The sequence below is a fragment of the Acinetobacter pittii genome (genome assembly GCF_022449185.1).
GTDB lineage: Bacteria > Pseudomonadota > Gammaproteobacteria > Pseudomonadales > Moraxellaceae > Acinetobacter > Acinetobacter pittii_I.
Genome location: NZ_JAKUKO010000005.1, coordinates 230,685 through 288,355 on the forward strand (window position 1 = coordinate 230,685; position 57,671 = coordinate 288,355).

Annotated in this window: 54 protein-coding genes (2 of these 54 cut by a window edge); 34 read left to right on the forward strand and 20 right to left on the reverse strand. The window is 39.9% G+C overall.

Features of this window, described 5'->3' with window-relative positions; genetic code table 11:
- Positions 1–1,369, forward strand: the 3' portion of a protein-coding gene (locus MKX14_RS13075) for an iron-containing redox enzyme family protein (protein WP_240282644.1). It extends 50 nt beyond the left edge of the window; the window shows 1,369 of its 1,419 coding nt (coding positions 51–1,419); its start codon lies beyond the left edge, outside the window; it ends in the stop codon at positions 1,367–1,369.
- Positions 1,370–1,410: 41 nt separating this feature from the next.
- Positions 1,411–3,555 (forward strand): catalase HPII, encoded by a 2,145-nt coding sequence (katE, locus tag MKX14_RS13080; protein ID WP_240282645.1) that lies wholly within the window; start codon positions 1,411–1,413, stop codon positions 3,553–3,555.
- A 55-nt stretch (positions 3,556–3,610) separates the two neighbouring features.
- Here katE and yhxC read toward each other — a convergent pair whose 3' ends face one another.
- On the reverse strand, positions 3,611–4,489 hold the full coding sequence (gene yhxC, locus MKX14_RS13085) for an SDR family oxidoreductase (RefSeq protein ID WP_240282646.1): 879 nt from the start codon (positions 4,487–4,489) through the stop codon (positions 3,611–3,613).
- Between the two features lie 140 nt (positions 4,490–4,629).
- Positions 4,630–5,031, reverse strand: coding sequence for a DUF6367 family protein (locus tag MKX14_RS13090; protein ID WP_108010210.1), 402 nt, complete (start codon positions 5,029–5,031; stop codon positions 4,630–4,632).
- Between the two features lie 474 nt (positions 5,032–5,505).
- Between MKX14_RS13090 and MKX14_RS18250 the strand changes: the two genes are divergently transcribed.
- Positions 5,506–6,771: a KGG domain-containing protein gene (locus tag MKX14_RS18250; RefSeq protein ID WP_275891856.1), complete on the forward strand. Its 1,266-nt coding sequence runs from the start codon at positions 5,506–5,508 to the stop codon at positions 6,769–6,771.
- Between the two features lie 63 nt (positions 6,772–6,834).
- Here MKX14_RS18250 and MKX14_RS13105 read toward each other — a convergent pair whose 3' ends face one another.
- Positions 6,835–7,068, reverse strand: a complete 234-nt coding sequence (locus MKX14_RS13105) for a hypothetical protein (protein ID WP_002114518.1) — start codon at positions 7,066–7,068, stop codon at positions 6,835–6,837.
- Positions 7,069–7,355: 287 nt separating this feature from the next.
- On the opposite strand from MKX14_RS13105, the gene umuD reads away from it, so the two are divergent.
- Positions 7,356–7,967 (forward strand): LexA family protein, encoded by a 612-nt coding sequence (gene umuD, locus MKX14_RS13110; RefSeq protein ID WP_240282647.1) that lies wholly within the window; start codon positions 7,356–7,358, stop codon positions 7,965–7,967.
- Positions 7,968–8,037: 70 nt separating this feature from the next.
- Here umuD and MKX14_RS13115 read toward each other — a convergent pair whose 3' ends face one another.
- On the reverse strand, positions 8,038–8,649 hold the full coding sequence (locus MKX14_RS13115; RefSeq protein ID WP_240282648.1) for a LysE family translocator: 612 nt from the start codon (positions 8,647–8,649) through the stop codon (positions 8,038–8,040).
- 156 nt (positions 8,650–8,805) lie between these two features.
- Here MKX14_RS13115 and putR point away from each other — a divergent pair, with 156 nt between their 5' ends.
- Entirely contained in the window at positions 8,806–9,261 is a 456-nt protein-coding gene (gene putR, locus MKX14_RS13120) for an Lrp/AsnC family transcriptional regulator (protein ID WP_000376211.1), read from the forward strand.
- A 58-nt stretch (positions 9,262–9,319) separates the two neighbouring features.
- Here the strand turns inward: putR and MKX14_RS13125 are convergent, their stop codons facing one another.
- Entirely contained in the window at positions 9,320–10,936 is a 1,617-nt protein-coding gene (locus tag MKX14_RS13125; protein WP_002114289.1) for a purine-cytosine permease family protein, read from the reverse strand.
- A gap of 195 nt (positions 10,937–11,131) precedes the next feature.
- On the opposite strand from MKX14_RS13125, the gene MKX14_RS13130 reads away from it, so the two are divergent.
- From MKX14_RS13130 to MKX14_RS13140, 3 genes are all read left to right on the forward strand, one after another.
- The gene (locus MKX14_RS13130; RefSeq protein ID WP_240282649.1) at positions 11,132–14,596 is read left to right on the forward strand and encodes a hybrid sensor histidine kinase/response regulator; all 3,465 of its coding nucleotides are present in this window, start codon (positions 11,132–11,134) and stop codon (positions 14,594–14,596) included.
- A complete protein-coding gene (locus tag MKX14_RS13135) occupies positions 14,593–15,552 on the forward strand; it encodes a response regulator transcription factor (protein WP_042051873.1) in 960 nt (319 codons plus the stop codon). Before MKX14_RS13130 ends, MKX14_RS13135 begins: the two co-directional genes overlap by 4 nt.
- 143 nt (positions 15,553–15,695) lie before the next feature.
- A complete protein-coding gene (locus tag MKX14_RS13140; RefSeq protein WP_240282650.1) occupies positions 15,696–15,980 on the forward strand; it encodes a GNAT family N-acetyltransferase in 285 nt (94 codons plus the stop codon).
- A gap of 218 nt (positions 15,981–16,198) precedes the next feature.
- Here MKX14_RS13140 and MKX14_RS13145 read toward each other — a convergent pair whose 3' ends face one another.
- A complete protein-coding gene (locus tag MKX14_RS13145; protein WP_240282651.1) occupies positions 16,199–17,134 on the reverse strand; it encodes a LysR family transcriptional regulator in 936 nt (311 codons plus the stop codon).
- A gap of 91 nt (positions 17,135–17,225) precedes the next feature.
- Here MKX14_RS13145 and MKX14_RS13150 point away from each other — a divergent pair, with 91 nt between their 5' ends.
- Positions 17,226–17,867, forward strand: a complete 642-nt coding sequence (locus MKX14_RS13150; protein ID WP_046812703.1) for a LysE family translocator — start codon at positions 17,226–17,228, stop codon at positions 17,865–17,867.
- Positions 17,868–17,956: 89 nt separating this feature from the next.
- On the opposite strand, the gene MKX14_RS13155 is transcribed toward MKX14_RS13150, so the two are convergent.
- Complete coding sequence (locus tag MKX14_RS13155; RefSeq protein ID WP_240282652.1) at positions 17,957–18,694, reverse strand: SDR family oxidoreductase; 738 nt, start codon at positions 18,692–18,694, stop codon at positions 17,957–17,959.
- A gap of 125 nt (positions 18,695–18,819) precedes the next feature.
- Here MKX14_RS13155 and MKX14_RS13160 point away from each other — a divergent pair, with 125 nt between their 5' ends.
- Positions 18,820–19,740 carry a LysR family transcriptional regulator gene (locus MKX14_RS13160; protein WP_240282653.1) on the forward strand — a complete coding sequence of 307 codons (921 nt, stop codon included), beginning with the start codon at positions 18,820–18,822 and terminating at the stop codon, positions 19,738–19,740.
- Between the two features lie 37 nt (positions 19,741–19,777).
- Here MKX14_RS13160 and yghU read toward each other — a convergent pair whose 3' ends face one another.
- From yghU to MKX14_RS13175, 3 genes are all read right to left on the reverse strand, one after another.
- Positions 19,778–20,638 carry a glutathione-dependent disulfide-bond oxidoreductase gene (yghU, locus tag MKX14_RS13165; RefSeq protein ID WP_233732228.1) on the reverse strand — a complete coding sequence of 287 codons (861 nt, stop codon included), beginning with the start codon at positions 20,636–20,638 and terminating at the stop codon, positions 19,778–19,780.
- A 33-nt stretch (positions 20,639–20,671) separates the two neighbouring features.
- Complete coding sequence (gene yfcF, locus MKX14_RS13170) at positions 20,672–21,298, reverse strand: glutathione transferase (RefSeq protein WP_240282654.1); 627 nt, start codon at positions 21,296–21,298, stop codon at positions 20,672–20,674.
- Between the two features lie 120 nt (positions 21,299–21,418).
- A complete protein-coding gene (locus MKX14_RS13175; RefSeq protein WP_240282655.1) occupies positions 21,419–22,324 on the reverse strand; it encodes a LysR family transcriptional regulator in 906 nt (301 codons plus the stop codon).
- Between the two features lie 110 nt (positions 22,325–22,434).
- Here MKX14_RS13175 and MKX14_RS13180 point away from each other — a divergent pair, with 110 nt between their 5' ends.
- Together MKX14_RS13180 and ywbG are read left to right on the forward strand one after the other, a co-directional pair.
- Complete coding sequence (locus tag MKX14_RS13180) at positions 22,435–22,866, forward strand: CidA/LrgA family protein (protein ID WP_240282656.1); 432 nt, start codon at positions 22,435–22,437, stop codon at positions 22,864–22,866.
- A 12-nt stretch (positions 22,867–22,878) separates the two neighbouring features.
- Positions 22,879–23,568, forward strand: coding sequence for an LrgB family protein (gene ywbG, locus MKX14_RS13185; protein WP_240282657.1), 690 nt, complete (start codon positions 22,879–22,881; stop codon positions 23,566–23,568).
- A gap of 7 nt (positions 23,569–23,575) precedes the next feature.
- Here ywbG and MKX14_RS13190 read toward each other — a convergent pair whose 3' ends face one another.
- Positions 23,576–25,066, reverse strand: coding sequence for a PLP-dependent aminotransferase family protein (locus MKX14_RS13190; protein WP_240282658.1), 1,491 nt, complete (start codon positions 25,064–25,066; stop codon positions 23,576–23,578).
- Between the two features lie 115 nt (positions 25,067–25,181).
- Between MKX14_RS13190 and MKX14_RS13195 the strand changes: the two genes are divergently transcribed.
- The 11 genes from MKX14_RS13195 to madM all read left to right on the forward strand — a co-directional run bounded on the left by MKX14_RS13195 (position 25,182) and on the right by madM (position 33,967).
- Positions 25,182–25,817, forward strand: coding sequence for an FMN-binding negative transcriptional regulator (locus MKX14_RS13195; protein ID WP_240282659.1), 636 nt, complete (start codon positions 25,182–25,184; stop codon positions 25,815–25,817).
- Between the two features lie 42 nt (positions 25,818–25,859).
- The gene (locus MKX14_RS13200) at positions 25,860–26,453 is read left to right on the forward strand and encodes a GNAT family N-acetyltransferase (RefSeq protein WP_000060333.1); all 594 of its coding nucleotides are present in this window, start codon (positions 25,860–25,862) and stop codon (positions 26,451–26,453) included.
- 166 nt (positions 26,454–26,619) lie between these two features.
- Positions 26,620–28,299 carry a malonate decarboxylase subunit alpha gene (gene mdcA / locus MKX14_RS13205; RefSeq protein ID WP_240282660.1) on the forward strand — a complete coding sequence of 560 codons (1,680 nt, stop codon included), beginning with the start codon at positions 26,620–26,622 and terminating at the stop codon, positions 28,297–28,299.
- Positions 28,299–29,183 (forward strand): triphosphoribosyl-dephospho-CoA synthase, encoded by an 885-nt coding sequence (gene mdcB / locus MKX14_RS13210; RefSeq protein ID WP_046812693.1) that lies wholly within the window; start codon positions 28,299–28,301, stop codon positions 29,181–29,183. The genes mdcA and mdcB overlap by 1 nt, the downstream gene beginning before the upstream one ends.
- Positions 29,184–29,185: 2 nt before the next feature.
- Complete coding sequence (gene mdcC / locus MKX14_RS13215; RefSeq protein ID WP_000448955.1) at positions 29,186–29,485, forward strand: malonate decarboxylase subunit delta; 300 nt, start codon at positions 29,186–29,188, stop codon at positions 29,483–29,485.
- Positions 29,478–30,335 carry a biotin-independent malonate decarboxylase subunit beta gene (gene mdcD, locus MKX14_RS13220; protein ID WP_240282661.1) on the forward strand — a complete coding sequence of 286 codons (858 nt, stop codon included), beginning with the start codon at positions 29,478–29,480 and terminating at the stop codon, positions 30,333–30,335. The genes mdcC and mdcD overlap by 8 nt, the downstream gene beginning before the upstream one ends.
- Positions 30,332–31,159, forward strand: a complete 828-nt coding sequence (gene mdcE, locus MKX14_RS13225) for a biotin-independent malonate decarboxylase subunit gamma (protein ID WP_240282662.1) — start codon at positions 30,332–30,334, stop codon at positions 31,157–31,159. The genes mdcD and mdcE overlap by 4 nt, the downstream gene beginning before the upstream one ends.
- On the forward strand, positions 31,150–31,758 hold the full coding sequence (mdcG, locus tag MKX14_RS13230) for a malonate decarboxylase holo-ACP synthase (RefSeq protein ID WP_240282663.1): 609 nt from the start codon (positions 31,150–31,152) through the stop codon (positions 31,756–31,758). Before mdcE ends, mdcG begins: the two co-directional genes overlap by 10 nt.
- 13 nt (positions 31,759–31,771) lie before the next feature.
- Positions 31,772–32,704, forward strand: a complete 933-nt coding sequence (mdcH, locus tag MKX14_RS13235) for a malonate decarboxylase subunit epsilon (RefSeq protein WP_240282664.1) — start codon at positions 31,772–31,774, stop codon at positions 32,702–32,704.
- A gap of 53 nt (positions 32,705–32,757) precedes the next feature.
- A complete protein-coding gene (gene madL / locus MKX14_RS13240) occupies positions 32,758–33,159 on the forward strand; it encodes a malonate transporter subunit MadL (RefSeq protein ID WP_005076475.1) in 402 nt (133 codons plus the stop codon).
- Positions 33,160–33,205: 46 nt separating this feature from the next.
- Positions 33,206–33,967, forward strand: a complete 762-nt coding sequence (madM, locus tag MKX14_RS13245; protein WP_002114328.1) for a malonate transporter subunit MadM — start codon at positions 33,206–33,208, stop codon at positions 33,965–33,967.
- A gap of 54 nt (positions 33,968–34,021) precedes the next feature.
- Here madM and mdcR read toward each other — a convergent pair whose 3' ends face one another.
- The 5 genes from mdcR to cioA form a co-directional block, all read right to left on the reverse strand.
- Positions 34,022–34,939: a LysR family transcriptional regulator gene (gene mdcR / locus MKX14_RS13250; RefSeq protein ID WP_240282665.1), complete on the reverse strand. Its 918-nt coding sequence runs from the start codon at positions 34,937–34,939 to the stop codon at positions 34,022–34,024.
- Between the two features lie 100 nt (positions 34,940–35,039).
- Positions 35,040–36,458 (reverse strand): PLP-dependent aminotransferase family protein, encoded by a 1,419-nt coding sequence (locus MKX14_RS13255; RefSeq protein WP_240282666.1) that lies wholly within the window; start codon positions 36,456–36,458, stop codon positions 35,040–35,042.
- A 98-nt stretch (positions 36,459–36,556) separates the two neighbouring features.
- A complete protein-coding gene (locus tag MKX14_RS13260; RefSeq protein WP_005076466.1) occupies positions 36,557–36,691 on the reverse strand; it encodes a hypothetical protein in 135 nt (44 codons plus the stop codon).
- A 14-nt stretch (positions 36,692–36,705) separates the two neighbouring features.
- Positions 36,706–37,713 carry a cytochrome d ubiquinol oxidase subunit II gene (gene cydB / locus MKX14_RS13265; protein WP_005076463.1) on the reverse strand — a complete coding sequence of 336 codons (1,008 nt, stop codon included), beginning with the start codon at positions 37,711–37,713 and terminating at the stop codon, positions 36,706–36,708.
- A complete protein-coding gene (gene cioA, locus MKX14_RS13270) occupies positions 37,706–39,151 on the reverse strand; it encodes a cytochrome ubiquinol oxidase subunit I (RefSeq protein ID WP_240282667.1) in 1,446 nt (481 codons plus the stop codon). The genes cydB and cioA overlap by 8 nt, the downstream gene beginning before the upstream one ends.
- Positions 39,152–39,794: 643 nt before the next feature.
- Between cioA and MKX14_RS13275 the strand changes: the two genes are divergently transcribed.
- From MKX14_RS13275 to yaaU, 4 genes are all read left to right on the forward strand, one after another.
- The gene (locus MKX14_RS13275; protein ID WP_046812684.1) at positions 39,795–40,613 is read left to right on the forward strand and encodes a hypothetical protein; all 819 of its coding nucleotides are present in this window, start codon (positions 39,795–39,797) and stop codon (positions 40,611–40,613) included.
- 134 nt (positions 40,614–40,747) lie between these two features.
- Positions 40,748–42,043 (forward strand): acyl-CoA dehydrogenase family protein, encoded by a 1,296-nt coding sequence (locus MKX14_RS13280; RefSeq protein WP_046812683.1) that lies wholly within the window; start codon positions 40,748–40,750, stop codon positions 42,041–42,043.
- Positions 42,044–42,219: 176 nt separating this feature from the next.
- A complete protein-coding gene (locus MKX14_RS13285) occupies positions 42,220–43,611 on the forward strand; it encodes an LLM class flavin-dependent oxidoreductase (RefSeq protein WP_240282668.1) in 1,392 nt (463 codons plus the stop codon).
- Between the two features lie 195 nt (positions 43,612–43,806).
- Complete coding sequence (gene yaaU / locus MKX14_RS13290) at positions 43,807–45,273, forward strand: MFS transporter (RefSeq protein WP_240282669.1); 1,467 nt, start codon at positions 43,807–43,809, stop codon at positions 45,271–45,273.
- 60 nt (positions 45,274–45,333) lie between these two features.
- Here the strand turns inward: yaaU and MKX14_RS13295 are convergent, their stop codons facing one another.
- Entirely contained in the window at positions 45,334–46,518 is a 1,185-nt protein-coding gene (locus MKX14_RS13295; RefSeq protein WP_046812681.1) for a hypothetical protein, read from the reverse strand.
- A 440-nt stretch (positions 46,519–46,958) separates the two neighbouring features.
- Between MKX14_RS13295 and tauA the strand changes: the two genes are divergently transcribed.
- Genes tauA through tauD form a run of 4 tightly spaced genes read left to right on the forward strand, consistent with a single transcriptional unit; the run spans position 46,959 to position 50,559 of the window.
- Complete coding sequence (tauA, locus tag MKX14_RS13300; RefSeq protein ID WP_240282670.1) at positions 46,959–47,999, forward strand: taurine ABC transporter substrate-binding protein; 1,041 nt, start codon at positions 46,959–46,961, stop codon at positions 47,997–47,999.
- Between the two features lie 9 nt (positions 48,000–48,008).
- Positions 48,009–48,803 (forward strand): taurine ABC transporter ATP-binding protein, encoded by a 795-nt coding sequence (gene tauB / locus MKX14_RS13305; RefSeq protein WP_240282671.1) that lies wholly within the window; start codon positions 48,009–48,011, stop codon positions 48,801–48,803.
- Positions 48,800–49,669 carry a taurine ABC transporter permease TauC gene (tauC, locus tag MKX14_RS13310; protein ID WP_240282672.1) on the forward strand — a complete coding sequence of 290 codons (870 nt, stop codon included), beginning with the start codon at positions 48,800–48,802 and terminating at the stop codon, positions 49,667–49,669. The genes tauB and tauC overlap by 4 nt, the downstream gene beginning before the upstream one ends.
- Positions 49,670–49,677: 8 nt before the next feature.
- Entirely contained in the window at positions 49,678–50,559 is an 882-nt protein-coding gene (gene tauD, locus MKX14_RS13315; RefSeq protein WP_240282673.1) for a taurine dioxygenase, read from the forward strand.
- Positions 50,560–50,629: 70 nt separating this feature from the next.
- On the opposite strand, the gene hyuR is transcribed toward tauD, so the two are convergent.
- Together hyuR and pucI are read right to left on the reverse strand one after the other, a co-directional pair.
- Positions 50,630–51,364 (reverse strand): aspartate/glutamate racemase family protein, encoded by a 735-nt coding sequence (gene hyuR, locus MKX14_RS13320; RefSeq protein ID WP_240282674.1) that lies wholly within the window; start codon positions 51,362–51,364, stop codon positions 50,630–50,632.
- The gene (pucI, locus tag MKX14_RS13325; RefSeq protein WP_240282675.1) at positions 51,361–52,830 is read right to left on the reverse strand and encodes an NCS1 family nucleobase:cation symporter-1; all 1,470 of its coding nucleotides are present in this window, start codon (positions 52,828–52,830) and stop codon (positions 51,361–51,363) included. The genes hyuR and pucI overlap by 4 nt, the downstream gene beginning before the upstream one ends.
- 395 nt (positions 52,831–53,225) lie before the next feature.
- Here pucI and MKX14_RS13330 point away from each other — a divergent pair, with 395 nt between their 5' ends.
- Positions 53,226–53,966 carry a GntR family transcriptional regulator gene (locus MKX14_RS13330; protein ID WP_240282676.1) on the forward strand — a complete coding sequence of 247 codons (741 nt, stop codon included), beginning with the start codon at positions 53,226–53,228 and terminating at the stop codon, positions 53,964–53,966.
- Between the two features lie 49 nt (positions 53,967–54,015).
- On the opposite strand, the gene ttdR is transcribed toward MKX14_RS13330, so the two are convergent.
- Positions 54,016–54,906, reverse strand: coding sequence for a LysR family transcriptional regulator (ttdR, locus tag MKX14_RS13335; protein WP_240282677.1), 891 nt, complete (start codon positions 54,904–54,906; stop codon positions 54,016–54,018).
- A 197-nt stretch (positions 54,907–55,103) separates the two neighbouring features.
- On the opposite strand from ttdR, the gene MKX14_RS13340 reads away from it, so the two are divergent.
- Positions 55,104–55,790 carry a hydrolase gene (locus MKX14_RS13340; protein WP_046812672.1) on the forward strand — a complete coding sequence of 229 codons (687 nt, stop codon included), beginning with the start codon at positions 55,104–55,106 and terminating at the stop codon, positions 55,788–55,790.
- Between the two features lie 330 nt (positions 55,791–56,120).
- On the forward strand, positions 56,121–57,671 hold the 5' portion of the coding sequence (aepA, locus tag MKX14_RS13345; RefSeq protein ID WP_240282678.1) for an amidohydrolase. Its footprint extends 324 nt past the window's final position; the window shows 1,551 of its 1,875 coding nt (coding positions 1–1,551); its start codon is at positions 56,121–56,123; its stop codon lies beyond the right edge, outside the window.

The window sequence follows — 57,671 nt, forward strand, 5'->3', positions numbered from 1 at the left end:
ACAAAACTATTACGAATTATTTGTTTTTTTCCTTGATCCTGATATTTCTAGTTTTGAAAAAGAAAATAAAGCAAAAGATTTACTTAATAAAGAAATAGATAGAATAGATGAAAAGGGAATTGATTTTCCTGCAACTATAAATACGGTTAAAGAATGGTGTCAAAATGACAATAAACAAAATTGTGAGTTATTTCAGGCTTATCTAAATCGTAGACAAAGTGGTGGTGAGAGAGAGTACTTCCAGAACGTGGGTCAGGCATTTGAATTTTTAATTAAGGTCTCTCCAACTAAAAAAGTAGACGGGGCATGGTTATATAGTTTAGTTCACTACTGGAATGATCCGATTTTCCATGACCTTATTATTACCTATCTAGAAGAGCTGGGACTGGGTGAGCCGAAAGCAAATCATGTCTGTATTTATGATGACTTATTACGTAGTCTCGGACTCGATAGTTTTGATCTACTTTTAGAGGATGAATACTATCATAATGCCGTGATTCAGCTAGCGCTTGGTTACGCTCCACCTGAGTTCATTCCTGAAATTGTCGGCTTCAATTTAGGTTATGAGCAACTGCCATTGCATCTCCTCATTAGTAATTATGAGCTTGCAGAACTGGGTATCGATTCTAAATACTTTAATTTGCATATTACTATCGATAACATTGATAACGGACATGCAGATAAAGCAATTAAAGTTATAGAAAATATTTACGATAAATATAGAGATAAAGAACTTTTCTTTAATAAATTGAAGCGCGGTTTTGCTCTTAATAATCATGGTGTTTCTTCTTCAAAAATTATTAAAAATTTAAATCTTGATGATTTAGTTCTTAAAATTTTAAAAAGAAAAGCGCTCGTGGGGCAGCTTATTCATAACGAAACTAGACAGTTTGGATGTAAAACCATTAACCAATGGTTATCAAACCCAGAAGACGTTAAAGGCTTGGTTACACATCTCATTGATCACAAGTGGATTAAATTAAATACCGACCCTGAACAGAGCGTGTTTTGGCGGATGATTAATGAAGAAAATGGAAAAATGTTTGGGGTATTTAACCCTGTAGAACGTCAAATTATTCATGACTGGATTGCTGGTACTGATCATTCTTCTAACTACTTGGCCTACAGCAGAGAGCTAAAGAATAGCCAGCGTATTCAAGATTATCTGTTTAGCTATATTTCTGATGGCGAACTCGATGCACTCCAAGAGCGTATACGTCAAACACCTGACCTTGCCATAAAAATATGCAAGCTGACTCCATTTTTGGCTCCAGATTCACACCATAAAAGCATTGGGCTTTGGAGCACGCGTAAATATGTCGAGCTCCTTTTTCCATATTTAAGTTCCTTTAGCAAAACGAACTCTTGAAGTTTTTAATTCACCCCACGTTTAACTTTAAAACATAGGTAATGAACATGACTGATAATGTTAAATCAACAAATAAAACAAGTGAAATGGCTGGTGCTGACGCTGCAAATAAAGCCAATACTACCCAAAAAACTGAACAATTAGACTCAGTCAGAGATGATGCAACCAATGAAGCATTAACCACAAATCAAGGGGTTAAAATTGCTGATAATCAGAATAGTTTAAGAGCAGGTATTCGCGGTTCGACACTATTAGAAGATTTTATTTTACGAGAAAAGATTACTCATTTTGACCATGAACGTATTCCTGAGCGTATTGTTCATGCACGCGGTGTAGGTGCACATGGTTACTTTCAAGCTTATGAAGGAAATGAGCGCTTAACAAAAGCTGGTTTTTTGACTGACCCAACCATTCAAACTCCAATTTTTGTACGCTTCTCAACAGTGCAGGGACCACGTGGCTCTGCCGACACGGTCCGTGATATTCGTGGTTTTGCTATTAAGTTCTATACCCAAGAGGGTAATTTTGATTTAGTCGGTAACAATGCGCCTGTGTTTTTTGTGCAAGATGGGATTAAGTTTCCAGACTTCGTTCATGCTGTAAAACCTGAACCAGATACAGAAATGCCAACAGGAGCAACTGCACATGATACTTTTTGGGATTTTGTGTCACTTGTACCAGAGTCAGCCCATGCAGTAATTTGGGCAATGTCAGATCGTGCAATTCCGCGTAATTTACGCTCGATTCAGGGCTTTGGCATTCATACATTCCGTCTTATTAATGCCGAAGGAAAATCACATTTTGTAAAATTCCATTGGACCCCTAAACAAGGTTTAAGTGCGCTAGTATGGGATGAAGCTCAAAAGCTGGCAGGTAAAGATCCAGATTTCCATCGTCGTGATCTTTATGAAGCTATTGAAAATGGGGTTTATCCTGAATGGGAACTCGGTGTACAAATTGTTGAAGAAGAAGACGAGATGAACTTTGACTTCGACTTATTGGACCCGACAAAAATTATTCCTGAAGAGTTAGTTCCAGTGACACCAATTGGCCGATTTGTTTTGAATAGAAATGTAGATAATTTCTTTGCAGAAACAGAGCAGGTGGCTTTCTGTCCGGGACATATTGTGCCGGGGATTGATTTTACAAATGATCCGCTTTTACAAGCACGTCTATTTTCATACACCGATACACAGTTAAGCCGTTTAGGTGGACCAAACTTCCATCAAATTCCGATCAATAAACCTGTGTGCCCATTCCACAATAATCAACGTGATGCTATTCACCAGCATACGATTCATAAAGGACAGGCTTCATATCAACCAAACTCAATTGATAATGATTGGCCAGTGGAAACGCCACCTGCTGCTTCAAATGGCGGTTTTGAAAGCTATCCTGAACAGATTAGCGGACATAAACTGCGTCAAAGAAGCGAGACTTTTTCTGATCATTTTTCACAACCGCGCCTTTACTACAAAAGCCTTGCCCCTCATGAGCAAAAGCATGTGGTCGATGCCTATACTTTTGAATTAAGTAAAGTGCAGCGAAAACACATTCGTGAACGTCAAGTTCAACAAATTTTGGCAAATATTGATCTCGACTTAGCACGACAAGTAGGTGCTAATTTAGGGATTGAAGTGCCTGATTTGACGCTAGATTATAAAAAAACCACAGTTGAAAAATCGGCTAAATTATCTTTCTTAGCTTTCCCGCCTGAAGATATTCAAGGTCGAAAAGTTGCAGTACTCATCCATAATTTAGTCAAATCTGATGCATTAGAAGCTATGAAAGACTGGGCAATTAAAGAAGGTGTGACTCTTCATTTATTAGCGCCAAGCTTAGCTCCTGTAAAAGATCATCAAGACAGTATTATTACGGCTGATGGCATGCAAATGGCTGAACCGTCAATTGCATATGATGCAGTGATTATTCCTGATGGCGATAACTTAAACGCCGTCATGCAAGATGGAGTAACTCGCCATTATCTATTAGAGGCTTACAAGCATTTAAAACCAATTGCGTTTTTAGGTAATAAATCTGATTTACTTGAACCGCTAGGTTTAGTTCCCGATGAAGGCACTCTAGTTGGAGATGAATTCCAGCAGATTGCTGAAAAGTTCAAAAATCTGATTATGGCTCATCGTGTTTGGTCACGAGAACAAATAGCTGCCCATATACCTGCTTAACAAACAAAAAAGCCCTGAAAGCTTTAACTTTCAGGGCTTTTTTATATCTTAGGGATTAGCCATTTACGATTTGACCGCCATTTACATGAATAACCTGACCTGTAATGTAACTTGCATCATCTGAGGCAAGGAAAAGATAGGCTGGAGCAACTTCACTTGGTTGTCCCATTCTTCCCATTGGGGTATCTTTACCAAACTCCTTAACGGTTTCTGCATCGAAACTGCTTGGAATTAATGGTGTCCAGATTGGTCCTGGCGCAACACCATTCACGCGAATTCCTTTTTTCTGCTTCATTAAATTGTTCGATAAGCTACGCGTAAAAGTCGTAATCGCACCTTTGGTACTTGCATAATCAATGAGCTCATCATGGCCTTGATAGCTAGTAATACTGGTCGTATTAATGATACTGTCGCCTTCTTCCATATAAGGAATGGCTTCTTTAGTAAGATAAAACATTGGGAAAATATTAGTTTTAAATGTCTTTTCTAATTGCTCATTACTAATGCTTTCAATTTCTTTTTGTTGATATTGCACACCAGCGTTATTCACTAAAATATTGAGTTTCCCATAATGTTGTAGAACTTTATCAATATCGAGTTTTGCAACATCTGGGTCAGAAATATCACCTTTTAATAAAAGGCAATGTTGTCCTTCTCGTTCAACGAGTTGTTTAGTGATTTCAGCATCTTGATCTTCTTCGAGGTAAAGTATCGCAATATCGGCACCTTCACGAGCAAACAATACTGCGACAGAACGACCTATACCGCTATCGCCACCACTAATAACGGCAACTTTACCTTTTAGCTTATCGCTCCCTTTATGAGAGCTTTTTATAATCTCTGGCTCAGGATGCATTTTTTCCTGATCGCCTGGTTGATGAGATTGAACTTGTGCGGGGGCAGATGTTGGATACTGGTTTGTTGAGTTTTCCATTTTTAAATACCTCGGTTGTAATATCTAATTTTCATATAGTGAGCTGTTACCGCGTAAATGTGAGTAAAATGAATTTTTTAATAAGTTGTCTTTGTTATTTTATTTATAAGGATGTAAAAAAATATTTTTATATTTAAGGGTTAAATAATATCGATCAACTTGATTTTATTTTTATCGATCATACTTTCAATAATAGATCTATTTCCTGTGTCTTCTAACCAGTTTTCTATAGGTATATTATTAGATAAGTCTAATATTTTTTTAATAATTTCTTTTGCTCCATCTATATTTTCTGAACTTTTATTATTTTTAACAGCTATATTATCTAGCAAAAGTTTTATATCTTCATTTTCTATATTTTTTGACTTAATAATATATAAGTCTCTTTGGAAAGGATGACTTGCATGAGGTGGGTCTAATCTATAGCTCCATTCTTTGTCATAGTCCTGCCATGAGTTTTTAGACTTAATATGTCCTAGTAAAATTTCAGGGATAGAAATATGAATATATTGTAGAGCTGACTGTTGATTTTTTAATTGCATAGTTAAGTTACTCAAACCATCTTATTAAAATTAGTTTTAAATATCCATATTAATCTCTCAAGTAAATTAATTCTAAAAATGTAATTATATATGTTATTGTTTTTTAATTAAAATAATTGTTTTATTGTTATTTTCTCAATAGATCTGATGTTGTGTTAGTTTACTGTTTTGTACATTTTGAAATTTTTTGTTATCAGTTAAAATATTTTAACTGTGTTTGTAAAAATATATTGTAGTGTGCCCTTAGGTAATAATGAGTATATCCAATATTTAAAGAGTAAAATTATTAATAATTAAAATTTTTAAAATATTTTAAAAATAATATGTTTATAAGAAATTTCATTTTTTGATTGATATACATTTAAAAGGATTGATACATCACTTGGGTGGGAAAATATTATAGATATTCTATTGTTATTAAATCCGTTAACTAAAAGCGGTAGTGACTATAATTAAATATAGGAAGATATAACTATGGCTAATACTAGATATGAAGATGATGATAACAATAGAACAGGTACTTCAAATCGTGGATTTGCAAGTATGGATCCTGAAAGAGTACGAGAAATAGCCAGCAAAGGTGGGCGAGCTGCTCACGCAAGTGGTAATGCACATGAGTTTACTTCTGAAGAAGCTCGTGAAGCTGGCCGAGCAGCCCATGCAAGTGGTAATGCGCATGAATTTACGTCTGAAGAAGCGCGTGAAGCGGGTGCATTAAGCCATAAAAATGATGGCCGTAATGGTCGTGGCCGCGGTCGTGATGATGACAATGATGATGACGATCGCGGCCGTTCAAGCAGTCGAGGTCGTGGCCGCAGTCGTTATGATGATGACGACGAAGATGATGATCGCGGTCGTTCAAGCGGTCGAGGCCGTGGCCGCAGTCGTTATGATGATGACGACGAAGATGATGATCGCGGTCGTTCAGGTGGCCGAGGTCGTGGCCGCAGCCGCCGTGATGATGACGATGATGATGACGATCGCGGTAGCCGCTCAGGTGGTCGAGGCCGCAGCCGCCGTGATGATGACGATGATGATGACGATGATCGCGGTGGTCGCTCAGGTGGCCGAGGTCGTGGTCGCAGCCGTGATGACGACGATGATGACGATCGCGGAGGCCGTTCAGGTGGACGAGGTCGTGGCCGCAGTCGTGATGACGACGATGATGATGATCGCGGAGGCCGTTCAGGCGGACGAGGCCGTGGTCGCAGCCGTTATGATGACGACGATGATGACGATCGCGGAGGCCGTTCAGGCGGACGAGGCCGTGGCCGCAGTCGTGATGACGACGATGATGATGATCGCGGAGGCCGTTCAGGCGGACGAGGCCGTGGTCGCAGCCGTTATGATGACGACGATGATGACGATCGCGGAGGCCGTTCAGGCGGACGAGGCCGTGGCCGCAGCCGTTATGACGACGACGAAGATGATGACCGTGGCCGTTCAGGTGGCCGAGGCCGTGGTCGCAGCCGTGATGACGATGATGATGACGATCGTGGAGGCCGTTCAGGCGGACGAGGTCGCAGCCGTGATGACGACGATGATGACGATCGCGGTGGCCGCTCAAGTGGTCGAGGCCGAGGTCGCAGTCGTGATGACGATGATGATGATGACGATCGCGGTGGCCGCTCAAGTGGACGAGGTCGTGGCCGTAGCCGTGATGACGACGATGATTATGATGGCCGTGGTCAAAACTCTCGTAATCAAAAACGTGATGCCTACGGACGTTTTACGTCTTAAGCAGAATGTTTTAAAAACAAAGGAGGCTTTTGCCTCCTTTGTTTTTTAGCTTACTTACTGTATTTATTGAGGGAGAGGTTGTAGGCCTTTTACAATATCAAGGTATTCAGAACCGTTTAACCAAAAAGATTTTTTCAAAAAAAGTGTCGTCATAATACTTTCGGCTGCTTCGCTATCTGGATTTTCACAAAATAATCCGTAGCTTTCACCTAAAACCGCATCATTTTCAATTAGGCGGATATAGTAAGCATGTTGTTCATTTGCATAACCTAAAACCGCATCACGTTGATTTTTCATTTCGCATGTCTCCATACCAAAAAACTGAATCTAACCAGAATGTTAAGTGTTCAGAATCTCATTTGATAAAAATCAAAAAACCGTCAGCGATAACGACTATTTTGAAATAGGTTTTGATTTTCTTCAAACTGCCATTTTGGTTAAAACATCCCTGTTAAAAGCAAAATGGATTAAAATCTGATCATGAGATTTATTGTTATGCAAAAAAAATATTTCGTCAACTTGAAAATGTAACTTTTTCAAGTTACATTGTTTGTGTAGGATTTGAACAGTGGAATGGAGGCAATATGCCAAAGAAAAAAGAGTTCGAGCATGGCGGTGCACGAGAAAATGCCGGACGTAAAGCACAGTTCAATGAACCCACCAAAGTTATTCGTGTTCCCGAGTCTCAAGTTAACTTTATCAAAAATTGGTTACTGAATAATGTCAAAACCAATAACTTGACCGACTTTGACTCAAAACTTAATGTCCAACAGGTCCACCCGAATAACGATAAAATTTACCACATTCCTTTGGCAACAGAACGTGTTGCGGCAGGTTTTCCTTCGCCTGCACAAGATGATATTGAGCAAGCACTCGATTTAAATGAATATTTGATTAGAAATGAAAATGCCACGTTTATTGTCAAAGCCAACTCTTTGTCCATGTTAGATGCTGGAATTGATATTAATGATCCGCTTATTGTAGATCGTAGCATTCCCGCTAAATCGGGTGATATTGTGATTGCACTCATCGACAATGATTTCACTGTGAAGCGCTTAATGATTGATAGTCAATTTCATCCACCTAAAGTTTGGCTAAAAGCAGAAAATCCTGATTATCAGAATATTTATATTGAAGAGGGGCAAGAACTGATGATTTGGGGAGTTGTGACGTATAACCTCAAACGAATGAGATAATTTTTTCTTATATTTATTATTTAAGTTACTGACCTGAAATCGAGGCCAGTAACTTTTTCCTAAGTGACTTTTAAATTTGCCCAATCAATAAGCACGTTGCGATAACGACCATTAAACCACCTGAAAAACGGCCGACTAACTGTGCTGCTTGTGGTCTGGTTTTCAAAATAGTCTCTGAACCATAACCCACCATTAAGTAAATAATTGCGCAGCTAATCATGTGGACAACACCAAAGGCAAGAATTTGTGTCGTCACTGACCATGAAGCAGTGGTGTCAATAAATTGAGGAAGCAGGGCTAAAAAGAGCAAAAAAACTTTCGGGTTTAAGCCACTTACATAAACACCTTTGGTTGCCCAGCTCAACCATGACTGAGCTTTTTCAGAACCAGATTCGTTCGGAGTAGGAGGGGTAAGTAATAAGTTTATTCCCATCCATAACAAATAAGCAGAACCTGCAATTGTTAGGATCATCAGAGCAGTTGGATTATTTGCTACAAGTAGACCAACACCAGCCGCTACTAATAAAATCGTAATAAAGTGCCCAAACAGCATACCTGCAACAGCGGGTACGACGACTTTGCCTTTAATCCCTGCCGAAATGGCATAGGCCCAGTCTGCCCCTGGCGTAATAATAAAAAGAATGGAGACGCTCCAAAATGCAATAAAAATGTTAAAAGCCATATGCTTATCTCGGCAAACTATTTTCCAAAGGTTTCACTCGTGGTTTAGAAAAAATCCCTATTTATTCGAGCTTGTTGAAAATAATATGCTCATGTATTTAGAATGTGCTTTTAAATGTTTGCTCATATCACACTCATTTGGGGTAAATTTTTCTAAATGGATCGCACAGATAAAAAGATTCTTGCTGAATTGCAATTAAATGGCCGATTATCTATTACTGAATTGGCAGAAAAAGTCGGTTTGAGCATTTCACCTTGTCATAGACGAGTGAAGGCTTTAGAAGAGTCAGGAGCTATCAAAGGTTATCGGGCAGAACTCGACCCGAATTTAGTCGGTTTTGAATTTTCAGCGATTGTTTTTATTACGCTTAAAGAAGGCGATAAACAGGCAGTCGAGAAGTTTGAAAATGCCGTAATTGATATTCCACAAATTATTCAGGCCCAGCGCTTGTTTGGTGAGCCAGATTACTTGTTGCATGTGGTCGCTAAAGATTTACCGGCTTTTCAGCGTCTGTATGATGAAAAATTATCTGCTATTCCAAGTGTGCAACGACTCATCTCAACCATTGTGATGAAAGATGTAGTGCCTGAACGTTTATTCCCGATTGGCTAAAAATCATCAGGCGTAAAAAAAAGAAGCTTTAAAGCTTCTTTTTTAGTTTTAAGAATATTTAAGCATCGAGTGTTTTACACAAAGAACAGATCGTACCGTTATGTTTGTGAGAGAACATAATATCTGGACGCTCATAACCTTGCTCACATACACGGCAGTGATAGACGGTAGCAACAGGAGTCCCTTCAGCATCGTAACGTGGTTCTTTAATACCGTCGTCGTGTGACTTGATGTAGTATTTTCCTTTGGTTAATAAGCCCATGATTGGTGTTAATACAAAGGCAAGTACAAGGGCGATAAGCGGTGAGTAAGGCGCCAAGAAACTACCGAGTAAGCCGAAGAATGCTGCAATTGATAAGCCTGCTGATACAAGGAACGCAACCATACCGACAGGGTTTACGTTGTATAGCATGTCACGACGATATTCTGGTTCTTTCGGTGAAAGTTTTAACACATATTTATTAATTGAAATATCTGTTGCAACAACCACAACCCAAGCAATCGCAAAGTTTGAATAGAACCCTAAGATTTTACCCAGTACCGCAAACATGTTGCCTTCCATTAAAGCAAGCGCAATTGCCAAGTTCACCATCACAAACACAATACGACCCGGATAATGTTTGCTAATACGAGTGTAGGCACTTGTCCATGCAAGGGAACCAGAGTAAGCATTGGTCACATTAATTTTAATTTGAGAAATAACCACTAAAATCACTGCGAGTGTTAAAGCTGCCCAACCCGGAAGCATGTCATGAAAAGCTGCATTAAACTGTTGAACAGGTTCCGTGCTGTTTACGCCCGGTATTTTAGTAAGTAAATAGAACCCTAAAAATGCCCCAATAATTTGTTTAATCGCCCCTAAAATCACCCAACCCGGACCCGCTGAAATAACGGCTGCCCACCATGCTTTGCTATTTTCTTTTGTTTTAGCAGGCATGAAGCGTAGGTAGTCAATTTGCTCACCAATTTGCATGATTAACGATAAACATATACCAGCACCCAGCATGATTGCAGCCATGTCTACAGTTGCAAAACCTTCGTTACCTGTGAAAGTTGCAAACTGGCTGACTAAGGTAGGTTCTTGATAAATCAGATAGGCCACAGGACCAATCATCAGCACGAGCCAAAGCGGGGTAGTCCAGACTTGTAATTTACTTAAGGCTTTCATGCCGTAAATCACCAGCGGTATGACCATCACAGTTGAGATGAGATAACCTGCCCAAAGCGGAATACCTAAACCGAGCAATAATCCTTGCGCCATGATTGAACCTTCAAGGGCAAAGAAAATAAAGGTAAAACTGGCAAAAATGATACTGGTCAGGACTGAGCCGATATAACCGAAACCTGCGCCGCGAGTAATCAAGTCAAGGTCGATGTTATAGCGCGCTGCGTAGTAGGCTAAAGGAATGCCGGTTAAGAAGATAATAATCGCTGCAAATAAAATGGAGAAAACAGCATTGGTTGTTCCGTAAGACATACCAATACTGGCACCAATAGAAAAGTCAGCAAGATAGGCAATACCACCAAGTGCAGTAATAGCAACAACTTTGGGACTCCAGCGCCGAAAGCTGTGTGGAGCATAACGTAAAGTATAATCTTCTAAGGTTTCATTCACTGCTTTTTGTGAATCTGTACCTTGCACAGTGTCCAGATTTGGATGTTCAGATACACTCATAACATCAATCTCCCAATCATTTTCGGTCAATCAACACAAATATTGATCATTGTTTTTTGATGGTTTTGAGTGTGTGATTTTTGGGAAAAATTGAAAATACGTTATTTTGCGTATATGTGCGTATTCGAGAAAATCGCCATGATAAATGACTTTTGGCATAAGGATTGCTGAGTTTAATGCAGCCACATCCGAAACATGAGTGTTATGCCAGATTCTTCCCGCCCCCAACAAGCGCCACAACGTGTGATCAAAACACGCCGTGAATATAATATTTGGGTGGCAGATGAAAGTATCGAAGATTATGCACTCCGCTATGCACCTACCTCAGTACGTAAATGGTCGCCTTGGACGGTGACCAACACCGCAATTTCGACCGTTAGCTTTTTGGCTATGGAAGCCATTGGGGCGACCATGCTTTGGCAGTATGGCTTTAGCAATGCACTCTGGGCAGCAATTGTCGTATGTACCATCATATTTTTAACCAGTTGGCCGATTAGTTACTACGCCGCAAAATATAATGTAGACGTCGATTTGCTTACTCGTGGTGCAGGTTTTGGCTACATTGGCTCGACCATTACGTCTCTAATTTATGCCAGCTTTACCTTTATTTTGCTTGCGTTTGAAGCCGCAATTATGGCGATGGCACTTGAGCTGGCTTTAGGTATTCCGCAAGTTATTGGTTACTTAATTTCTGCCTTAGTGATTTTGCCTTTAGTGGTCAAAGGCATTGGTTTTATTAACAAAGTTCAGGCGATCACACAACCAATCTGGCTTTTATTGCTGTTATTACCGTGGTTTTTTGTACTTTGGAAACAACCACAAATTTTAAGTAATAGCCTGCATTTTGTTGGTGCGGTCTCAAACTCAACCGACTTTAACTTGTATTACTTTGGTGCGGCGTGCACTCTTATTTTTTCATTTGTGATCCAAATTGGTGAGCAAGCTGACTATTTACGCTTCTTACCGCAAAAAGAAAAGAATAGAACTGCATGGCGTTTTGCCGTTTTTTTAGGTGGTCCATCTTGGATTATTTTTGGATTTCTAAAAGTTTTGATGGGCATGCTGCTGATGGTGTTGGCTTTTCAGTTGTTTATTCCTGTCTCTGAACTAGATAATCCGACTTATTTATATTGGGTTGCCTATCAACAATTTATTCCAAACCCTCAGCTAGCGTTAATATTGACTTTAGCACTGGTTTGCTTGGCGCAAATTAAAATTAATATGACCAATGCTTACGCTGGCTCATTGGCATGGTCAAACTTTTTTGCCCGTTTAACTCACAGTCATCCGGGGCGAATTGTCTGGCTTCTTTTTAACGTTTTTATTGCCATTGTTTTGATGGAAATGGGCATTAGCCATGCGGTTGAACGCATTTTGGGACTATATAGCAATATCGCTTTGGCATGGATTGGCGCCGTTGTTGCCGATTTAATTATCTGTAAGCCTTTAGGTCTAAGCCCGAAAGGAATTGAATTTCGCCGTGCTTATTTATATGACATTAACCCCGTAGGTGTGGGTGCCTTACTGATTGCTTCAGTGTTATCGATGCTTAGTTATTTGGGCTTTTTTGGACTCATGGCAAAAGGTTTGGCGAGTTTTATTGCTCTGGGGAGTGCTGTGTTATGCGTTCCTGTTATTGCTTACCTAACCAAAGGCAAATATTACATTGCACGTCAGCCTGAAAAAATTCAGGCGACTTCGGTTGCTACCTGTGTGGTATGTGAAAGGGACTATGAACTCGCTGATATGGCGGGTTGCCCAGCCTATAACGGTACGATTTGCTCTCTATGCTGTTCACTTGAAGCACGCTGCCACGATTTATGTAAACCCGATGCACGTTGGTCAGTACAACTTAAAAAAGCCATCTGGCACTATTTACCAGAACGTTGGGCGAGCCGTTTAAATAGCAGGGTCAGTTTATATTTATTACTGACTTTAGGGCTGTCTATTGTTCTGGCAGTGAGTTTAAGTCTGGTTTATATCCAGGAAAAAACCTATTTAGAAACAATCAATGCGGCAGCCGTTCCGCAGTTATTCACGCTGTTTGTCAAAATTTACACTATTCTATTTTTATTGATGAGTGTTGCTGCTTGGTGGTTAGTGTTAAACGATGAAAGCCGTCGTAATGCCGAAATCGAGACACATCAGCAAACAGCATTATTGATTGATGAAATTGCTGCCCATGAAGTCACTTCAAAAGACTTACAAGATGCCAGAATTTCAGCAGAACGGGCAAATGATGCAAAAAGCCGTTATGTCATTGGCATTAGTCACGAACTAAGAACGCCTCTAAATAGTATTTTAGGCTATAGCCAATTACTTCAAAAACAAGAGCAGCTTTCAGAACAAGGCAAAATGGCGCTCGGGGTGATCAGCCGTAGTGGGCAGCATTTGACTTCACTCATTGACGGTTTACTAGATTTAGCACGCATTGAAACAGGCAAAATTTCTTTAAATGTAGTGGATGTTCATTTCCCCAATTTTATTGAACAGATTATTCAAATGTTTCAGCCTCAGTTTGAACAGAAGAATTTACAGTTTGTTTATGAAATTGGAGAGAACTTACCGCATTATGTGCGTACCGACAAAAAACGCTTAGAGCAAGTGCTCATCAATTTGCTGGGCAATGCTTTAAAGTTTACGACGAGCGGCACAATTACTTTGAAAGTCGAGTACCGTTTTCAAACGGCTTATTTTGAAATTAGAGATACGGGCTGTGGTATTGCCGAGGCTGATTTAGAGCGAATCTTTAATCCGTTTGAACGGGGTAGCAATGTAGTGCAAGGCGGATTTACTGGAACAGGACTCGGGCTACCCATTGTAAAATTATTAGTCGATTTACTCGGTGGACAGTTATCTGTAACTAGTCAGCTCAATCAGGGTTCACAATTTAAGATTAAGTTTTATTTACCTTCAAAAGAAGTGGTTCATCCAATTTCTAATGTTTACTCCAACCAAATTACAGGTTATCAAGGTGAACGAAAACGAATTTTGGTTGTCGATAATGAAGCTGTGGACCGAGGTTTAGTTGCTAATTTTCTCAAACCTTTAGGATTTATGATTGAAGAAGCCGAGTCGGGCATTGATTGTTTAAGACGTGTACCTATTTTTCAGCCGAACCTGATTTTGATGGATTTAAATATGCCTTTGATGGGCGGGTGGGAAACAGCACGATTGTTACGTCAGAATAATATTACCAATGTACCGATCTTAATTATTTCGGCCAATGCAGGCGAGCGCGAAGTCAATCCACAAGATGCCGTCTTAAGTGAAGACTTTATGTTAAAACCAATCGACCTGAATTTGTTGCTGAGTAAAATTGGAGACAAGTTAGGCTTGGTATGGATTGATTCCAAATCAGATGCACACCTTGAAAATAATGAAGTTCAAGCACTTGATGTAAAGGTGTTTAAACAAGAGCAAGCCACTGTCCATACATCAATTACACAACCTGAAAATAATGATCTGCTCGATTTACCGCAAAGCTTGCAGCATTTAAATGATTTAATTGGACAGGGTTATATTCGAGGAATTCAACAGACTTTAATGCAATGCCGTCAAAATTTTCCGGAGCATGATGAGTTATGGGAACAGCTCGAACACTCTATTCAAAAGTTTGATTTAAAACACGCGCAACGATTAATTCAGGATAAGCAATGAGTACGCAACATGTTTCTTTTCAGCAAGCTTCGCCAAACGAGCAGGCTGTTATTCTGATTGTGGATGATGTGCCGGAAAATTTAGGCTTGCTACATGAAAGTCTGGATCAGGCAGGTTATCGCGTACTTGTCACAACCGATGGGTTAAGTGCCATTGAAATTGCACACCGATGCTTACCAGATATGATTTTACTCGATGGTAATATGCCACATATGGACGGTTTTGAAAGTTGTATACAGCTTAAAGCGAGTCCGATTACGCAGTTTATTCCCGTCATTTTTATGACAGGTTTGTCTGAGACAGAGCATATTGTGCGTGGCTTTCAGGTCGGTGGGGTAGACTATGTAACCAAACCTCTGAATATTGAAGAAGTATTAGCAAGAGTAAAAACACATTTGGCACATGCCAAACTATTGCAACAACAAAAACAGGTGATTGATGCAACGGAAACAGCAATTCTTGCACTAGATGTTCACGGTAAAATTGTTTGGAAAACTCAAAAAGCCAGTGATTTACTGAATCAATATTTACCTGAATTAGAAGGTTTTGAAGCAGGCTTAAAAGCTTGGTTTTCAGATTTAGAGCATGAAAAAGACCCCAAAAAATTAACCAGCTGTTCTTATTCAACACCATCTCAGCAATTACAGCTTTTATTGCTTACGCCGTGGCAATCTGAAACAAGCGTAGCAAAAAATTATCTGATACAGATTAAGACTTCTACGCCAGCTTTGGAAATGGCTGATATTTTGAAATATTGCCCACAGTTGACTCAACGTGAGGCAGAAGTCATGCATTGGTTGTTGTTAGGGAAAACCAATAAAGATATTGCAGAAATTTTGGAGCTTAGTCCACGGACGGTAAACAAGCATTTAGAGCATGTTTTTGAAAAACTTTGTGTTGAAAACCGAACTGCTGCCGTGGCACACATTAATAGTCTGGTCCAAGAGTTTCACTAATTTAATTGACGATTGTATTTAAAAAGCATACAGACTCACTGTTAAAAACAGGCTATTTTTTTACAGTTAAATTTGTTCTTATAGATAAAGATTATACAAAGTCATTTCTAAATAAATATGAGTCGTAATACGAGGAATTCATTGTGAATATTCAACAAAAAGATGATACAAAACATGGTAGCTTTAGCTTGGTTGATGGTGAAACCGTTGCGGGTGAAATGACTTATACATGGGCGGGCGAAGGCATGCTGATTATTGATGCTACAGATGTAAATGAAAATTATCGGGGACAAGGTGTAGGTCGCCAATTACTGGATGCTTTGGTGGCTTTTGTTCGTGAAAAAGACATAAAGGTGATTCCGCTTTGCCCATATGCTAAATCGGTTTTTGATAAAGATCCAAGCATTGGTGATGTACTTAGAAAGTAAGCAATAAATTAAAAATCATTTAATAAAAATCGGGCCTTGGTGTCCGATTTTTTATTGGTTTTATTGTTCATCTTTGTTTTAGTGAATATGTTTTGAGCGATTGTATTCAACTGATTTAGGAGTTGTAGATTGTCAGATCGAATTTATCAAACTTAAGTAGCTGCTTGTTTTAGAGATTTAAAGATAGAATTTCATCGTGCTAATTCCTTGGCTTTATATTACTTTAATTTAAATAAAGTCGGCTCTGCTGCTAATTTATCTGCCAAATATTGAATCAACACACTCAATTTAGGCGGGACATGCCGAGTCGGTGGGTAAAGTAACCACAGCCCACCGCTATAATAGGTCTTAAAATACCAATCTGGTAAAACCTGAACTAAGGTACCTTGTTGTAGAGCATGGCGTGCAACGAAGTAAGGTAAGCTCGCAATACCTAAATGCTGTAATGCGGCACTCAAACGCACACCCGTATGATTTGCAGCATAACGTCCACGCACAGTCACACTTATCGATTTATTTCCTTGCTGAAATTTCCATTTTGAGTCACTGGCTTGTTCGCCCAAGTAAATACATTCATGCTGCTTTAAATCATGAGGGTGGTTCGGTGTACCATGCTTTGCTAAATATTCAGGTGTGGCACAAACCAAGTGATCAATATCAATCAGCTTTCGACCCATCAGCCCACCAGGTGGTTGCTCTGTAATTCGAAGTGCTAGATCAACACCGTCATCAATCAGGTCGACATAGCGATCTTCTAAAAGCATTTGAATATCAATTTTCGGGTAGCGCTTTAAAAACTCGGGTAAATGCGGGTGAATCATAAAATGCCCCACAGCTTTCGGGACACTCATACGAATAATACCTTCTGGTTCAACATGAAATTGGCCTGAACTTTCCATGACTGCTTGTGCCGCATTCACCATATCTAAACAACGTTGATAAACCTGTTGTCCACTTTCACTTAAACGAAGTTTTCGTGTGGTCCGATAGAGTAAGCGTGTACCTAAAGCACGTTCTAATCGAGCAATCGCGCGGCTGACAGCAGAAGGCGTTGTACCAAGCTGCCTTGCAGTTTCAGAAAAACTTTCCGACTCGACAACTTTAACGAAAGTCGCCATTTCATTTAACAGAACCAGACTTTGATTTGTGCTCATGAGGCAAAAGTTATTTGGATTTTAATTGGATTATCGCGTCTAAAAAATCGCAATACAATCTTTTAGGTGATTTTCAGGAAACTAAATTGTTATGTGGCAGTTGTATGGGCATGAGTTTTTAACACTAGCTCTCATTCACTTTATGGCGGTGATTTTACCGGGACCAGATTTTGTGATTACGGTAAGACAAAGTGTACGTTATGGCTATTTGATTGGATGCCTAACTGCAATTGGTATTGGCTTCGGGATTTCAGTCCATGTGTTTTATACACTGGTTGGTATTGGCTTCTTGATTCAACAAAGCGAATGGCTCATGTCACTGATCAGAACAGCAGGGGCAGCTTACTTAGTGTATTTAGGATGGCAGTGTTTACGCAGTCAGCCGAATACCAACAATATTGAGATTAATGGTCAAGCAGACAGTGACACGCCGAGTTTATTTAAAGCTTTTACGATGGGTTTTCTGACCAATGCGTTAAACCCCAAAGCCACTATCTTTTTTCTGGCAATTTTTACGACGATTGTGAGTACGTCCACACCGATGAAAGTTCAGGTTTTTTATGGAGTATGGATGTGTATGGTCAATGCCATTTGGTTTATGGTGGTGAGTGTGCTGTTTGCACAGCCTATTGTACGTAAACGATTTTTAGAGTTCGGAGTTTATTTTGAGCGGGTGATGGGAGTTTTATTAATTGGGATTGCATTGAGATTGATATGGGATTTATTTAATTAATTAGACTTGATACTTTCTCATCACATTCACTTGATAAGTTTGAAATATATTTTATATATTCCAAACTTAGACTTTCTAAAATACAGAAATTAAGCAAACCCACCATTTACTCGAATGACTTGTGAATTTACCCAACGTCCATCTGGGCCAGCTAGCATGGCAACTACACTGGCAATTTCTTCAGGTGTTCCGATTCGTTCCAATGGAGCAAGTTTTGCAATAGCCGCTACTTGCTCTTCAGTTTTTCCATTATAAAAAAGGTCAGTACCTGTCGGGCCGGGCGCAACGGCATTCACGGTAATATTTCGGCCGCGTAACTCATTTGCCAACACATGTACCAAACCTTCTACACCCGCTTTTGAAGCAATGTAGGGACCATATGCCGGAAAAGATTTGGCAATTACACTGGTTGAAAGCGCAATAATCCGGCCACCATCTGGAACTATTTCGGCCGCATGCGCCAATATTAAAAACGAGCCACGTAAATTGGTATGAATCACTTTGTCGAAATCTGGCAGGCTTTCAGGCGTAATTTTTGCCATAGGCATAATGCCTGCGCTATGAACCACAACATCTAATTGCCCGTTAATCGCTTTAGCTTCTTGAAACAAACGGCTCACCTCATGTTCATTTGTGACGTCCGCTTGAATAGCTGAAGCTTGACCACCTTGCTCAATAATGTGTTCTACAGTGGCTTGGGCATGCACTTTATTGCCAGCATAGTTAATAATGACATAAAAGCCATCTTGGGCTAAACGTTCTGCAATAGCACGACCAATACCACGTGATGCGCCAGTAACCAGAGCTGTCTTTTTTGAAATATTCATTTTTAGATTGCCTGTTTGAGTAGGTATGGCTTATTTTAATAATATAGAAATATGGGATAAATCTTGATAACTGGATAAGATAATTCCATATTTATTAATAATAGACAAGGTTAAAAGCGAGCACCATGGATAAATTTGATACCTTGCAACTTTTTACCCGCATCGTAGAGCTGGGTAGTTTTAGTCAGGCAGCCGATCAGCTAAATATCCCACGCGCTACAGCAAGTAATGCCATCAAAGAGTTAGAGAATAATTTGCAGTGTCGTTTGCTAGAACGGACGACTCGGCATGTAAGACCATCACTAGATGGACAAGCATTTTATGAGCGTTGTACACAAATATTATCGGAACTCGATGATGCCGAATCATCTTTACGTAATGTAATTGCACAGCCCCGAGGTTTACTACGTGTCGATTTATCAGGCGCACATGCGACTAAAATTGTTTTACCCAATATCGATCAATTTCACGAGTTGTATCCCGACATTGAACTGGTAATTAGTACAGGCGATCGTTTAGTTGATCTGATTCGGGAAGGGATAGATTGTGTGGTGAGAGCGGGGCGTTTGGATGATTCCACTTTAATTGCTAGACATTTGGTTGATATGCCACAAGTCATTTGTGCAAGTCCTGACTATCTAAATAAACATGGAACGCCAGAGCAACCAGAAGATTTGTTATCACATTATTGTGTCAATTTTTTCTCGACATCAGGTGGGCGGAATTATCCATTTGAATTGATGGTGAATGGTAAAAAACAAGATTATTTTTTGAAAAGCTGGATCGCGGTAAATGATGCTGAAAACTATGTATTATCTGCTTTACGTGGGGCAGGTTTAATTCAGGTCCCGCGCTATCATGTGGCGAATGAGTTAAAAGACGGACAACTGGTTGAGATTTTATCTGAATGGCAAATCCCGAAGATGTCAGTTTCTGCTTTATATCCGCAGCATCGGCAGCTCTCGCCACGCGTACGAGTTTTTGTCGCTTGGCTGAGTGAGTTATATACGAGTTATTTTGCCAACTTTGAATACCCGCAAAAATGAAATATCTTGCGGGTGAGTCAAAAACTGAATGATATTTTTAAGACTGATTCTGCAATTTATCTTGAGTCTTGGTCTCAAAATCACTTGCATCATGGCGTTCATGCAACTGCGTAGCTAAATCACCAAAAGTACGGTTGACCATACGCCCGCGTTGAACCGCAGGACGCGCTAAAATCGCATCTGCCCAACGTTGAACATTTTTATATTGATCGACACCTAAAAACTCCGCGCCATTATACACCCAGTTTTTAACAAGACCGCCATACCAAGGGAACGCTGCAATATCAGCAATCGAATATTCAGAACCAGCCAAATATTCATGCGTTGCCAGATGCTGATCTAACACATCAAGTAAACGTTTTGTTTCCATGGCAAAGCGGTTAATCGCATATTCAATTTTAACGGGTGCGTAGGCATAAAAATGCCCAAAACCACCACCTAGGTAAGGTGCGCTGCCCATTTGCCAGAATAACCAATTGAGGCATTCGGTACGTGCAGCAATATCAGTCGGAATGAATGCTTTAAACTTTTCAGCCAAGTAAAGCAAAATTGAGCCAGACTCAAACACTCTTAATGGCGGGTTTTGGCTATGGTCAACTAAGGCTGGAATTTTAGAGTTTGGATTAACTTCTACAAAACCACTGCCAAATTGCTGTCCTTCACCAATTTTAATCAGCCATGCATCATATTCAGCATCTTTATGTCCTAATGCTAAAAGCTCTTCTAACAAAATAGTGACTTTTTGGCCATTAGGCGTTGCTAAAGAGTAGAGCTGAAGCGGATGTTTTCCTACAGGAAGTGTATGTTCGTAGCGAGGGCCTGAAGTAGGTTGGTTTAAATCGGTTTTTTCTCCAGTCCATTGCCAAACTTGTGGAGGAATATAGTTTGAATCACTCATTTTTTATCTCGTGTTTGGTGTAAATATAAGGATTTATTTATGTCGTAAGGCAAGCCATTTTTGTACGGTCGGTCTTTGCCATTGCTGTAATGCATAGTTTTTTAAACGTTCTGGTACAGCATCACCATTTTGAATAAGGCGTTGCAACATAAGGGCAAGTTCAGCATCGACAATGCTCCATGAACCAAAAAGAAATTCGGCATCAGACGCAAGAAGTTTTTCTGCAACAAAGAAAAGTTTCTCTGCTGCTTTTTGGCCTTGTTCAGAAAGTGGATTAGAGGTGGGCTGAATAAAAATAACATCGGTTGGACGCTCAGTTCTTAGGGTAACTAAGTCTGATCTGAGCCATGCCTGAATTTGTCTTGCTCTTGCCCGTGCTTGAATATCTTTCGGATAAATAGCTGTGTTTGGATAAAGCTCTTCTAAATATTCCAAAATGGCAGAAGATTCTGATAAGGCAAAATCGTTATGTTCAAGTACAGGAACTTTGGCAGTTAATGACTTTGCTACATAAGATTTTTCAAACTGGCCTTGCTGGCCTAAGTTGATGGTCGCTATTTCAAATGGAATTTGTTTTTCATGTAGCCCTACAAAAACTGTAAACGCATAGGGGCTTAGAAATTGTGAATCTGTGTACAGCTTAAAATGTTCATTATTCATTGTTATTGTCCATGTCGTAAAACAATCCGATCTAGTCTAAGTGAGCTGATCCAAGATTGGGTAGCTTTTTTGTGGAAAAGCTTTATCGGTTTTTGAATTAAGCCATTTCAGTGTTCAACGTTAGGGTTTAATGTGCTGAAAATGTTGACGAACAATGCTAAGCCAAGCTTGTACTGCTGGTGAGACAGGAAGATTCTTTTTCCAAGCCATCACTAAGTGCCATTGAATATTTGGTTTCTCAAGTGGCACTGCTGTAAATAAAGTCGGGTCAAGCATGTCTGTATAATATTGAGGAAGAAGCGCGATTCCCATACGTTGTAGCACCATGTCTGCTAAGAGGTGCCATTGGCTGGTACGGCAAGCAATGGTTGGGTAAAAACCATGCTGCTTACAGGCATCGAGAATAATACTGTTCAAAGAAAAATTTTCAGGAAACATTAAAAATGATTGGTGTTGTAGCTCTTCTAGATTTATTTTTTTGCGGGTTGCCCAAGTGGCATCCCGACGTAAAAGAACCATTAAAGGGTAGTTACATAGCTCAATACTATTGAAAATTTGCGTATCAAAAGGCTGCAATAAAACACCAACGTCCAACTCATTGTTAAGCAAAGCTTGCTCAATACCGCGTGAACCAACCTCCATAAAAGCCAATTCAATATCTGGTAATTGCTGATGATAATCAAACAGGGCAGTCGTCAGAAGCTGCGAACCTAAAGGCGGAACGCCAAGTTTTAAAGTTCCTGTTTTTAATTGTTGGTAGTTTTCAATTTCAAGAAAGATGTTCTGTTCTGCCTGAAGAAGCTCGATTGCATGTTGATAAATGCGCTCTCCAATTTCAGTTAACTCGATTTGTCTTTTACGGCCATGATCGGGTTTAACCAAAAGCTGTACCTGAAGTTGCTCTTCAAGCTGCTGTAATATTTTACTAATAGTGGGTTGAGTCAGATACAACTCTTCAGCAGTACGGGTAAAACTTTTAGTTTTAACCAGAGTAACAAAGCACTGTAATGATTTTAGAGAAAGCATAATAAAGAATAGATTATTCGATTTTGGAATAATATTAACATAAATAATTCATATTTAGCAGGTCTAACCAAGCTAGCATAATAGTGTAGTTAACCATCTAATTTCGCAAAATGAGTACTGAATCTGCTTCTGGAACACCCAAAAAACCTTCACTTTTAGTTTTAGTTAAACAAATTTTGATTTTGGCTGGATTTTGGTGGATCGGGTATCTTTTACATCAAAAGCTCGGTGTACCTGTCTCGGCAGGTATTTTAGGTATGTTTTTATTACTTTTATGCCTGTTCTTTAAAATTATCAAAATGGATCAGGTGGCAATGGGAGCAACTGTGGTTTTAGGTGAGCTATTACTTTTTTTTGTGCCTGTAGTCGTTGCCGTAGTTCAGTATAAAACCTTGTTTATGACCGAAGGGTGGCAAATTGTCTTGAGCATTGCGGTTGGGACCATTTCAGTCATGCTCAGTACCTGCCTCACGATTCACTATTACAATCGTTTGAAAGCTTATTTACAGGCTAGAAAACGTCTTCAACATAAGCATATCTAAAGAGCAAACGACATGAATATCTGGTCAATTCTTTGTCTGATCTGGACTTTGGCAGCCTATATTGTGGCAAAGCGGATCTATCAGAAAAATCCAAAACTTTGGTTGTCACCTGCGATTAGTGTGCCTGTACTCACCATCATTTTGATGACGATTTTTGGAATTTCATACCAAACTTATTCAGAAGATACCCAGTGGATTGTTAATTTATTAGGGCCTGCAACGGTTGCTTTTGCTGTGCCGATTTATCGTTATCGGGAAACGATTCGTAAAAACCTTGGAGTCCTTTCGATTGCGATTATTGTAGGCATGAGTGTAGGTGTGATGTCAGCCTATGAGATGGCACAGTGGTTCCACTTTAGCCCAGAAGTGACCAACAGTTTAATGGCACGTTCTATTTCAACACCTTTTGCCATGATTTTAGCGGAAGATATTCACGGTTCGGCAGCATTGGTTTCACTATTTACCGTTATTACTGGTTTGGTCGGTATGATTTGTGGTGATACAATTTTGGCGATTACTAAAATCCGTTCTAACGTGGCAAATGGGGCGGCCTTTGGTAATGCAGCCCACGGTTTTGGTACAGTTAGAGCACAGCAGCGCAATAGTGAAGAAGGGGTAATTGCCAGTTTAACCATGGTTATTGCCGGTATTTTAATGGTACTGATTGGACCATTTGCGATTCATCTATGGTTGCTGTTGTAGGCTATATCTAAGTCGGCTTGTCATGTTGTTGAATAATCTTTGATAGTTTTTTGATGGCTTGTCTCATCAGTTCGGGTTCAAAATCGCCTAAGCCAACAATTAAACCCGGACGTTTTTGCTCTTTTGAAAATGTCGGTGAAATTGCTTTAATGGCAATGCCTACATCGACTGCCGAGCTTGCAACATCAATATCATTAATATGTTGAGCAAGCCATAACACCATATGCATGCCTTGATCGCCCGGCTGTAACCAAGCCAGTACTTGAGGTATGTATTTTTCAATCAAACCAATAATGTATTCTCGAACTTCTGCATAGACATTTCGAGTACGTCGAATATGTCGTTCCAAATAACCCTCTTGAATAAAAGCAGCCAAAACGTGCTGGTCAGCTGCAGGTGGATGTCGATCAATTAAGACTCTAAGCCCACAAAAAGGTGCTACCAATTCTTTAGGTAATACTGCATAGCCAAGTCTAAGGGAAGGAAATAGTACTTTGCTGAAAGTACCCAGATAAATGACTTGGTCGGGTGCCATGCCTTGTAAAGATGGGAAGGGCTGACCGTTATAACGGAGTTCGCTGTCATAGTCATCTTCAATGATCCATGCATTTTGCTGTTTTGCCCAAGCCAATAAAGCAGTGCGTCTTGCTAGACTCATCGGCATGCCAAGTGGATATTGGTGAGAGGGTGTCACGAAGGCGGCACGTGCATGTTTAGAAAGTCTAATTCCGGTTTCAACTTGAATACCTTCTTCATCGACAGGAACACGCACCATTCGAATATTTTGTACAGCATGCTCAAAAATAGCCGTTGTACCCCGATAAGCTGGATCTTCAACCCAAACTTCATCTTTCGCCTCAAATAAAATTTGGCTGCAAATATAAAGTGATTGCTGGATGCCAGGTGTAATCACAATTTGGTCAGGTTCGCAGTGGACAGAGCGTGACCGTCGTACATAGTCTGCTATAGCAACTCTGAGTGATAACACCCCTTGAGGTTCGCCATAACCCGAAGGGGCACCTGTACCTCGTGATCTATATTTATTACCAAATTTACGCCAGATATCACTTGGTTGAGTACGACCGACGGGGACAGATACCGCAAAAGGAACATGAGGAAGTGGCTTAAATTCATCAAGCACTTTGGCATAAGAACGTGCCGATTTGGTCAAAGATATCGAGTTAGGTTTATTTTCTTTTGATGAGTGTTGTATTACAGATGTTTTAACCAAAGAATGAGACACATAAGTGCCAGTTCGTGGTTGAGAGTCAAACACACCTTCAGCTAAAAGCTGATCGTAAGCTTCAATAATGGTTCCACGAGCGACCCCAAGTGTTTGAGCCAGTTCACGTGAAGAAGGCAACGGATCGCCTGGCTGTAAATCACCACTTTGAACAGCTTCGCGTAAAGCTTGAGTCAGTTGAGCACTAATCTTCCCTTGGCTTTTATCAATCTTTGCAATTGACGGAAGTTCTACAACTTTTGCCATTCTTGCCATAATTCTGGTCTACTTAAAAAAATACAAAGTGGTTCTTTTTAATAAACCACATAAACCAGAAAATTTACAACACAAAATATAAATAGCCCTGATATTTACAGCGAGGTTTTTAGCCATGTATATCCCTGATGATTTTGCAGAAAACCGTTTGGATGTATTGCATTCTCTTATTGTAGAACATCCATTTGGAGTGCTTTTTACTCATGGAAGTAATGGCTTAGATGCAAATCATCTTCCATTCGAGTTACAAGCAAATGAAGGGGAATTGGGTGTACTACGTGCGCATGTGTCACGAAATAATTCTGTTTGGCAGGACATTAAAAATGGAGATGAGGTAATTGTCGTGTTCCAAGCAGGTGATGCTTATATTTCACCAAACTGGTATCCATCTAAACATGAACAGCACAGACAAGTACCCACATGGAACTATAGGGTTGTGCATGCTTATGGCAAAGTGACGATTCGAGATGATGAGCGATTTGTCCGTGGCGTGGTGGCTCGTTTAACCCGTACCCATGAAGCATCTCAACCTGAACCATGGAAAATGTCCGATGCACCAAAGGATTATCTTGAACCGATGTTAAAAGCCATTGTAGGTATTGAGATTGAAATTACCAAGCTGCAAGGAAAATCAAAACTTGGGCAAAACAAAGAACGCCGAGACATTTTAGGCGCGGCAGATGGCCTATCGAAATCTGGTCATCAAACCATAGCAGATGCCATGTACAGTGTGGCTGAGTTAAATAAATAATTTTGAAAATATAAAAGCTTAATATCCATTGAGGAGATAAAGATGTCTTTGACTACACCTGTTGAGTTATTGGGTGAACACGTTATTTTAAAGCCACTAGATGTAACTCAAGCTGAAGCGCTCAAAGAGGCCGTTTGCGATGGGGAACTCTATAATCTTTGGTATACCCGTGTGCCAAGACCTGAACAGATGACTGCTGAAATTGAAAGACGTCTTGATTTGCAAAAATCCGGCTCTATGTTGCCATTTTATATTGAAGACCGAAAAACGGGGCGAGCGCTGGGCATGACAACTCTCATGCATATTGAAGAAGCCCATCGCCGTGTAGAAATTGGCTCAACATGGTATCGAAAGTCTGCACAGCGTACGCCTGTAAATACTGAATGTAAAAAGCTATTGTTGGCTCATGCATTTGAGACTTTAAACTGTATTGCTGTTGAGTTACGCACATCTTCTTTAAATGTTCAAAGTCAAGCCGCGATCGTACGTTTGGGTGCAAAGCTTGATGGCGTGCTGAGAAGCCATCAAATTGTGAAAGACGATATTTTGAGGGATACCCATGTTTATAGCATTTTAAAACATGAGTGGCCTGCGGTTCGCCAAAATCTGGAATGGATGTTGAATAAACCGCGTTAAAATAATTTTAAGCAAGCTGTTTTTCTCTTTTTTGGCTCAGCCAGAAGAGAGAAGCTGTGACAATCATTAACCTGAAGTTAATAACTGCTGATTTAGGTTGATTGATCAAAAGTCCATAAAGCGTTTTTATAGATTCAGAACAAAACTGCGATCTATAGGTAAACACATGGAAGGCTCAGTTCAGAATAAAGAGCGATTATGGACAAAGCGGCGTCATGCCAAACAACTAAAACTAGAGATGGCAAACCAATATACCGATGGTGTGGTGATTCCAACTCAAGACATTATTAAAGTTTTAGAAACCCTGATTACACCGGGTGACAAAGTTGTACTCGAAGGAAATAACCAAAAGCAGGCAGATTTCTTATCGCGCTCTTTGGCTCAAACCAATCCAGATGTTTTGCACGATTTGCATATGATTATGCCAAGCGTGGGACGTTCGGAACACCTCGATCTGTTTGAAAAAGGCATTGCGCGTAAGCTCGATTTTTCTTTTGCTGGCCCACAAAGCTTACGTATTAGCCAGTTAATTGAAGATGGGCTGTTAGAAATTGGGGCTATCCACACTTATATTGAATTGTATTCACGTTTGGTGGTTGACCTCATTCCAAATGTAGTGCTCTCGGCGGGTTTTATGGCAGACCGCCAAGGCAATATTTATACAGGTCCAAGTACCGAAGATTCTCCAGCACTTATTGAACCTGCGGCTTTTAGTGACGGTATTGTGATTGTTCAGGTCAATGAATTGGTCGATGACGTCTCAGAGTTACCACGTGTCGATATTCCTGCTTCTTGGGTGGATTATGTGGTGGTTGCAGATCAGCCATTTTATATCGAACCGTTGTTTACCCGTGACCCGAAACACATTAAGCCTGTGCATATACTCATGGCGATGATGGCAATTCGCGGAATTTATGAAAAGCATAATGTTCAATCGTTAAACCATGGTATTGGTTTTAACACTGCGGCAATTGAACTGATTTTACCGACCTATGGTGAATCCTTAGGGTTAAAAGGAAAAATTTGCCGAAATTGGACACTGAATCCGCATCCAACCTTAATTCCAGCGATTGAAACAGGTTGGGTTGAAAGCGTGCATTGTTTTGGTACCGAACTCGGTATGGAAAAATATGTTGCAGCTCGTCCTGATGTGTTCTTTACAGGTCGTGATGGTGCGTTACGTTCCAACCGTATGATGTGTCAGCTCGCAGGTCAGTACGCCGTTGACCTATTTATCGGTGCAACTTTGCAAGTTGATGGCATGGGCCATTCTTCGACTGTTACCAAAGGTCGTTTAGCTGGTTTCGGTGGTGCACCAAACATGGGGCATGATCCGCGTGGCCGTCGTCACGATACGCCAGCATGGCTAGATATGCGTTTGCAAGGCGCCAATGAAACTGAAACCTATTTGGCACGTGGTAAAAAACTCGTTGTGCAAATGGTGGAAACTTTCCAAGAGGGCGGTAAGCCGACTTTTGTAGAGCGTCTTGATGCGATTGATGTTGCTAAAACGGCTGGTTTACCTTTAGCCCCGATCATGATTTATGGTGATGATGTGACCCATTTACTCACCGAAGAAGGCATTGCTTATCTATATAAAGCAAGCAGCCAAGAAGAACGTCAAGCCATGATTGCTGCGGTGGCAGGTGTGACCAATATTGGTTTAACTCAAGACCCTAAAACAACAGCACGTTTAAGAAGCGAAGGCTTGGTGGTATTCCCTGAAGATTTAGGTATTCGCCGCACCGATGCAACACGTGAGCTTTTAGCTGCAAAAAATATTGCCGACTTGGTGACATGGTCAGATGGTTTATACCAACCACCTGCAAAATTCAGGAGTTGGTAATGATGGCACAAGTTCAATATCAAACACTTAGCGATAGTCAGATTTTGGCAAGTTTAGCAGTCGAAGCGTTAATTGATGAAGTTAATCTGACGCCTAAACCAGCTTTGGTCGATCGCCGTGGCAGTGGTGCACACAATGACCTGACTTTGGAGTTAATGGAGCGCTCTGCAAAAAGTTTAGGACCCATGTTTCAAGAAATGGCTCAAGCAGCCATACATCATGGTGAGGTTTGTTTAGCTTTACGTGAAGACATTGGAGAAATTGGCCGCCAAGGTGAAAAGACCATGATGTTGGCGACAGATGGTGTCAACACACACCGCGGTGCAATTTGGGCCTTGGGTTTAATGGTTACGGCAGCAGCATTGGCGCGCACCAATCAACAATATTTATCGGCTGTTGAACTATGCCAGTTAGCAGGGCAGATTGCTCAGCTTGAAGATCGTTTTATTCCAGAGCAGACCTTGAGTCATGGTCAGCAAGTCCAAAAGAAATTAGGCATCTTAGGTGCCAAAGAACAGGCTCAACAAGGTTTTCCAACTATTGTGAAATTTGGTTTAAAACAACTTTATCAAAGTCGCAATAAACCTATGAAAGAAGAGTTTGCTCGCTTAGATGCCTTACTTGCCATAATGACCGATCTGAACGATACCTGTGTGCTTTATCGATCTGGAACATCTGGTTTAAAGCGTATGCAACAAGGTGCTCAGCAAGTATTGGATTTGGGTGGCAGTTCAAGCTTAGAAGGTCGACGTGCTTTGCATCTTTTAGAGATTGATCTGCTTCGGATGAAAGCTTCCGCAGGTGGTGCCGCAGATTTGTTGGCAGCAACATTGTTTATAGATCGTGCTGAGCAGTCATCTGTGAAAAATAAAAAGGGATTTTAATTATGGAAACACTTCATTTTGAATTTGTGGCCACAGAGCCACCTGTAAAAAAAGCACTAGTAGGATGTGTAGGCTCTGGCGATTTAGAAATTTTGATGGAACCTGGCGAAACAGGAAAAGCTTCTATTCACGTGGTGACTTCGGTAGATGGCAGTGCAGCACGTTGGCACAATCTTTTTGAACGAATTTTTACTGCGCAAATACCGCCAGCGGTCAATATTGATATTCATGATTTTGGCGCAACTCCCGGTGTCGTTCGCTTACGTCTGGAACAAGCATTAGAGGAGATTGCTCATGACTGATACTGATATCGAGAGCTTGTTAAATAAACAAGATTTTATTGAGCTGAGTGCAAGAGAGCGTGCTAAAGCATTATTAGATGAAGGGACTTTTCGAGAGTTACTCGACCCATTTGCACGTGTTATGTCGCCTTGGCTGGTTAAGCAAAATATCGTGCCGCAAGCCGATGATGGCGTGGTGGTTGCAAAAGGATCTATTCAAGAACGCCCAGTGGTTTTAATTTCTATTGAAGGCTTATTTCAAGGCGGAAGTTTAGGCGAGGTGGGTGGCGCCAAAATTGCGGGTGCCTTAGAACTTGCAGTTGAAGACAATCTGAAAGGTATTCCAACAGCGGCAATTTTACTATTAGAGACGGGCGGCGTTCGCTTACAAGAAGCAAATCTGGGTTTGGCTGCAATTGCTGAAATTCAGGCTGCAATTGTGAACTTACGTCAGTATCAACCCGCCATTGCTGTAGTTGCTGGCAGTGTAGGGTGTTTCGGCGGTATGTCAATTGCAGCTGGTCTATGTAGCTATATTGTAATGACACAAGAAGGACGTTTAGGCTTAAATGGCCCGCAAGTAATTGAACAAGAAGCTGGTGTACAAGAATATAACGCCAAAGATCGTCCATTTATATGGAGTATTACGGGTGGTAATCAGCGCTTCGCGAGTGGTTTGGTAGATGCTTTTGTTGACGATGATCGTCAAAAAATTCGTCAGCAAGTCATCGATTATTTAACTCAAGGCGTGCCACAGCAGCACCGTAGTTCAAAGTACTCATTCTATTTAGCCAAGCTGCAACAAGTAGATACTGCTGAGCAGATTACCCCAGCACAAGTTCAAGCTTTGTATCAAGGAGAGCAAGCATGAATATCGCCGTTGATACATTAAAAGCATCTACTCGTAGTGCACATTGGTTTAAAGCACTTACGCAGGGTTTTAAGACAGTTGAAGGTTTTCCAGCTTCGATTTGGGTGGCTGATGGTCATATCGATCAGCAAGAGGTGCGTGTGATTGCAGTTGTGCAAGATACCAATAATCTGTTCCCACGGGCAAAACAAGGTGAAGTTGGACTGCTAGAAGGCTGGAGTTTGGCAAAAGCAGTTGATGACGTGATTCAAGCCGATGCACAGACTGAAAATAAACGCGGTATTTTATGCTTGGTTGATGTTCCAAGTCAGGCCTATGGTCGCCGTGAAGAATTATTAGGGATTCATCAAGCTTTAGCGGGTGCAGTAGATAGTTATGCCAGAGCCAGATTGGCAGGCCATCCTATTGTCAGTTTATTGGTTGGTAAGTCGATGTCTGGTGCTTTCTTGGCGCATGGATACCAAGCCAATCGTATTATTGCCTTAAACGATTCAGGTGTTATGGTGCATGCAATGGGTAAGGAATCTGCTGCACGCGTTACCTTACGATCGGTTGATGAGTTAGAGCAATTGGCATCAAGCATTCCGCCAATGGCCTATGACATTGAAAGTTATGCAACGCTGGGTTTGTTATCTGAACTGTTATCTATTGAAAACCCTGAACAACCGACAACCGATGATCTTTTGTCAGCGAAGCAGGTGATCGCTCAAGCGTTTAAAGAAATTAATGCTGAGCAATCGAGAGGACTGGAACAAAGACTTCACGGCCAAAACCGTCAGATGTCTAAAAAAGTCCGTGAATTATTGCGTGAGCAATGGTCATGAAACTTGTGCTTGAAGCCCATGATTTACTGTGGGGCATGACGGTCGATTACATAGCCGATGATGCTCCGCATTGGGTGAGAGAGGTATTGCGACGAGGTGATCCTGTTGTGGTTCGACGGGCAATTACTCCTGAAAATCAGGTGGCTGTGGGTGTAAGGGGGCAATTTCGTTATCAACGATATGCAGCGCAAATGCCAAGATCTGCTATTAGCAGACAGCTTAAACCCGAAGCGCTGACTCGCGTAGATATGCAGAAGTTTGAACACTTGGCAGAACGTTTACAGACCATTTCCAGCATCATGAAAAACTTTTCAGGATGTTGGGGATATATAGGAAGTTTCGGGTTTGAATTGGCAACGGGCATTAAAACAGTAACTCAGCAAAGTGACATTGATTTGCTGATTCGAGCTGAACAACCTTTTGCCAAAAAGCAGGCGGTTGAGCTACTCGAAACTTTTCAGCAAGCAGGGCTGAATGTGGATGTACAGCTACAACTTTCACAAGGTGGGGTGGCTTTAAAAGAATGGGCTAGGAATAGCGGAAAAGTTCTATTAAAACGTTCTGATGGTGCTGTTTTAGTAGAAAACCCATGGAATTAGGGAAATAGATATCATGGCTTCAATTTGGGTATATCCGGGACAAGGTGTGCAACGAAGCAATATGTTGCACGACTTACCTCAAACCGCACTGGTCAAAGAATACCTTGAGCGTGCATCGGATGCACTCAAAGAAGATGTTTTGATGTTAGATAGTCCGGCTGAATTGCAGTCGACACGTGCAGTACAGCTTTGTTTGCTGATTTCAGGTGTGGTGAGTTCAGCCTTATTAACAGCGGAAAACTTAACACCTGATTATGTAGCGGGTCTATCAATTGGTGCATGGTCAGCGGCGGTTATAGCAGGAGTTTTAGCCTTTGAGGATGCCGTTCGTTTGGTTGCCTATCGAGGTGAACTTATGCAAAAAGCTTACCCCGCTGGATATGGCATGACAGCTCTGATTGGTACAGATCGTTCAGCTGTCGATGCATGGGTCAAACAGATTTATGAAATAACGCCAGAGGTATTTGTCGCAAATATTAATACACATAACCAGATCGTTATTTCAGGAAGCTTTGAAGCCATGAATCAAGTTGCTATTTTGGCAAAGCAACAAGGCGTGGTGACAAAAAAATTAGATGTATCGGTGCCATCGCACTGTGAATTATTAAGTCAGCAAGCAAAGCAACTTGCAGCGTCTATGGAGGGAGTGACTTTAAAGCAGCCTAAAATACGTTATTTAAGTGGTACAACGGCTCGTATGCTTAGCAGACCAGAACAGATTGGTGATGACTTGGCTTTTAATATGAGTCGAACTGTAGATTGGGAAAGTACCATCCAAGCTGCATGGGAGCGAGGTGTGAGGTTACAGATCGAAGCTTTGCCGGGAACGGTACTTACTACACTTGCACGTCGAACGTTTAAAGAAGGAACTGTATTGTCATTTCAGGGAACACGTTTAGACAGCATTCAATTGGCAATGCAAAACGAAAATAACGCTTCTTTGTAATTACAATATAAATTAAAAATTCAGTAATAACCCAAGGATATGAGGGATTTACAATGATTATATATGGAACAGCAATATTAGCGATCTGCCATTTATTAGGCGACTATCTTGGCAACACATTAGGCATGGTATTAGGTGTTAAAGCGAATGTCGGTGGCGTTGCTATTTCAATGATTCTGTTGATCTTATCTAAAGAACTATTGGCAAAAAAAGGTTATTTACCTCAAGTCACACAATTTGGCGTCTTGTATTGGTCAGGTATGTATATTCCGATCGTTGTTGCGATGTCAGCAGGTCAAAATGTCGTTGCAGCTTTATCGGGTGGCATGTTAGGGCTGATTGTCTCTATTGCATCGTTAATTGGCACGGTTTTAGTCATCCGTTATTTAAATAGAATGAGTGGTGACTACGAAACATATGAATGGACGATAGAACCCAAGGAAAAAATAGCCTAAGCAAACATAAACTACAAAAAAAGTTCAATCAAAAAGGATTTAAATGATGGACGCTATAATTGCTGTGTTATCAAAAAATGCATTAGTTACTGCTCTTGCTGTAACGGGTTTAATGATGTTTGTTTCCCATTTACTCTCAAAATATTTGACGAAGGGAAAACTACAAAGCTCTGCAATCGCGATTACTTTAGGCTTGGTCGTGGCTTACTTTGCAGGGGTTTATACGCAAGGAACCAAAGGTGTCTCTGACATCGCTATTTTTTCAGGTTTTGCGCTGTTGGGCGGAGCCATGATTCGTGATTTAGCAATTGCTTCAACTGCATTTGAAGTTGATGTGAAAGAAGTGAAGAAAGCAGGCAAAATTGGTCTAATTGCATTAATGCTTGGTTGTGTTGTGCCTTTTGCAATTGGAGTTATGGTTGCATGGGTTATGGGCTATCGAGATCCAATTTCGATGACAACGATCGGTGCAGGCGCAATGACTTATATTGTAGGTCCAATTACTGGCACTGCAATTGGCGCAAGCTCTGATGTGATCGCACTTTCTATTGCAATTGGGTTAATCAAGTCAGTTTTCTTTATGGTCGGTACGCCGCTGCTTGCTAAATTTATGTACCTAAAAAGTCCACGCTCAGCGATGGTATTTGGTGGTTTGGCAGGAACAACCAGTGGTACGGCTGCTGGATTGGCAGGTACAGATGTACGATTGGTACCTTATGGCGCTTTAGTTGCGACCTTCTATACAGGACTAGGGTGCTTACTTGGACCTTCTGTCTTCTTCTTAACGGTTAATGCGATTTTTGGATAATTTCTTGAAAATCTTATAACGGCAACTGATTATTCTTTAATAAGTTGCCGATATTTATCTTTTAAAATTAGTGGTGAACATACGACATTCAGCAATCAGAGCAAGTAAGTTTGGGTCGCGTTCTTTACTTTTTAAAAAGACAAGACCAATTTCTTGCTGCATATGATATTGCTGTTTTAGTGGAATAAGTTTTACTGAACTTTCATAAACTGCAGAAATACGGCCGGGTAGTAGAGCAAAACCGACACCTGAGCTGACCATACTAATGAGGGTAAAAATATCATTGACCTGTAAAGCAACTTTAGGTGAAAAACCAGCTTTTTTAAAAATGATGTCGCTGTCGTTATGAGTTGCAAAACCTTTAGTTAAAGTTAAAAAAGTTTCTTCTTTTAAAAGGCTTAAATCAATATCTTTAAAATCGGCATATTTTGAATCTTTATTAACTGCCAAAAAAATGTCGTCTGAAAACATCGGCAAAATTTCAAAGTCATCATCTTGAGTGGTTTCATTTAAAGCCACGATAATCGCATCAAGCTCCGTGGCTTTCAGCTTTTTTACCAAATCCTGATTTGAACTCAGCAACAGCTGAATATCAAGCTCACTACGTCTGAGCTTAAGACCGCTAATCACATTTGGAATTGTGTTTACTGTCAAAGAATAAAGAGAACCTAAATGTAAAACCTTAGCCGCAAAACCAGCAGCTTCCCTAGTTTTATTTACGGTGATAAAGATGTCTTGTACGATTTTTTGTGCGCGTTCTTCAAAGACATAAGCACTTTTTAAAGGAATGAGGTTACGGCCTTCATTTTTAAAAAGAGGACAACGTAAAGCGCTTTCTAAAGAGTGTAGTGCTTTGTGAATGCTGACATTACTCAACTGCATTTCTGTGGCTGTTTTAGACAAATTACCACAGCGCATAAAAGCTAAAAAAATCTGTATCTTTTTAAGGGTGAGTTCTTCATCAATTTCCATATTAATTCCTTGAACCTGTTTCCCTTAAAACTATAGATTTGAGCTATAAAGTTACCACAAAATAAAGTCTATAAAATTGTGCTTAGGTCGAAGCATATCTTTATAAACTTGCTTCAACTCTTTGTTGAATGGTTTTGATAACCTGATCTAATGCGTCTTGAATTTTAGTGTTCCATTCAAAAGAGCAATTGATTCTCAAATAATGCTGCTGTGAGGGTAAAACACTAAACAGAGGACTTGGGGCAACGCCAATGTCTTGCTGAATCAATTCTTCATAAACTTGCATACTGTCTAACGTACTAGGAAGTTTGACCCATAGAAAATAACCACTTGGGTAGTAATACACTTCACAAGAGTTAGGTAAATGTTGTTTTAAATAATGATAAAATTGCTTTTTATAACGCTCAAGTGAAAGCCTAAGCGTGCGTAAGTGTTTTTCATAATGATGATGAGACAAAAACTCGACTAATGCATTTTGAATAAGTGCATTTACTGAAATGGTGCTCATGAGTTGCAAGTGTTGAATATGGTCTGAAAATTTACCCGCATAGACCCAACCAACCCGAAAACCTGCACCTAATGTTTTAGAAAAAGAAGAGCAGTGAAGCACCAGATTTTGTTGGTCAAAATACTTCATTGAAAGTGGTTTTTGGCCACCATAAAAAAGCTCTTCATACACATCATCTTCAATCAAATAAATTTGGTGTTCATGAAGTAACTTGGCAATTTTATATTTAATGTCATCACTGACGGTAAAACCAATCGGGTTATGGGCATTCAGCATGAGCCAACATACCTTGATTGGATATGTTTGAATGACTTGTTCAAAAGCTTCTAGGTCAAAACCATGTTGAGGATGTTCAGGAATGGTAATTACTTTAAGTCCTAAACGCTCGGCAGCTTGCCAAGCCCCATAAAACACAGTTTGCTGTAATAAAATATAATCGCCGGGTTGAGCAACCGCTTGTAGCGAAAGGTTCAGTGCATCTAAACCTCCCGATGTAATGACAATGTCATCTGGATCGGTCTGTATGCCTTGCATACAGTAGCGCTGAGCAATCAGTTTTCTTAAGGCTAAATTGCCTGGAGGTAGGCTTGTGGTCTGGTCATAACTTTGTCTTTGGCGTGCAAGCTGTCCCATAATTTGAATAAGTTTGGGTGCTGTTAAAAGCTGACTGTCTGGAAAAGCTGAACCAAAAGGTACGACAGATTCATGTTGAATTGACTTAAGATATTTAAAAACTAATGAATTAATTTCAATTTTAGAGTTTAGTGAAACAACTGAATATTGCTCTAAAGGTTTAAGTGCAATTTGCTCGGCAACGAAGTAGCCAGATTTTTCTTTTGAATAGATCAGACCTTGTGATTCAAGCTCCTGATAAGCATTCATGACGGTCATTAAACTAAAACCAGAACGTTGTACCTGATCTCTCAATGACGGTAATTTTTCATGTGCATTTAAAGTGCCGCTTTCAATGAGTTGGCGAATGCTATGAGCGAGTTGTTCTGATTTATACATGTATGAGCTGCACGAAATAACAAAATGAAAGAAGCACTTAATCAATAATAAATGCCGTTTGCAGAATCTACAAACGGCATTTATTTAGAACAATAGATTTACTTTAAGTAAGGGGCTGCATAAATCAAGATAACTTTAAACAATCCCGCAATCACAGCTAAGGCTAAAAAACCACCGATCCATAGCAGAATAAACCATTGGGTTTGATTGAGTTTAACGGATGACTTTTTCATAAAACCCTCTATACTTAATGATAGCCTTCGTCACCTACACGGACTTTGTCTCTAAATACCCAATAAGACACAATGGTGTAAGCAATAATGATCGGGATTAAAATAAGTGCGCCGACCAAAGCAAACATCTGGCTTGAATGCGGTGCTGCAGCCTGCCAAATGGTGACTGATGGCGGAATAATATATGGCCATAAACTAATCACAAAACCAGTAAATGCAAGGAAAACGAGCGCCAATGTATATGCAAATGGTTTGAGGTCATGATCCTGCTTTTTACATGCCGATAAAATCAGGCCAACAAATAACAAGACCAAAATTGGTACAGGACTAAAATAGAACAGGTTTGGTAACGAGAACCAGCGATCTGCAATTTCAGGATGCGTCAACGGCGTATATAAACTCACGCCACCAAAAATAATGAGCAGTGCAATAATCAGCTTTGGCATAAGCTCATACATACGTTGCTGCAAACCTTTTTCGGTTTTTAAAATCAGCCATCCACAGCCTAAAGTGGCATACATGGCAACTACGCCAATACCTGTAAAGATCGTAAACGGGGAAAGCCAATCAAAAGACCCACCAGCAAAAATACCATTTTCGGTTTTGATTCCTTGAATATAAGCACCCAAAATAATCCCTTGAAGGAAGCTGGTTAAAACTGAACCCCAAATAAAAGCCAAGTCCCAAAGGTGCTTGGTTCGATGAGCTTTAAAACGGAATTCAAAAGCAACTCCACGGAAAATCAAGGCAATGACCATGAAAATGATAGGCAGGTAGAGTGCTGATAAAACTGTTGAATAAACCAGCGGGAAGGCTGCATACAGACCAGCACCACCGAGAACCATCCAAGTTTCGTTACCATCCCAGACAGGAGCGACGGTATTCATCATGACGTCACGTTCTTGGCTGTTCTTAATGAACGGGAACATAATCCCGATTCCTAAGTCAAAACCATCCATGACCACATAAATTAAAACACCTAAACCAATAATACCGACCCATATTAAAGAAAGATCAATCATGATGTTTCTCCCCAGATTTTTGATTATCGTCAATGTTTTCATCGACAGCACTGAGTGGACGCATTGGTGTTTTAAAGTGTCCAACACCACCAGATTCAATAGTTGGAGTATCGATAAATACAGGGCCTTTATTAATCAGTTTTAAGGTGTAGTAAATACCGCTACCAAAAACGATGGTATAGACCACCACAAAAATAAAGAGACTCAGACCCACCTGATCTGCGGAAACCGTATGTGAAAGCCCGTCTTTAGTGCGCATAATGCCGTATACAACCCACGGTTGACGGCCTACTTCGGTAGTAATCCAGCCAGCCAGCATTGCCACATAACCCGCAGGCCCCATCACTACAGCAAATTTATGAAACCATGATGTTTCATAGAGTTTTCCACGCTTACGTAACCAAAGCGCAATTAAAGACAAAGTGACCATGAGTACACCAAGACCCACCATCACACGGAAGCTCCAGAAAACGATGGTTGAATTTGGACGATCTTCTGGTGCGAAATCTTTTAAACCTGTCACTTGGCCATCTAAGCTATGCGTTAAAATTAAGCTACCCAAATAAGGAACACCTACTTCGAAGTGGTTACGTTCTTCTTTCATATCGGGAATTGCAAATAGCAATAATGGCATTGGTTCATTGTGATTGGTTTCCCAATGTCCTTCCATTGCTGCAAGTTTGGCAGGTTGATGTTCACGGGTGTTTAACCCATGGTTATCGCCAATTACCACTTGTAAACATGAAGTCACAAGCACCATCCAGAGACCCATCGAGAACGATTTTTTCACCAATTCATCGCGACGGCCTTTTACTAAATGCCATGCAGATGTTCCGACCACCAATAATGATGAAACTAAGAAAGCTGCTGCACCCATGTGGGCAAAGCGGTAAGGGAAGGATGGGTTAAAGACAATTGCAAACCAGTCTTTTGGCACAATAATGCCATTTTCGATGGCAAAGCCTTGAGGGGTCTGCATCCAACTATTCGAAGATAAAATCCAGAACATGGAAATACATGTTCCGATGGCAACCATAAGTGTTGCAAAGAAATGGGCTCGAGGACCAACACGTCCCCAACCAAACAGCATAATGCCTAAGAAACCTGCTTCTAAGAAGAAGGCACTCAAGACTTCATAGGTAAGTAAAGGACCAGTAATACTTCCGGCAACGCGTGAAAATTCACTCCAGTTCGTACCGAACTGGTAACTCATGACCACGCCCGAGACCACACCCATACCAAAGGCAACGGCAAAGATCTTAATCCAGTATTTAAATAGATCTTTATAAATCGCGTTTTGGGTTCTTAACCATTTCCACTCTAACACTGCCAAAAAGCAGGCAAGACCGATGGAAGTGGCCGGAAAAATAATATGGAAGGATACTGTAAAAGCAAATTGTATTCGCGCTAATTCTAGAGCGGTTAGACCGAGGCTCATAAACTTTCCCCCTGTGAACTAGCTGATGATGATTGAATGAGTTAAATACTTATTTTCAGGCAACAAAGTATTTTGGCGATTAAACTTACTTCTGTGATAAATGTTCTTAGCAAGTAAAATGCCAACAGGGTTAAGCAATATAATTGCTTGATATTTCAATAGAATAAGGCGATTGATTGTTTTCAATCTGTTAGCAAAGTTTATGCTTGATGTTGCATTTGTAAAAATGCATGTTGCATTGAAACATTGATGAAATATCTGGCGATATGCAATAGATCGTCTCATGAAAACTACCTACCTTAAGAAGTTTCCTTAATCATGCACTTACTATTTTTGTATATGTAGATACAGAAATTTTTTATAAAACTATAACAGTCTGAAGCACTCATGGGGTGTGCTATAGTTTTTTTTCAAATATCTGTAGCTATGTATCCATTCTTCAAAAGTCCAAAATAAATGAACAAGATTTACGAATGGCCAAAATCACTCTCCAGCATACAGCGAATGCGATTTTGGGTAATAAGCGCAGAATAGTTTCTTCTTTTTTATTCCTTTGTTGTTTTGCGTGAGGTCTGGTTGTTACGTAGGTTATTAAAGACCTGATTTAAGTGTAGCTCTTCTAAAATAGCTTGGATGTTAAAAAATGTTTATTACTTCTCAACTCAATGTCCTGCATAAAATTATTAAAAATCAGCCTATTCCTGTATCTATATTGGCTCAGTTAGAGCAGACCTATGTTAATTTTGAAGCTACCTTATTAAGAGCGAAAGTACTCAGAGACTTTTCTAAATCTGAAACAGTATATTTAATTCAATCTCATATTGAGGCACAGCAAAGTAGTGTGGCTTATCTATTTTCACCATTTATTTTTGCCAACTTAAACAAGGCTGCTATTTATACAACGCCTGCGACAACGCCTGTGCTTTCTATTCTTAATAAATATTACCAAGCTGAGAAAAAAGCACTATTCAAAGTAGATGATGTTTTAGACAGCTTAAAAATTTATATAGATTTGGAACTTACAGAGCTTAATGAAGTTGAATTTATCTATTTAAGCCTAATCAAGGCACTATGCCGAAGTGATCTCTCTACAGTGTTTTTAATTACGAGTTTAGACATAGATGTCGAGCATTTAAAAGCACTGGAGCAATTTTTAAAGGTCAAAATTTATTGGGTTAAAACCACAAAAGATGATGACTTAAAAAACCTCAATAGCTTAGAAATGCGGAAATTATTATTCAAAAATAAAGATGAAACTTATGTCAAATTATGTGCGAAATTTGCTCAAATGAATGCAGCGCTGGTTGGTTTATGCGATACCTTTACCGCTGGTCAAATGACGCATTTAATTGATGACATGTTCTATTCAGAGCATATTTTTGAAAAATTATCTGTCTATTCAGAATATATACAAACCTTATTGCAAAGCCAGCAGAGCATTCGGCAAAAAGAGGCATCTTAGACTTTGAGATGGGAGGTTTTTATCTTTGTGTTTGGGTTCTTATATAAAGAATGAATACAGTTATAAAAAAATAATCGTTTTCATGTGAAATAAATATTTTATGGTAAAAGCAAAGCAATATTGGTTTTACTTACATGACAAATTTAAATTTTGAGCATCATCTCGGTTCATTAACTCACGCTGCACTGAGTCAGGCTTCAATCATTTCGCGGGTATGGGGTGAAGGGCCTTCAGAACGTTATGATGAATTGGCAAAAAATTTCAGACCAACTTTTGCCCGTATTAAAGAAGGGGCTTTAATCCGTGAGCAACAGCATATTTTGCCTTATGAACAACTTCAGTGGCTCAAAGATATTGGTTTTACACGGTTAAGACTTCCCAAAGCTCATGGTGGCTTTGATGCAACCATTCCTGAACTATTTGCATTGCTCATTGAACTTGCAGAGGCCGATTCAAACTTACCGCAAGCTTTACGTGTGCACTTTGGTTTCACTGAAGATGTCTTGGTAAGTAAAGACAAAGCTTTTCAACAGCGTTGGCTTAGCCGAATTGCTAATGGGGAAACAGTCGGTAGTGCATGGTCTGAAGGCGGGAAAGAGTCAATTGATCAGTTCGAAACTCATTTGTATCGAGACAGTGAAGGAAAAATTCGTGTTAAAGGTAAAAAATATTACTCCACAGGAAGTTTATATGCTGATTGGGTTGACGTTGGTGTAACAGATTTAAAGGGGGAATCTGGCTCGGTCGTTGTTCGCCGTGAAGATGAAGGTGTCGAAATTGTTGATGACTGGAATGGCTTTGGTCAGCAACTCACTGCAAGTGGTACAGCATATTTCCATGACGTATTGGTCGACGAAACTGAAATTTTACCTGATGATGATCGTTTTAAATATTCAGCGGCTTACTATCAACTGGTTCAATTGGCAATTATTACAGGCCTAGGGCGTGCTGCAACCTATGATGTTTCTCAAGCTGTTGCTAAACGTACCCGAAACTACACGCATGCGAATGCTCAATTTGTAAAACAAGATCCGCAAATTTTACAAGTCGTAGGACAAATCCGTGGTGCGGCTTACAGTGCAGGGGCGATTATTGAAAAAGTTGCACAAAGCTTACAACGTGCTTACTTAGCTGCATTTCAAAATAATGAGCAGCTTGAAGAGGAGCAAAATGCGCTTGCCGAACTTGAAAGTGCGCAGTCTCAAACGGTCATTACCGATCTAATTTTAAATGCTTCTACGATTTTATTTGACGCTTTAGGTGCTTCTGCAACAGACAAAGATTTAGGCCTAGATCGATACTGGCGTAATGTACGAACTTTATCTTCACATAACCCGAGAGTATTTAAAAATCGAATTGTCGGTGATTTTAGTGTAAACGGCACATTACCTCCGTATCAATGGCGAATTGGGAATGTTGCTAAACAATAAATTATAGTTTTAGATATTAAGCTGCTATTTTGGTGGCTTAATATTATTTTGTTTGTTTAAATTAAATTATGAAAATCTATTAGAATAAAATCATATTTTGTTTGGGGTTTATATTATAAAGAGAACATAAAAATTGCTTTAGTATAAAAATTAAATAAAATGCTGGTTGATACTTTATGACTAAGAAAATTAGTTTTAATGCTTTTGAAATGAATTGTATTGCCCACCAATCTCCTGGATTATGGCGACATCCTCAAGACCGATCTATTGAATATAAAGATTTAGAATATTGGATAGATTTAGCACAAATTCTTGAGCGTGGTTTTTTTGACGGTATTTTTATCGCAGATGTGCTTGGTATTTATGACGTTTATCATCAAAGTGCTGAACATGCTTTAACAGGTGCAGTACAAGTTCCAGTCAATGATCCGCTACAGATTGTGCCAGCGATGGCAGCAGTCACAAAGCACTTGGGTTTTGGTGTCACGACTTCGATTTCTTTTGAACATCCTTATCCTTTTGCTAGACGTATTAGCACGCTAGACCATTTAACCAAAGGGCGAGTTGGATGGAATATCGTGACGTCTTATTTGGAAAGTGGTTCGAAAAACTTAGGCCTAAAAACTCAGGTTAATCATGACAATCGTTATGATATTGCCGATGAATATTTAGAAGTCCTGTACAAACTTTGGGAAGGTTCTTGGGAAGAGGGTTCGGTACTTCGTGACCGTGAAAACGGTATCTTTGCTGACCATAAAAAAGTGCATCCAATTCAGCACGAAGGTAAATACTTTACTGTACCCGGCATCCACATTTGTGAACCATCACCACAACGAACACCTGTACTTTATCAAGCGGGGGCATCTTCACGTGGCCAGAAGTTTGCGAGTCAAAATGCCGAGTGCGTATTCATTGCAGCGCCGTCTAAAATTGCCACTAAAAAAGTGGTACAGGGCATTCGCCAAAAACTGGCTCAAGAAGGCCGCGACCCGTACTCAGTTAAAATTTATGCGCTTTTGTCGATTGTCACTGATGAAACTGATGCAAAAGCTCAGGCTAAGTTTAAAGAATATCAAGGCTATGGAAGCTACGATGGCGCTTTAACATTGCTATCTGGCTGGTCGGGTGTTGATTTTTCACAATACCAACCGACCGATAAAGTTGAATATATTCAAACCAATGCCATTCAATCTTTATTAGATTCTTATGTGAATGCGGACCCAGAACGAGTCTGGACCATTGAAGAAATTGCAAACTGGAACAGTTTAGGTGGTAATGGACCTGTTCTTGTAGGTTCGGCAGAAACCGTTTCGGATGCTCTACAGCAATGGGTTGAAGATACCGATGTCGATGGCTTTAACTTAGCCTACATTTTGGCGCATCAAACCTTTGCTGATGTGGTTGAGTTTATTGTTCCAGAGTTGCAAAAACGAGGGATATATCAAACTTCATATACACAAGGAACATTAAGAGAAAAATTATTTGGTGCTGGGCCATATTTACCTGAAAATCACCGCGGTGCAAAATATCGTAATCTAAAAGAATTAAAACTTGCTGAGGCGAGTTAAATATTTTGGAAAGTCTTTAAATAAATAGCTGGTTAAATGCCAGCTTTTATTTTGTCTTTTTATATCGATTTTATTGCTGAGTTAATAATAAAAAGATAATTCTATAATTTAGATTAAAACATCAGATTAATTTGTTTTTGTATGGTGTGAATAATCATTATTTTGTTTCTGTGATTAAAATACAGGAATTATTAAGTGAGCACACAAGAACTCGATCATAACCACCATTATGAAATTAAATCTCCCGATGATGTTTCACAATTAATTTCCAAATTTGCAGGGAAGGGTAAATCGAATAAAGTTATTTGGTTGGCACTGATTGGAGTATTTATTGATGCCTATGATCTAACAACGCTCTCTTTCGGTATTGAGCAAGTCATCTCAGAGTTTTCTTTAAGCCCTGTGATGACTGGTGTGGTGGCTTCAGCAATTGTCTGCGGAACCATTGTAGGTAACCTGATTGGTGGTTGGCTGACAGATAAAATCGGCCGTTATCGAGTCTTCATGGCGGACATGGTGCTCTTTGTCATTGCGGCAATTGTTGCTGGTTTTGCACCGAATGTATGGGTTTTGATTTTAGCCCGATTTATTATGGGAATTAGTGTTGGTATTGATTTACCCGTTGCAATGTCATACTTATCTGAGTTTTCCAAATTTAATGGTAGTAGCAATAAGGCAGCGCGTCTAGCCGCATGGTGCCCAATGTGGTATGCCGCTTCCTCGGTGTGTTTTGGCCTAGTTTTGGCGCTTTATTTTCTTTTACCACCAGAGCATAGCAACTGGTTATGGCGAGCATCTTTAATTTTCGGAGCAGTGCCAGCCTTACTCATTATTTTTATTCGCGGTAAATATTTAACTGAGTCACCAATCTGGCTTGCAAACCAAGGCGATTTAAAAGGAGCCGCTCAAGTTCTACAAGAATCCTATGCAATTCATGCAGTCGCTACAGTTGAAAAAGTAAAAAGAACTGCTGAAAAGAAAAAGCGCGAGGGTTTTGCAGTTCTATTTAATAAAACCTATTTGCCAAGAACTATTGTGGCCATTGTGATTCACATTTCGGTGGCATTTCAGTACACGACCATTGCCTTCTTTTTACCTTCTATTTTAACGCGTTTTTTTCATACCGATGTCTTAACGACCATTACTACCACACTCGGACTCAATTTACTGTTTGCATTTACGGGCGGACTGTTAGGCGTATTTGTTGCTAGCAGATTTAAATCTCGTCATGTGTTGCTTACAGGCTTTTTACTCCAATTTATAGCCCTCATTGCCTTGGCATTCATTGGTGAACCGGGTAATAGCTTTTTACTCTACACCGCAATTGGCATGCTCGGTTTGTGGCTTTTTGCCGAAGGCTTTGGGCCAGGGGCACAAATGATGGTTTATCCAACTATGGCTTATCCAGCTTCGATTCGTGGCGTTGGTGTTGGCTTTAACCGTGCAGTAACGGGTGTTGCTCAAGCAATTGCTTTGTTTGTTTTACCGATCTGGATGGTGGGTTATAAAACCGATGTTTACCTGATTATTTCTATCTTTGCGTTTATTCCTTTGATTGTAATTGGACTACTCATCAAGTTTGAGCCTACCGCTCAAGATGTCGATGTCATCGATGAATCTGGTCCAGAACTTCCTCTCAATAATTCACCTGTAATCGACTAGAGTAAAAATAAATCTCTAAATAAAATAAAGGCCAACATCTGCTGGCCTTTATTTTTAGAATTAGAAGTAATAAGCAAAAATCACAAACGCTTTTTTGTTCCATTTATCATTGCTTCCACCAGCCGCAAGGCCTTCACTGTCTCCTAGATATGGATCATGTTTACCCATTAGTAACTCGGCTTGTACTGTCAATTTTTGATAGTTAAAGGCAATGCCGGGAATAAAACGGGTGGAGTCTTTAAACCCGTCTTGTTCTTTTCGATAAGAACTATAGTTTAGGTAAGGACGAACAGAGGTAATGGGGCCAAACTGCTGAGGAAATAAATAGCTCAGCTCGGCTGAATAAATCTGACCTTTGGTTGCAGAGTTAAATGAATAATCGAAACCGCCTAAAGTCAGATGGTCTTTATATTGAGTGTCGGCATTATCAATGTCTTGATAACCAGCCAAAAGCTGTAAATTCCATTGGTTATAATTGGTGTTGCTAAAAACCGAATAGACTTGGCGATCGCCATCTTGCCCTGAGCGTTTGTTTTCAATGGTGGAATACCATGCAGAGGCGCCAAGTTGGGTAGAGAAATTTTCTTGGCCTAAGACGTTTTTAAAGGTATGAGCACCGCGAACAACAATGGCGTTCTTTTCTTTGGTATTGGTGCCTTCTGGTACAGAGTCATCTGCATTGACAGGGTTAATACTGAATCGACTTGAGTCTTTGCTTTTACCTCTATAAGTTCCACCATCGGTAGGATAAAAAGCGAGTTGTGCTTCATTGATTCCATCATTGAAATCATATTTCACCCCAAGGTTGTGTACATCTTCCCAGCCAGCACTATTGGCAATGCCTAAATAATAAGTATTTCCCCAAAAGCGCCCCAAGCCAAAAGGAACGGGGTTTAAGCCAGCAATAATTTTACTGTTGTCATTAATTTTATAACCCATCCATGCATCGGTGAGCCAATTGGCATCGCCTAAACGCCCGTAATATTCATAAACCCGATAATCTAAACGACCAATCCATTTCGGGGAGTTGTAGTCCAGCCATAATACGGCATCATTAAAAGAAAATTTACTGGTAGAGGGTTCAGAGTCAAAATCATAAACATATTTAGCCCGAACAGTACCACTTACTTTAAGTTCACCTTCTTCAGCATTGCCAAAGGTAAGCGCCGCATGACTTGAGAGGCTGAATGTAATTAAAGACGTTGTAATTAATGTTTTTTTCAAAATTTGAGAATGTTTAAACAAAAGAATTTTTCTCCTCTTAAAAATAAAAATTAAATTTGCGTCATGTATAAACCAGAAAAAGATTTATCCAAATCTCAATATTTGCAGAAGATTTAAGATAAAAAGATAATAAAATCTGAACTTTATATAAAAGAATGAAAATTAAATAAATGCAAAACTCTGGATGCGATAAGCAAAAATAAAAATGATGAAATGAGTAGGATAAAATACTTAGAGGGCATCTGTCAGGTTTTTCTCATCATATGATTTGTGAATATCCTTTTTTATTATTGATATATAAGTATTTTAATTTTGTATCTATTCTATAAGTTTACTTAAAATTTTCTTTTTACCAAAAGATAAAAACTTATAAGTAAAAGTTATTTATAAAAATTAGATAAGCAACTCATATTTTTTTATTTTTCATTATAAAGCCAGCTGCATACCATGAGCTTATATTATTGAAAGATCATGAAATTATGAGCACAAAGACCAAACCGCTGATTATCACGGCAATTGTGATCGTCGCAATTGTTGCATTTATCGTATGGCAAAATAAAAAAGACAATAATACAAGTGCTTCAGTTCGTGACAACAAACCTGTCGTGATTGCCTATCAAACCGGAGTGGACCCAAGCAAAGTTGCACAGTCGAATGGAGATTATGAAAAACATAGTCAACGCAACATTCAATGGAAAAAATTTGATGCAGGCTCAGACGTTGTCAATGCACTTGCTTCAGGTGATGTGGTACTTGGTAATATTGGTTCAAGCCCACTTGCTGCTGCGGCAAGCCGTGATTTACCAATTGAAGTATTCTTAATTACATCAAAACTTGGTGCGTCTGAAGCGCTAGTAGTAAGTAATAAATCAGGCATTAAAACGCCTCAAGATTTAATTGGCAAAACCATTGCTGTACCTTTTGTTTCAACAACCCATTACAGCCTTTTGTCTGCACTTAAACATTGGAATATTCCAGAAGACAAAGTAAAAATTATTAACTTGCGTCCACCTGAAATTTCAGCGGCGTGGGAACGTGGTGATATTGATGCTGCCTATGTTTGGGAACCTGCATTAAGTAAAGCTAAAGCATCTGGTACGGTTTTAACCGACTCAAAACAAGTCGGTGAATGGGGCGCTCCAACTTATGACTTATGGGTTGTGCGTAAAGATTTTGCAGAGAAAAATCCTGATTTCTTAAAAGCTTTTGTTAAAACCACGCTTGAGCAACTTGAAAAATATAATCAAGATCCAGCCGCTTACGTTAGAGATGCCGATAACGTGCAAAAAATTGCGCAGCTCACAGGTTCTGATCCAAAAGATATCCCGCTTTTATTAAGTGGAAATATTTACCTAGACCACGCTCAGCAAAAACAAACCTTAGATGGTGAATTTGCGCAAAATATTTTTGATACAGCGAAGTTCTTAAAAGGTCAGGGCAAGGTCGATCAACTTAAAGCCGATTATAAAGGCAATGTGAATTCTTCATTTTTGCAGCCTTAAGGAGTTGTCATGAGTGTACTTGAAGCCAAACATATTCATCTGACTTTTCCTAAACAGCAAAAGCCAGTTTTACAAGACATTAACTTAACGATTGAAGAAGGTTCTTTAACCGTGATTTTGGGCGAGTCAGGTTGTGGCAAAACAACTTTGCTTAATATCTTGGCAGGGTTTCAAAAGCCGAGTTCAGGTGATGTGCTTGTAAATCATGAAGTAGTAAATGGACCAGATGTAACCCGCGCTGTCGTGTTTCAGGATCATGCACTCCTTCCTTGGTTGAATGTTGCAGATAATGTTGGCTTCGCTTTGCAGTTAAAAGGTTTAAAACGTGCAGAGATTGAGAAACAAGTGAGTGCAATTTTAAAAATTGTAGGCTTAAGTCACGTTGAAAAAGCCAATATTTGGGAACTTTCCGGTGGTATGAAACAACGTGTTGGTATTGCCAGAGCTTTGATTAGTCATGCGCCGTTTATTTTATTAGATGAACCTTTTGCGGCATTAGATGCTTTTACGCGTGAAAACATGCAGCAGTTAGTGCTCGATTTATGGATTCAACAAAATAAAAGCTTCTTTTTAATTACTCATGACATTGAAGAAGCATTATTGCTCAGCAATCAGTTAGTTCTGATGACAGCGCATCCAGGCAAAATTGTAGAAGCTCTACATCTCGATTTTGCTAATCGATATCGTCAGGGCGAGTCTATTCGTTCAATTAAATCGGACTCTCAATTTATTCAGCTCAGAGAGCAGTTATTTGAAAGTTTAAGGGCACAAAAGCAAAGCGGTAAGGAGGCGTTAACCACATGAGTACTAAAGATAACGTCTATGAATATGACAAAGCAGGGCTAAAACTTAAGCCAGATGTGCAAACAGAAAATACTTCATTTCTATCGTCATTTTTTGAGAAGCATCGCACTTTGGCAGTTAGCATAATTAGTGTGGGAAGTGTGCTTGCACTCTGGTTCCTCATTACTGCTTTGCATGTCGTACCTGAACTGTTTTTACCGAGCCCACAGGTAGTCTGGCAAAAATTTATATCGGTCAGCCAAGAAGGCTTTATGAAGGCTACTTTGTGGCAACACTTGGCCGCTAGTATCTCTCGTGTGTTTTTGGCTTTGATTGCTGCCGTGGTGATTGGTGTACCACTGGGCTTATGGATGGGCCTGAACAAATGGGTTCGCGCTGTTCTAGATCCTTTAGTTGAATTATTACGTCCAATTCCGCCGTTAGCTTATTTACCCTTACTCGTAATTTGGTTCGGTATTGGCGAAACCACAAAAGTACTTTTGATCTTCTTCTCGATTTTGGCGCCTGTCATCATTAGTAGTGCGCATGGTGTGTTAAGCCATCAACTTAATCGTGAGCGTGCAGCATTGTCGTTAGGGGCAAATCAGACACAAGTATTTTGGCATGTCATTTTACCAACAGCTTTACCTCATATTATTACCGGTATTCGTATTGGTCTTGGGGTGGGTTGGTCAACATTAGTTGCAGCAGAGTTGGTTGCAGCGGATCGTGGTATTGGTTTTATGGTGCAATCGGCAGCACAGTTCTTAATTACCGATACAGTGATTCTGGGCATTATTGTGATTGCAATTGTCGCAGTTAGTTTTGAGCTGTTTTTACGTTGGTTACAAAAACAGTTTTCTCCTTGGTATGGTCAGCAGTTGTAGTAAAGAAGATGAATACAGTAGTAGCAAACTTAAATATTGAAGTGATCAAGCCTAGCATTGGCGCAATTATTCACGATATTGATTTGAATGCGTTAAATGAACAGACAACGCAACAAATCCAGCAGGCTTTGCTTGATCATCAGGTCATTTTTTTTCGAAAGCAGCAATTGGCACCGCAAGCACAAGCAGACTTGGCACGCAGTTTTGGCAGCTTACATGTGCACCCGATTTATCCTTCAATTGAAGATGTACCTGAAGTGATGGTGCTCGACAGTTGGAAACAAGACTTGCGTGACAATGAACTTTGGCACACAGATGTGACTTTTAGTAAAAATCCACCTTTAGGTTGTGTGTTGCAAGCTATTAAAATTCCACCTGTAGGCGGTGACACGTTGTGGTCGAGCAACACAGCAGCTTTTAAAGGGCTTCCGCTTGAGTTACAGCAAAAATTACGTGGTTTAACTGCAACACACGATATTCGGAAGTCTTTTCCACTTGAACGTTTTGCTCATAACGAAGAAGAACGTGAAAAGCTTTTGCAAACATTTAAGCGTAACCCACCAGTGGTTCACCCAGTGGTGCGTACCCATCCAGTTACAGGTGAGCCTTCGCTGTTTGTAAGTGAGGGCTTTACCACTCGCATTAATGAGTTATCTGAACAAGAAAGTGAGCAATTACTTGATTTCTTGTTTGAACATGCGACCCAAGAGCAATTTCATTTGCGTTGGAAGTGGCAAGATGGTGATATCGCGATTTGGGATAACCGTTGCACACAACATAAAGCATTATTTGATTATGGCGACGCCCATCGAATTATGCACCGTGCAACTATTAATGGCGATGTGCCATTTTATAAAGAAGAACAACAGCCAGAGTTAGTAGAGGCTTAATTCCTTTAATTATTCTTTGTTTCAATTCCAACGTAGCGTTTTGAGTTGGAATTGAAACAGTAAGTTGTCTCTATTGTGCTCCAAAACCCGACAATATGCCTGTGTAGTTCTTTACAGGAGGTGAGGCCCAATCACCAACTTTGCTGGTTTTTAAATTTAATTGAACTAGCATTTCAGCTTGTTTAACGGCTGCAGCAACGCCGTCAATAACGATTACGCCTAACTCGTTTTGTAGCTTTAGACACAAATCACTCATACCTGCACAGCCCAAAACAATCGCATCGCTTTTATCTTCAGCGAGTGCTTTTTTGCACTCATCTTGTATGGTTCGATAAGCATCTGAGTCAGGAAGCTCCAACTCTTCAACTGCAATGTCACAAGCTCGAACATTTTTGCAAAATGGCGTAGCACCATAACGATGAGCCAGATGCCAGCTCATATTCACTGTGCGTTGTAAGGTTGTGACCACACTAAACCCAGTACTTACATAACTTGCAGTTCGCATAGCTGCTTCGGCAATCCCAATCACAGGAGCTGAAGTCATTTCACGGGCGGCATAAAGGGCAGGATCACCAAAGCAGGCAATGATATATGCATCTACATTTAGCTGTTCATCTTGGCGTATTTCGTCTAAGACACCTACTGCACTTAGGGCTTCATCATAATAACTTTCAATCGTTGCAGGCCCCATTTGAGGATTCACAGCAATAATTTCAGTATCAGAATTTGCGACTATCTTTGCTGATGCAGCAATTTTGTCTGTCATCCTTTGAGTAGTATTGGGATTAATAATTTTAATTTTCATTGTACTTTTACCTTAGTCATTGCCGATTTAGCATGGGCAAGCGGTTGGTTAAGAAATCGGTAAATCACAAAACCAAATCCCATGCCAATAAACCATGTGAAATTAGCCAGCCCAGACAGTTGTGGTAAAAGTACGCAGAGAATAGGAATTAATGAAGCTGGAATTAAGGCATAAAAGGCAGAGTGGTTATAACCATTTTTATACCAATACAAACCTTGAGTGTCTAAGGTGTATAAATCATCTACTTCGATTTTTTGTTTTTTAACGAGATAAAAATCGGCGAGCAATACACCAAAAAGCGGACCGATAAATGCACCTAAAATATCAATGGTGTAATGGATCACTTGAGGGTTATTAAACAAATTCCATGGGGTAATGAAAATTGAACCTACTGCTGCAATCATTCCGCCCATGCGCCAGCTAATTTTGCTCGGTGAAACGTTGGAAAAATCGAAAGCAGGTGAAACAAAGTTAGCGACAATATTAATCCCGATGGTGGCAATCATTAAGGTCAAACTACCTAAAATAACCACAAAAGTATTATCAAGTTTACCGACCATCTCAACAGGGTCTGTAATGAGTTTTCCGTAGACTGGAAGTGTTGCTGCAATACACACCACAGTAAGTAAAGAAAAGCCTAAGAAGTTAATCGGTAAGCCAAGAAAGTTTCCCATTTTAATGGCATTGAAGCTTTTGCCATAACGAGAAAAGTCACCAAAGTTCAGCATAGGCCCTGAAAAATATGAAACAACAAGCGCAATAGCACCAATCATGACTGGTACAACCGCAAAACCGTCGTATTGAACACCGCTCAAGTTTAAATCAATATTTTGCCAGCCAGCTTTCCAGATGAGCCATACTGCCATCGCAAACATCACAACGTAGACAGCCGGGCCCGCCCAGTCAATAAACTTACGAATGCTGTCCATGCCAGACCAAAAAACAATTGCTTGAAGTAGCCAAAGCAGCATGAAGCCAACCCAACCTAGATAGGAAAGCCCAAGAAAGCCATAAGTTGAAACATCGGCATACACCGACCATTCTGGAAAGAACTTTAAAATGACCAATAAGAATGCACTTGAGGCCAAATAGGTTTGAATGCCATACCACGCGACAGCGATAAGACCCCGAATAACTGCAGGAATATTTGCACCAAGCACACCGAAAGTGGCACGGCAAATAACAGGATAGGGCGTGCCAGTTTGTTGGCTAGACTTGGCAATCAGGTTTGTAAAAAACTGAACTATGGCAATGCCGATGAGTAAAGATAAAAGTACCTGCCAGCTATTGAGCCCAAGTGCAAAAAGGCTTCCAGCCATAACATAACCGCCGACACTATGAACGTCAGACATCCAGAAGGCAAAAATATTATAAGCACCCCATGTTTGCTTTTTTAAAGGGGCTAAGTCTTGATTTGTCAATTTTGCATCATAAGAAGGTTTAATTATTGCTTCGCTATTATTCATCTTGAACGCTCACTTCCCTAAGATGGTAGGTACTTTCAGCAGCTTTGGACTTCTGTCTAAAAGAATAAAATTAAGATTGTGCGCAATTTGATATTTAAATTGTGCACAATCTTAATTGAGCAAAAGTTATGCCAAATTCAGAAATCAAAGCTTGTGAATTTTTCCGTTCAACTAATAGTTTGGGTATTTAGGGATAAATTAATGAAAGTTGGTCTGCTTAATCTGTTATAAAAAATGAGTAAATTTAAAGGAATGAAAGAATCTTATAATGTTAAATCTTGAATAGGTCTTCCAGCATAGATATTGTTCTTATGAGAGAAATATTTCCAACTGGTTAAGTTGGACATACACTGCTCAAATTAAATGATGTTTTAAAAAGAGGGGCATCAATAAAAATGGAGAAATCAATGCCATCGAATGCACCAAAAAAAGCCGTAGAAATGAGCAATGATGAAATTGATGACCATATATATAACGCTATTGTAGATGCTATTTTAAATCGACAACTTGCCCCTGGCGCACGTTTAGTTGAAGCACCTTTGTGTGAAGCATTCGGTGTAACGCGAGGAGTGTTAAGACGTGTTTTTGTCAAACTTGCCCATGATAAGGTCATCGAAATTCAGCCCAATCGTGGGGCACTTATCGCAAAACATAGTGTTGATGAAACAAAAGAGGTCTTTGAAGCGCGCAGCATGCTTGAAATCGCCACTGTAAAAAAGCTGGCTCAAAAGTCACATAGCCTAGATTTTAGTGAGCTTCGAAGTTTAGTCGACCAAGAGTCACATGAGCGTTTATCTGGAAATTGGGCCGAGTGGATTAAACTATCAGGACAATTTCATTTAAAGCTGATTGAAGCAAATCAAAATACGATTATGACCAGTTATTTGCAGACGCTTATTGCAAGGACTTCGTTATTAATTGGGTTATATGAAATTCCAAAACATAATAATTGTTCGGCAGATGAACATCGTGCAATTTTAAATGCCATTGAGCAAGGCGATGAAAAGCGAGCAACTCAATTGATGGAAGAGCATTTAGAACACTACGCGACGACATTTATTGAACAAGACAGCACAGTGTCAGCAGAACAAAATTTATTAAATTTATTTAAAAATAAAAAAATTGAAACTATTTAAAATAACTAAAAAATAACGGGCCAATTCCTATGGAAAAGGCCCAGATTGGTTATTTTATAGGAACGATTTGACGTGTTAGAAAATCAATAAATATTTTTACTTTCTTCGATAAAATCTTACGGTTTGGCCATGTGACATATAAGTGAAGCGGCTGACTAGTGTAATCCTCCAAACACTTCTGTAATTTACCTTCTTTGTAGTAAGGCTCTGCAATAAACTCTGGAAGAAAAACAATACCGTGATTCTTTAGACACATATCTAATAATAATTCGCCATTATTACAGGTCATGACTGGGAAGCAATTAAAGGACACTTCTTTTTGATCTTTTTGAAAGATCAATTTCTTATGTCGGCTATCCTGATAATAAATCAGAAACTTATGTTCTTTAAGTTCTTCTAAAGAAGCTGGAAGGCCATGCTGATTAAAATACTCCGGTGTTGCATATAAATAACGCTGATAGGTATTTAATATTTTACTATTTGCCAAATTTGGCGGTGAACCATCTACACGGATTGTTAAATCAAATTTATTATTATTCATGTCTAATAGCTGATCAGTCATGAATAAATCAATTTTGATGCTGGGATATTTCTCTATAAAGTCCGAAATGATATGTTGAAGAAAAATGTTGCTAAAAGACATTGGTGTATTGAGCTTGAGTTCGCCTTCTGGGTACTGCTGATTGTAGCTAATTTCGTATGCAGCCCATTCGAACTCACTTAAAATGACTTTGCTATGTTGATAAAACTTTTCCCCACAAGAGGTGAGGTTCATTTGTCTTGTTGTTCGAGTTAAAAGTGTGGTTCTGAGGTCATTTTCGAGGTAGCAAACACGTTTGGCAACTAAGTCACGAGAAATATCGAGTGCTCTGGCTGCGCTACTAAAATTCCCATGTTCTACAACACTTACAAAAGTGGAAATACAGTCTAATCGATCCATGGATAAGCAAAAGTTAAAAAAATATATATCAATGATTAAACTATAAAAATTAAAAAGCAATCATTGTTTTGATTGTATTCGTACAGAATACAGATTCGTGCTGATTTGCTGTCTATGCTTTTACATTTTTATCTGTTTTCATAATAACCAGTAAGCAATTCTAATGCATTACTCATAAGGAATAATGGAGTTTACCCATGAATAAATCACTTTTAGAACAACTATCACCAACCAATTGTCAGGTTATTTTTATTGATCATCAGCCACAAATGGCTTTTGGGGTACAGTCAATAGATCGCCAAGTATTAAAGAATAATACTGTAGGGTTAGCAAAAGCAGCTAAAACATTCAATATTCCTGTCACCATTACCACGGTTGAAACGGAAAGCTTCTCTGGTCATACCTATCCAGAGCTTTTAGACGTATTTCCAGATGCTCCATTACTAGAACGTACTTCAATGAATTCATGGGATGATCAAAAAGTACGTGATTCGCTTGCAAAAAATAATCGTAAAAAAGTGATTGTTTCAGGTTTGTGGACTGAAGTGTGCAACAACACCTTTGCTTTTGGTGCGATGCTTGAAGGGGATTATGAGATTTATATGGTCGCGGATGCTTCAGGTGGTACATCGAAAGAGGCTCATGACTATGCCATGCAACGCATGATTCAAGCTGGTGTTGTTCCGGTAACTTGGCAACAAGTATTACTTGAATGGCAGCGTGATTGGGCACACCGTGATACGTATGATGCAGTTATGGCAATTGTCCGTGAACACTCTGGTGCTTACGGTATGGGTGTGGATTATGCTTATACGATGGTACATAAGGCACCTGAGCGTACAACATCAAAACATGAAGTACTTGCACCAGTTCCTACAAAATAAGAAATAGTTGAGTTAAGGGTATTTCGATATTTAAGTTGATTTATTCGATTTTTGACTATATTTGATAAGTGGAAAAGCCATCTGCAACTGTTCGAGGCAGGACAAAATCTGAAAAGATTGTAAGTGAACGAGTTTTGCAGATCTTGCGCTGCCTTAATGGCAGCTCAGGTTTTGTTACTTTTCCCGAAAGAAAAGTAACAGAATTAGCTCCTCTTATTGGATGTAAAACGGTCAGACTCCGTCGTGGAAAATCAAAAAGAATAATGAAATATGTATATGTTGCTATACCTTTATTTTTTAGAACGATAATTCACAAGAATGGAGTTCAGAATGACCGAAATAAACCTCATACTCAAAAACGGTAAAATCACAACACTAGATCCTCAGAACCCCGAAGTACAGGCAATTGCGATTGCAGACGGTAAAGTCATACGCACGGGTACAAATGATGAGATCATGAAGCTGGCATCAGCGACGAGCAAAGTTGTAGATTTAAATGGTCGTCGCGTTATACCAGGTCTAAATGACAGTCATCTGCATATTATTCGTGGTGGCTTAAATTACAATATGGAGCTGCGCTGGGAAGGTGTGCCATCCGTTGCCGATGCGTTACGCTTACTCAAAGAGCAAGCCGATAATACGCCAGCTCCACAATGGGTTCGTGTCGTAGGCGGTTGGACGGAATTCCAGTTTGCCGAAAAGCGTTTACCGACTTTAGAAGAAATTAATAAAGCTGCACCAGATACTCCTGTATTCGTTTTACATCTATACGCTAGTGCCTTATTGAACCGAGCTGCACTTGATGTATTAGGCTTTAACAAAGATACACCGGACCCACCAGGTGGCAAGATTGTACGAAATGAAAAAGGTGAGCCAACAGGTCTGTTGCTCGCAACTCCATCCGCTATGATTTTGTATTCGACTTTAGGTAAAGCGCCGAAATTGCCAGTTGAAGATCAAGTCAATTCAACTCGTCATTTCATGCGTGAGTTGAACCGATTAGGCATTACTTCAGCAATTGATGCAGGCGGTGGTGGTCAAAACTACCCTGAAGATTATGATGTGATTAAGCAATTACACGATCAAAATCAAATGACGGTTCGAATTGCTTATAACCTATTTGCTCAAAAGGCAGGCCAAGAGCTTGATGATTATCATCGCTGGACAGAAATGACATTCCCGGGCGATGGTGATGAGCTATTTAGAATGAATGGAGCAGGTGAGAACCTGACGTGGTCAGCGGGTGACTTTGAAGATTTCTATGAGCCACGTCCAGATTTACCAGAAAAAATGGAAGGCGAACTCGAAGCCATTGTAGAACACTTGGCTGAAAAGAAATGGCCATTCCGTATTCATGCAACTTATGATGAAAGTATTAATCGCTTACTGAATGTATTTGAAAAAGTAAATTCAAAACAGCCATTTGCGACACGATTTATTATTGACCATGCCGAAACTGTATCTGAGCGCAATATTGAACGTATTGGCGCGTTGGGTGGTGGTATTGCCATTCAACACCGTATGGCATATCAAGGTGAGATTTTCGTAAAACGCTACGGTGCTGAGGCTGCTCAGGCAACGCCACCCGTTAAGAAAATGTTAGAACTCGGTGTTCCTGTGGGTGCGGGAACAGATGCGACTCGTGTTGCCTCTTATAACCCTTGGGTGTGTTTGTATTGGCTAAGTACTGGTAAAACAGTCGGTGGTTTACCACTCTATGATGAAAAAAATCTATTAGACCGTCAAACAGCACTTAAACTCTGGACTAAAGGTTCAGCTTGGTTCTCAGGTGAAAAAGATGTCAAAGGTTCACTAACAGCAGGGGAACTTGCCGACTTAGTTGTGTTGTCAGATGACTACTTTAAAGTAGAAGCTGAGGAT

Coding starts and splice junctions, on each gene's coding strand:
- katE (WP_240282645.1), top strand. CDS start 1,411: ATGAACATGACTGATAATGTTAAATCAACAAATAAAACAAGTGAAATG.
- yhxC (WP_240282646.1), bottom strand. CDS start 4,489: ATGGAAAACTCAACAAACCAGTATCCAACATCTGCCCCCGCACAAGTT.
- MKX14_RS13090 (WP_108010210.1), bottom strand. CDS start 5,031: ATGCAATTAAAAAATCAACAGTCAGCTCTACAATATATTCATATTTCT.
- MKX14_RS18250 (WP_275891856.1), top strand. CDS start 5,506: ATGGCTAATACTAGATATGAAGATGATGATAACAATAGAACAGGTACT.
- MKX14_RS13105 (WP_002114518.1), bottom strand. CDS start 7,068: ATGAAAAATCAACGTGATGCGGTTTTAGGTTATGCAAATGAACAACAT.
- umuD (WP_240282647.1), top strand. CDS start 7,356: ATGCCAAAGAAAAAAGAGTTCGAGCATGGCGGTGCACGAGAAAATGCC.
- MKX14_RS13115 (WP_240282648.1), bottom strand. CDS start 8,649: ATGGCTTTTAACATTTTTATTGCATTTTGGAGCGTCTCCATTCTTTTT.
- putR (WP_000376211.1), top strand. CDS start 8,806: ATGGATCGCACAGATAAAAAGATTCTTGCTGAATTGCAATTAAATGGC.
- MKX14_RS13125 (WP_002114289.1), bottom strand. CDS start 10,936: ATGAGTGTATCTGAACATCCAAATCTGGACACTGTGCAAGGTACAGAT.
- MKX14_RS13130 (WP_240282649.1), top strand. CDS start 11,132: ATGAGTGTTATGCCAGATTCTTCCCGCCCCCAACAAGCGCCACAACGT.
- MKX14_RS13135 (WP_042051873.1), top strand. CDS start 14,593: ATGAGTACGCAACATGTTTCTTTTCAGCAAGCTTCGCCAAACGAGCAG.
- MKX14_RS13145 (WP_240282651.1), bottom strand. CDS start 17,134: ATGAGCACAAATCAAAGTCTGGTTCTGTTAAATGAAATGGCGACTTTC.
- MKX14_RS13150 (WP_046812703.1), top strand. CDS start 17,226: ATGTGGCAGTTGTATGGGCATGAGTTTTTAACACTAGCTCTCATTCAC.
- MKX14_RS13155 (WP_240282652.1), bottom strand. CDS start 18,694: ATGAATATTTCAAAAAAGACAGCTCTGGTTACTGGCGCATCACGTGGT.
- MKX14_RS13160 (WP_240282653.1), top strand. CDS start 18,820: ATGGATAAATTTGATACCTTGCAACTTTTTACCCGCATCGTAGAGCTG.
- yghU (WP_233732228.1), bottom strand. CDS start 20,638: ATGAGTGATTCAAACTATATTCCTCCACAAGTTTGGCAATGGACTGGA.
- yfcF (WP_240282654.1), bottom strand. CDS start 21,298: ATGAATAATGAACATTTTAAGCTGTACACAGATTCACAATTTCTAAGC.
- MKX14_RS13175 (WP_240282655.1), bottom strand. CDS start 22,324: ATGCTTTCTCTAAAATCATTACAGTGCTTTGTTACTCTGGTTAAAACT.
- MKX14_RS13180 (WP_240282656.1), top strand. CDS start 22,435: ATGAGTACTGAATCTGCTTCTGGAACACCCAAAAAACCTTCACTTTTA.
- ywbG (WP_240282657.1), top strand. CDS start 22,879: ATGAATATCTGGTCAATTCTTTGTCTGATCTGGACTTTGGCAGCCTAT.
- MKX14_RS13190 (WP_240282658.1), bottom strand. CDS start 25,066: ATGGCAAGAATGGCAAAAGTTGTAGAACTTCCGTCAATTGCAAAGATT.
- MKX14_RS13195 (WP_240282659.1), top strand. CDS start 25,182: ATGTATATCCCTGATGATTTTGCAGAAAACCGTTTGGATGTATTGCAT.
- MKX14_RS13200 (WP_000060333.1), top strand. CDS start 25,860: ATGTCTTTGACTACACCTGTTGAGTTATTGGGTGAACACGTTATTTTA.
- mdcA (WP_240282660.1), top strand. CDS start 26,620: ATGGAAGGCTCAGTTCAGAATAAAGAGCGATTATGGACAAAGCGGCGT.
- mdcB (WP_046812693.1), top strand. CDS start 28,299: ATGATGGCACAAGTTCAATATCAAACACTTAGCGATAGTCAGATTTTG.
- mdcC (WP_000448955.1), top strand. CDS start 29,186: ATGGAAACACTTCATTTTGAATTTGTGGCCACAGAGCCACCTGTAAAA.
- mdcD (WP_240282661.1), top strand. CDS start 29,478: ATGACTGATACTGATATCGAGAGCTTGTTAAATAAACAAGATTTTATT.
- mdcE (WP_240282662.1), top strand. CDS start 30,332: ATGAATATCGCCGTTGATACATTAAAAGCATCTACTCGTAGTGCACAT.
- mdcG (WP_240282663.1), top strand. CDS start 31,150: ATGGTCATGAAACTTGTGCTTGAAGCCCATGATTTACTGTGGGGCATG.
- mdcH (WP_240282664.1), top strand. CDS start 31,772: ATGGCTTCAATTTGGGTATATCCGGGACAAGGTGTGCAACGAAGCAAT.
- madL (WP_005076475.1), top strand. CDS start 32,758: ATGATTATATATGGAACAGCAATATTAGCGATCTGCCATTTATTAGGC.
- madM (WP_002114328.1), top strand. CDS start 33,206: ATGGACGCTATAATTGCTGTGTTATCAAAAAATGCATTAGTTACTGCT.
- mdcR (WP_240282665.1), bottom strand. CDS start 34,939: ATGGAAATTGATGAAGAACTCACCCTTAAAAAGATACAGATTTTTTTA.
- MKX14_RS13255 (WP_240282666.1), bottom strand. CDS start 36,458: ATGTATAAATCAGAACAACTCGCTCATAGCATTCGCCAACTCATTGAA.
- MKX14_RS13260 (WP_005076466.1), bottom strand. CDS start 36,691: ATGAAAAAGTCATCCGTTAAACTCAATCAAACCCAATGGTTTATTCTG.
- cydB (WP_005076463.1), bottom strand. CDS start 37,713: ATGATTGATCTTTCTTTAATATGGGTCGGTATTATTGGTTTAGGTGTT.
- cioA (WP_240282667.1), bottom strand. CDS start 39,151: ATGAGCCTCGGTCTAACCGCTCTAGAATTAGCGCGAATACAATTTGCT.
- MKX14_RS13275 (WP_046812684.1), top strand. CDS start 39,795: ATGTTTATTACTTCTCAACTCAATGTCCTGCATAAAATTATTAAAAAT.
- MKX14_RS13280 (WP_046812683.1), top strand. CDS start 40,748: ATGACAAATTTAAATTTTGAGCATCATCTCGGTTCATTAACTCACGCT.
- MKX14_RS13285 (WP_240282668.1), top strand. CDS start 42,220: ATGACTAAGAAAATTAGTTTTAATGCTTTTGAAATGAATTGTATTGCC.
- tauB (WP_240282671.1), top strand. CDS start 48,009: ATGAGTGTACTTGAAGCCAAACATATTCATCTGACTTTTCCTAAACAG.
- tauC (WP_240282672.1), top strand. CDS start 48,800: ATGAGTACTAAAGATAACGTCTATGAATATGACAAAGCAGGGCTAAAA.
- tauD (WP_240282673.1), top strand. CDS start 49,678: ATGAATACAGTAGTAGCAAACTTAAATATTGAAGTGATCAAGCCTAGC.
- hyuR (WP_240282674.1), bottom strand. CDS start 51,364: ATGAAAATTAAAATTATTAATCCCAATACTACTCAAAGGATGACAGAC.
- pucI (WP_240282675.1), bottom strand. CDS start 52,830: ATGAATAATAGCGAAGCAATAATTAAACCTTCTTATGATGCAAAATTG.
- MKX14_RS13330 (WP_240282676.1), top strand. CDS start 53,226: ATGGAGAAATCAATGCCATCGAATGCACCAAAAAAAGCCGTAGAAATG.
- ttdR (WP_240282677.1), bottom strand. CDS start 54,906: ATGGATCGATTAGACTGTATTTCCACTTTTGTAAGTGTTGTAGAACAT.
- MKX14_RS13340 (WP_046812672.1), top strand. CDS start 55,104: ATGAATAAATCACTTTTAGAACAACTATCACCAACCAATTGTCAGGTT.